Source organism: Moorena sp. SIO1G6 (assembly GCF_010672795.1).
Taxonomy (GTDB): Bacteria; Cyanobacteriota; Cyanobacteriia; order Cyanobacteriales; family Coleofasciculaceae; genus Moorena; species Moorena producens.
The window spans coordinates 367337-410334 of sequence record NZ_JAAHFZ010000008.1 but is presented as its reverse complement, the minus strand read 5'-3'; the positions used below and the strand labels follow the sequence as shown (position 1 = coordinate 410334).

Below are 42998 nucleotides of genomic sequence, written 5' to 3'. Positions count from 1 at the left end.
TATCAGCTATCAGCTATCAGCTATCAGCTATCAGCTATCAGCTATCAGCTATCAGCTATCAGCTATCAGCTATCAGCTATCAGCTATCAGCTATCAGCTATCAGCTATCAGCTATCAGCTATCAGCTTTTGAATAAAAGAGGTAAGCAAAAGTTTAATCTCAGTTCCTTGGCCTTTCGGCCAAGGAATTCATTGTATTTGGCTTTGAGTCCGTTGAACTCCTAAGCCGGATAGCTTGTTTTAAGCTGACCGCACCTCAAGTAGCGTGAGCTTTTAGCTCACGGCTGACCGCTGACGGCTGAATGCTTACATCTGATTAGCCTTTCAGTCCCTCTAACCAACTGGATAAATCCGACCCATCGGAAAAATCGAACAATGCCTCACTCAGTTGATCTAAATCAGCAGCAGATAAGTTGTTGATGACTGATTCTAGAGTAGGCTCGATTGTTCCAACCTGGCGTTTCAACTGACGCATAATTAGCTCCAGTTTTCCTTGCTGTAAGCCTTGCTGTAAGCCTTGCTGTAAGCCTTGCTGTAGACTTTGTTGGACTTTCTCTTCTCCCCAAGGTAATAAATGTCCAGAGCTATCCCACCACCGTAACCAATAGTTGGTGATTTCTGATTTTTTACCGTACCATACTCCCAGAAACAAACCCATAGATTCAATCCAGTAGCGTCCATTAGCATCGGGTTGTTGAAGGGTATAGCTTCCTGAATTAAGCGATCGCATTTCCAAACTTCCGGACCCTGGGTCAAAAATCACATAAATTGGTACTTGTAGGATTTGCTCGTAAAAGTACCATTTGCCATAGGGGTAACGGGGGTTCATGGAATATTCTCCTTGTTCCTTTTCGGATAAGAATTCCATAACCACTGCTGGTACCTCTCCTTCGGTGTGAGGGGTATAGCTACGGCGAATCACCCCTGGTAACACAGGAAACACAGAAGGTACATAAAACCAGTCCGGTGCTTTGACTACTGTTTTACCGTCCACATTGGCACAGAGTCCAAAGTTGGACGCAATCAGCATTGAGTTAGTGATAAATCCGGCTAATTCCAGAATCTCTCGCAGGATAGCCGCTAATAAGGGATGATAGAGATTTTCCACTGGGTCATCGGGTAATTGAAATTCGTCGGGGAGTTTTTCCCATCGGATAATGGGTTCGGCTTTCGTTTGAGTCATAGCCATATCGGGTGTCTTTATATCTTTAAGGTAACGAAAAACTTAACTTTGTTTGTTTGAATAGAGTTTTGAAGAGACTGCCGAGTTTTGAGGGTTTAGTTTTGAGTAATAACGACAGATTTTAAAATTTTATTATATTTATAGATTACAATTAATGTTAACTACTAAATTATTAAACACTAACTACTAATGACAAAGAAAACACTTGAAACCGCTACCTATGTCGAAGCAATGGCGCAACTCCTTGATTTAGACCTTAAGCCCCAACACCGTCCTGGTGTTATCAAAAACTTCGCTAAAATTTATGCGATCGCATCTTTAGTGACAGAATTTACCTTACCTGATGATATCGAAGCTGCTCCGGTATTTGAACCTTAGGATGCTGATTTTTTTTCTAGTAAATTAGAAAGCTTATTGGTTTATAACCGTTACTAAATCATCATAATAATAGTTTAAATTGGGATGCTAACCGTGAAACAAATTGATGATGCTATTGGAATTGCCACTGGGATTCGAGAAGGTCAAGTCACCGCAAAAACAGTTATTACTAACTGTCTCGAAAAAATCACTGTCCGTAACCAATCCCTTAACTGTTTCACAACGGTTACCACTGACCAAGCCTTATCCGATGCTGAAGAGATTGATCATGCTATTGCTAAAGGGAACAATCCCGGTCCATTGGCAGGAGTTCCTTTTGCAGTTAAAAACTTATATGATATTGCTGGCTTAATAACATTAGCTGGGTCAAAAATTAATGCTGAAAATCCTCCTGTTTCCCGTGATGCTACTGCTGTAACTAAACTAAAACAAGCGGGTGCTATCCTAGTCGGAGCATTAAATATGGATGAGTATGCCTATGGCTTTGTAACGGAAAATAGCCATTACGGTGCAACTCATAACCCCCATGATCTCACTCGCATTGCTGGTGGTTCCTCTGGCGGCTCGGCAGCAGCAGTGGCAGCGGGATTAGTACCAATTACTCTTGGTTCTGATACCAATGGTTCAATCCGGGTACCAGCTGCGTTGTGTGGTACTTTTGGCTTAAAACCTACCTACGGACGATTGTCTCGCGCAGGGGTTTTCTTGTTTTCTGCTAGTTTGGATCATATCGGTCCGTTTGCTCGTTCTGTACGGGATATTGCTACTACTTTTGATATCCTTCAGGGAGCAGATCCCGCTGATCCAGTTTGTAGCAATCGTCTCCCAGAACTCTGTGTCCCCCACCTTAACGAAGGGATTGAAGGGTTACGGATTGGGGTTGCTGATGGGTATTTTGCTCAAGGGGCAGAACCAGAAGTCTTGGATGCTGTGGCTAAAGTGGCTAGTAGCTTGGATGTAACTGCCTCGGTTACTATCCCAGAAGCCAAGCGAGCCAGAGCAGCAGCTTATATTATTACAGCTAATGAAGGGTCAAACCTCCATTTGGACAATTTGCGTAAACGTCCCGATGATTTTGATCCAGCTACACGCGTACGCTTTTTAGCAGGTGCCCTAATTCCAGGCACTTGGTATATTCAAGCGCAACGGTTTCGACAATGGTTTCGCGATCGCATTCGGGAAGTCTTCCAAAATGTCGATATTATCCTCGCTCCCACTACCCCTTGTGTTGCTCCCCTACTGGGTCAAGAAAAAATGGTCATTGCTGGGGAAGAAGTGTTGGTTCGTCCAAACTTAGGATTATTTACTCAACCCTTATCCTTCATTGGCTTACCGGTCTTATCGGTACCAATTCACCGTCCTGGTCAAATGCCCTTAGGGGTACAAATTATTGCTGCACCCTACCATGAAGCCATGATTCTTAGAGTTGCTGCAGTGCTTGAGGAGCAAGGCATCGTTTCAGCAGCGGTTGTGTCTTAACAAATCGATGATTGAGACAATATTCTTTTACCGCAAATAGTTGTATAATAAAATATTAATTATTGCCACAATTCAAAAAGAAGTATAAAGAGTTAAGTATGAAACAATTTTATCTAGCATTTATCTAGCAGCATGCTCTCCCAGATTAAAGAGTTAGCCCAAGAACTTGCCCCGCGTCTGATCGAAATCCGCCGTCATCTCCACTCTCACCCAGAATTGAGTGGTCAAGAACACCAAACAGCCGCTTACGTAGCTGGGGTCCTATCCTCCTGTGGTCTTCATGTACAAGAAAGGATTGGCAAAACTGGTCTTATCGGTGAACTGATTGGTGGTACCGATGACCGATTAGTCGCACTGCGCACTGATATGGATGCTCTACCCATCACCGAACAAACTTGCCTCGATTTTGCCTCACATCAACCGGGAGTCATGCATGCCTGTGGTCATGATGTCCACACCACCGTAGGCTTAGGCACAGCTATGATTCTATCCCAACTCGGAGAAACTTTTCCTGGTAATACTCGCTTTCTGTTCCAACCAGCTGAGGAAATTGCTCAAGGTGCAAACTGGATTGTTAAAGATGGGGGCATGAAGGATGTCAGTGCTATCTTTGGTCTTCACGTTTTCCCATCAATTCCAGCAGGGTCTATTGGTATCCGCTATGGGGCATTAACAGCAGCAGCGGATGATTTAGAAATCGTAATTATGGGAGAATCCGGTCATGGAGCTCGCCCTCACCAAGCTATTGACGCGATTTGGATTGCTGCCCAGGTGATTACCACCCTCCAACAAGCTATTAGTCGCACCCAGAACCCATTACACCCGATGGTCTTGACAATTGGACAAATTAGTGGTGGGCGAGCTCCGAATATTATTGCTGACCAAGTCCGCCTAGTAGGAACAGTGCGATCGCTTCATCCCCAAACCTATGCTGGCCTACCCGATTGGATTGAAAAGATTGTGGCCAATGTCTGTAATGCTTATGGCGCTCGCTATCACATCAACTATCAGCGGGGAGTACCATCAGTACAAAATGACCTAGCCTTAACTCAGTTGTTGGAAGCAGCAGCTAAGGAAGCTTGGGGAAGCGATCGCGTTTCAATCATACCGGAAGCCTCTATGGGTGCAGAAGATTTTTCGGTTTATCTACAACACGCTCCTGGCAGCATGTTCCGCCTCGGGGTTGGATTCCAAAATACACTAAACTACCCACTACACCATCCTCTATTTGCCGTGGATGAATCCGCCATTGTTACCGGTGTAGTTACTCTCGCTTATGCCATTTATAAGTACTGGCACCAGGACTGTTAATTTAATTAGGGATTGGTGAAAAAGTTTTGGTCAGGAGAGGCAAGAGGCAAGAGGCAAGAGGCAAGAGGCAAGAGGCAAGAGGTTTAACCGGGTGGAACTTTCACAAACATCAGTTCAATAAATGCATTAGTTTTGATAGAGATTCGGCTTATTTCTGCCACTTTATGAATCTTGAATAGTCCTCAAAACCTTAATAAATCAAGAGTTACGACTTATTCAGTTCGCCCTAATTATAATTTTAATTATACAGTTAATTTGAGCTGTTTGCCACAATTTTAAGTACATATTATATTTTTTTGTTGCCTGTTGCCTGTTGCCTGTTGCCTGTTGCCTGTTGCCTGTTGCCTGTTGCCTGTTGCCTGTTGCCTGTTGCCTTTTGCCTGTTGCCTTTTCCCTGTTCCCTGTTCCCTTTTGCCTTTGATGCTAAAGCCCTAAGACTGATTTAGCAATATTGAAATAAATCAGCACACCCAAGACATCAACAACTGTTGTAATAAATGGTGCGGACATCAGAGCTGGGTCTAAGCCTAGGTGACGGAACAGAAACGGTAGGGCTGAACCGGCAATTGATGCTAAAAGTGCGATCGCAATCAGACTCACTCCCACCGAGAGGGCTACTGAGAAATCTCCTTGTAACCAGTAAGCCCATCCCGTAGCCATCGTACCCAGAATTACTCCTAGTAATAACCCCGCCAGTGCCTCTCGCCAAATCACTTGACCGGGGCCTAAGTCACGAATTTCATCAGTATTCAAGCCGCGAATCACCACCGTAGAAGACTGAGCTCCCACATTCCCACCAGTGCCAGTAAGTAAAGGGATAAAAGCTGCTAGGGCAACAACCTGCTGCAAAATAGACTCTTGAGACTTTATGATCGTACCCGTAACCGTATTAGTGAGTAACAAGACAAATAACCAAACTACCCGTCGGCGGGCAACTGTGAATAAATTGGTTTGAAAATAATTATCCCCCTCCGATTGGACACCACCACCGACCGCGTACATATCTTCTGTTGCTTCCTGCTCCAAGATATCAATCACATCATCCACAGTGACAATACCCACTAGACGCTGCTCCCGGTCAACCACTGGTACAGCCAGGAAATCATAGCGTTGGATCATCCGTGCTACCTCTTCCTGGTCTGCATAGGTATAGACATATACCACATCACGAGTCATAATTTCACCCATGGTGGTCTCAGTGGCAGAAATCACCAAATCCCGCAGGGAAACAATCCCAGTCAAATGTCGAGAGTTATCAGTTATATAGAGGTAATATACGACTTCCGAGGCTTTGGCTAAGCTACGAATCTGCTCTAAGGTCTCGGTAACTGTCAAGTTTTCCTTAAGGGAAATATATTCAGGGGTCATGATTCGCCCTGCTGTTCCCTCCTCATACCCCAAGAGCAGGGCTGTGGCTCGGCGTTCTTTGGGACTTAACTGTGACTGCAAGCGTCGGACGACCTTAGCTGGTAACTCATCAAACAACCTGGCTCGATCATCTGGCGACATCTTGTCTACGATATCCAGTACTTCCTGATGTTTAAACTTCTCAATTAGAGACTGTTGGACACTGGAGTCAAGATTTTCATACACCTCAATGGCCTCAGATTTAGACAATAAGCGGAAGGCAATCACTTGCATTGCTTCCGGTAATCCTTCAATCGCTTCCGCAATGTCTACTGGTTGTACTGGTACCAGCAGTTGCTTAGCACCCGGAAGTAGACCTTGCTCCAGCAGTATCTGCAGCTGAGAACGCACCAGCTGTCGCAGTTCACTACGCGAGATTGTCTGGAGGGAAATTTGGTTTTCAGTCAATGTAAACCCTCCTCTTGAGTAGGTTTTACTTGTTTGTCAGTGCTGACTCAAGTCTAGATGCTTTTGGACTTGTTCCAAGACTCATTGGTAATTGGTAATTGGTAATTGGTAATTGGTACTTTGTAATTGGTAATTGGTAATTGGTACTTTGTAATTGGTACTTTGTAATTGGTACTTTGTAATTAGTACTTTGTAATTAGTACTTGGTAATTAGTCGGAGATCAATAAATATTTATTAAGAAATGTAAAATAATCAACATCCTTACTGCTGATTAGGTTTGAGTTAACTTAACCAAAGTTAACACAGTTATCAAAACGTTTGTCCCACTACTTAATTGGTAACTGACGCAACTATCCTTTGGATTCCGATATTCACCAATGCCACTACTTGAGCGATCTTCGTTGAAGAGTATTTTCAGCGCAATAGTTATTGGATAGTGATCCCATCAAGCTAGATTTCCCTGTACGTGATCCAGCCCGAGGGCAATTAATTTGTTAACAAAAATCGTGAAATTCTTTCCCTTCTTCTCCCTATCTCCCTCTTCTGGTGTTTCACCACTCAAATCGGATTGCTATCGATCAGCAGCTTAGTAGTATAATTGTACTATTGAATTAGTTTAGGTTATCAGGAATCAACGATGCTGAAAACCCCGCGTCTTTAGACCGGGGATGAAAGCGAGATAGCTCGCTTTTAGCCGTGAAAAAAATATTTGGAAAGTTCCTAAATTTTATGCTATGTATTGTATACTAAATTAGTAGCAATAGGTCGATACTAATGATAGTTTTAGAGTTCAAAGCATACGGCAAACAGAGACAATATTCAGCCATAGATGAGGCGATTAGAACGGCTAAGTTTGTTCGCAATAGCTGCATTCGCTATTGGATGGACAATAAAGGGGTCAATAAATACGATCTCAACAAATATTGCACTGTCCTAGCAAAACAGTTGACCTTTGCCAATGAGCTGAACTCTATGGCTCGTCAGGCAAGTGCTGAACGAGCCTGGTCATCAATCGTCCGCTTCTACGATAACTGTAAGAAAAAAGTACCCGGCAAGAAAGGGTTTCCACGATTCAAGAAACATTGTCGCTCAGTAGAGTATAAGACTTCAGGATGGAAGCTATGTCCTGATAAAAAGTCAATCATCTTTAGTGACTTGAAGGGAATCGGGAAACTCAAACTCAAGGGTACATGGGACTTGTGGCGCTTCGACAAGAAGCAGATCAAGAGAGTCAGGATAGTCCGTCGAGCTGATGGATACTATGTCCAATTCTGCGTTCAGGTTGACATTAATGAACCTGTTCCAGCTACAGGTAACACCATTGGCTTAGACGTTGGACTAAAGGATTTCTACACAGATTCTAACGGAGATGCTGAACCTAATCCCAGGTTCTACAGAAAAGGTGAAAAGCGCCTAAAATTCTATCAACGTCAAGTTTCCCGGAAAAAGAAAGGCTCATCCAATCGCAAGAAAGCGATTAATAGGCTAGGTAAGACACACCTCAAAATAAGTAGGCAACGTCAAGAACATGCCAAGAGACTGGTTAGAAGTTACCGCAAGAAGAGTGCAGCCTTTATAGTTGGTAGGCTATGCATCAAAGGTGGCAGGTTTTGTTGTAAGGCTGCACTCTTCTAAGGTTTCGTCTCCGGCACGTTGCGTAGTCCGGTCAAACGACCTGGTAGCCTATGAAGACTTGAGGGTTAAGAATATGGTAAAAAATCATTGTCTTGCTAAGTCTATTAATGATGCAGGTTGGTATCAATTCAGGAAATGGATAGAACACTTTGGCGCTAAGTTTGGCAAGATAACTGTTGCAGTCAACCCTGCCTACACAAGCCAAAACTGCTCCAATTGTGGTGAAACAGTCAAGAAATCTCTATCAACTAGAACCCACGTCTGTCAGTGTGGTTGCTCCCTAGACAGAGACCATAACGCTGCAATCAACATCCTTGAACAAGCCTTAGGTACGGTGGGGCACACCGGAACCTGGATCATAGATCCGTTCGCGCAGCGGAGGCCGTAGGCCACGCTACGCGAACGGGTCTCCCGAAACGCTTTGGGAGAATCGGCCTCTACTCTTTCTGGTTCCGGCCTGACTGAGCAAGCTGACTCGTTGAGCAAAGAATCCCCGCGTATGCGCGACCGGGGAGTGTCAAAATGATAAGCACAAGCAATTATGATAAATTGCTATTATTAAAGGTTATTTAAATTAGATTTGCGAGTCTAATTATGCTTGATTGTCTCAATGCGGCTCGCTATTTCATCGTAAAAGCTTACGATGATGGCATGGAAGCTGAAATGACCAACATGAAGCTTCAAAAGCTTCTGTACTATGCACAAAGTTTACATCTAGCCCTTTACGATCAGCCATTGTTTGATGAAGAAATTCAAGCATGGCGATACGGTCCTGTGTGTCCTCGTGCTTACTGGTTTTACAGTGAGTTTGAAGCTAAGCAATTACCTATCCCTAAAAAAGACTTCCTCTCAAATATCCCTGATGAGAAGATAGAGCTTCTAGAAGAAACTTGGGAATATTTCGGTGGCTACCATGCTTTTCGACTTAGTAATATGACCCACTGCGAGTTTCCTTGGCAAAAAGCTCGCAAAGGTTTACGATCTGACGCTAGCTCAACTGAGCCCATTATTCTTGAGGATATGAAAGCATTAGGTAAGCAGAAGCTTGATGAAATAGAACGTCAGCACCCTGCATATGAATCGGTGATATCAGCAGTTTTGGAGGACGCTTTTACTTCATCATCTTCAAATCTTATTGCTAAAGGAGAAGTGAGTAACTGGCTTAACTCCCTTCTCGATTGAAGCGTCAGATAAGTTCAAGCGTTCTTTAAAAAAACTTGCAAAAGTTCACGGTAATGGCTTTGTTGAGCTTGTCACGCAAGTCCTAGAAGATTTAAGAAAAGACCCATATCCCAGAAATTCCCACCAAGAACCTTTACCAAAAAAGAGTAAGTTACCTCAAGGATGGACATTTCATAAGCTGGAGTTTAGGTTTGCCAAAGGGGCTTCTGGACAAATCAGACTGATGTATTTAGTTAATACAACTACATCAGTTATTAAACTTGTTTGGATTTACACTCATCAGAAGTTTGACAAACGTCCTGATGAAAAAGCTCTTAAGAGTGTGATCCAAGTAATCCTAGAAGATTAGCTTTTGCGTTCGCGCAGCGGCTCCAACGTCCCATCGCATTTCCCTAGTTGCTGCTCCTGGGACAGATAATGCTCTGTGCCTCTAAATTGACTCTAACTCCAGCAGCTAACAACCAACTGCTAATCAAGTCTAAACTAGAGTAGAGAGAAAGTAGGCGCAGGTGGTTGCGGATTCGCATTTTTCTGCGAGTCTGAGGAAAGTCCGGGCTCCCGAAAGACCAAACTTGCTGGGTAACGCCCAGTGCGGGTGACCGTGAGGATAGTGCCACAGAAACATACCGCCGATGGGAAGGATAAAGGTATAAGGCTCCAGGAAGAATGTATTCTTCCGGCCTTTTTCCAGATTCTTTCACAGGTAAGGGTGCAAAGGTGTGGTAAGAGCGCACCAGCAGCATCGAGAGGTGCTGGCTCGGTAAACCCCGGTTGGGAGCAAGGTCGAGAGGAACTACGGTTGGTCTTTTACCAGTTCCGGATATGGAGAACCGCATGAGGCGTCTGGTAACAGCCGTCCTAGATAGATAACCACCCTCTTTAGTAGCTTTTTCATTGTTGCTAGGGAGAACAGAACCCGGCTTATGTCCGACTTTCTCTCAATTTAGCTATTAGTCATTAGGTAAGCATTTAGCCGTCAGCTATCAGCTATCAGCTATCAGCTACTTGAGGTGCTAGCAGGCGCTTTAACTGCACGGGTTCGGGTGAGTAAAACGAGCAGGGATTTTCAACCAGCCGTACCAGCACCCCCCAGCTTTTTGACTACCGACCGTTGATTAGCATGATAGCTGACAGCTGATAGCTGAATGCTTACGTCATTAGTCATTAGTCATTAGTACTCCCAGCAGACTCTGGTTAGTTACCAATGACTCTCTGACTCACGACACAAGACACCCATGACCATCAAAGATCCCCGTCGTCAGAAACAATTAGAGAAGTTAGTTCAAAAGTTAGGACTATCTAAAACTACAGCTGTGAATTGGTCCTTGCTAGATTTAGCACTGACTCACTGTAGTATCTCAGCAGAACACAACTATGAGCAGTTGGAGTTTGTTGGTGATGCTGTTATACGTTTAGCTAGCTCAGAATGGCTATGGGAAAATTATCCCAACTCTTCCGTTGGTGAGTTTGCTGCCATTCGTTCCGTACTGGTAAGCGATCGCATTCTGTCTCAACTTGCTCGCAGCTATGGGCTAGAGCGTTATTTACTCGTTTCCAATAGTGCCGCTGGGGACAAAGCTGGGGAAACATCCCGGTTAGCTGATGCTTTTGAAGCAGTATTGGGAGCATTATATTTAAGTACCCATACCCTAGAATTAGTCCGTCCTTGGCTAGACCCTCACTTACAAAAACTTACCACTGAAATTCGTCAAGACCCAGCCCGCCAAAACTACAAAGATGCTCTTCAGGAATGGACTCAAGCTCACTACAAACTGCTCCCAAAGTATCATCTGACCGAAAACCTACAAGTGCATGGGGCAAACAACCGCTTCACTGCCCAAGTTTGGCTACAAAATCGACAATTAGGTGAAGGTACAGGAAGATCGAAAAAAGCTGCGGAACAAGCAGCAGCCAAACAGGCATTTCTGGAATTGAGAGGCGAAAAATGAAACAAACCGGAGTAGCGATATTGGGAGCAGGTCGCTGGGGGAAACACTTGGTCAGGAATTTCTTGACACACCCTGATGCTTGCTTAGTGGCAGTAGTTGATCCATACCCAGAAACCTTGGCAGCAATTAAAGAGAAATATAACCTAGCTCCTGAGGTACGTTTGGCAACAGATTGGGAATCGATACGGGATCTTCCAACAATTGAGGCAGTAGTAATTGCTACTCCAGCAGTTACCCATTACACCCTAATTAAGGATGCTCTAAACCAGGGGAAACACGTCCTAGCAGAAAAACCCTTAACCCTTGATGTGGCTGAGTGTCTAGAATTGTGCCACCTGGCTCAAGAAAACCAGCGACAGCTCATGGTTGACCATACTTATCTATTTCACCCAGCGGTCAAGCGGGCTCAAGAGGTTGTTAACTCGGGATGCTTAGGAGACTTACGCTATGGATACGCCGCCCGTACTAACTTAGGACCAGTACGTCAAGATGTAGATTCTCTGTGGGATTTAGCTATTCACGATATTGCTATTTTCAACCATTGCTTAGGACAGCTACCTGTTCAAGTCCAAGCTACTGGTAGGGTGTGGCTACAGTTTCAAAAAGAGTTTCAAGTTAGCCAGTTGCCGGTTACAACAGAGTTTCAAGTTACCAAGTTACCGGTTGAAAGTTCTGAAGATAACCAAGGCTGTAGTCAATCACTTACCCCTCAACAACCTGCTAACCTTGGCCAAAAGGCCACGCTACGCGAACAACCTGCCAACCTTGGCCAAAAGGCCACGCTACGCGAACAACCTGCTAACCTTGGCCAAAAGGCCACGCTACGCGAACAACCTCCTAACCTTGGCCAAAAGGCCACGCTACGCGAACAACCCCCTAACCTTGGCCAAAAGGCCACGCTACGCGAACAACCTCCTAACCTTGGCCAAAAGGCCACGCTACGCGAACAACCTCCTAACCTTGGCCAAAAGGCCACGCTACGCGAACAACCTCCTAACTTTCAACCTGCTAACTTTCAACCTTCAACTCCTCAAGGATTAGCTGACTTAGTTCAGGTCACACTTACCTATCCCACTGGCTTCCAAGCATTTATTCATCTGTGCTGGCTCAATCCAGATAAACAGCGGCGGCTTGGGATTGTAGGAACACAGGGAACCTTGATTTTTGATGAAATGGTTGCCCAAGCACCCCTAACTATCCAACATGGTCATTTTGAACAGAACGGGGAGTACTTTATCCCTGCTGGTCAACATCGTGAAGTTCTTGATATCGAATCATTTGAACCACTTTATTCAGTATGCGATCGCTTTCTTAACAGTGTCCGCTTGTCCCAACCTTCATCAATATCATCTGGCTGGGTTGGTACTCAATTGGTACAGATTCTTAGCTGTTTAAGCCAATCCCTTCACCAAGGAGGAGTGCCAGTTACTGTTCCCCAGTTGCTAGAATAATTAGCTATTCATTTCCCCTCTAGATGATCACGATAGGTTAATTCCCAGCTTCAATGCTGGATTATTTTCCCAGCGATCCGCTACATGGGCGTAAATACAAGTTGTTCTGGGATCAGCATGTCCCAACAAATCTTGCACTTGCCTTAACTCAGCACCAGAACGGAGAGCTAAGGTACCTGCCGTATGTCTCAAGCTATGGGCTGATATAGTTCTTCCTGGTGTTTGCTTAAGGTTAGTTTGCTCAAGATAGCTATCCACAACTAGCCGAATCCCCCGCCGGGAAATCCGCTTGCCACCCGCCCTGTTTCCAACAGCTATAAATAGAGGACTAGATGGTTTGACCACTTCCCCATTTTCTGCCCTTGCTTCGAGATAAGCCATTAGCAAGTCAGCAAGATCTGGTGTTAATGGCACTATTCTAATATTACGCTTCCCTTCGACCCGAATTCCCAGATTACCCCCCTGTTTAACTACATCAGAGACATTTGCCCGATGTAACTCAATGCTACGGGGACCTTCCAATATCATGATTGCCAGCAGAAGTTTATCCCGCTTTGCCTTAAGGCTACCATCATTCGCTATAGCTCCTAACAACTTCTCAACTTCAGGCTTTTCCAAATAGGTAATCCTTGCCGCCGGGTCCAGCTTTTCCCGTGGCGGTTTCACCCCAAGAGCTGGATTGATAGTTATCAGTCCTTTTTCTACAGCAGCTTGATAAAAACGCTTGACAACTGACAACTTTAGTGATACTGTTGCTGGCTTAAATTTTTTAGTGTCTACCATCCAGCGGCGGTAACGCTTAATGTCGTCTTTAGTAACTGCGGCTGGATGAAGATTTATGCGATCGCACCAGTTCACAAACTGCTGAACCTGGCGGCGGTAGGTATTAACAGTATCAGCCGCAGCATCTCCTGCTGCCACATCGATATCCAGGAAATCAGCAAAAGCCTCCAGTAGGTTTGCTGTAGTAATGGTCAGGTGGTCAGATTGAGGGGTGATTTGGTTTGGGGTATGAGTATCCACGGTGCCATCAACGTGAAGTTGCTCGCGCATCTACTACTATTATAGCCTATTTAATACTGATAAGCACTGTTACCGGAATTATTTAACCAACTAAACGGGCAAGGGGTTTAACCAGGGCAAACGCATCTAAATTAGATTGACAAATAAGCAAAAATGTGCTAACCTAACCCCAAGTTAAGTTGAGCACCAAATATGAGATAATGAATTCATGACTATTTTTTAGGAAATCCTTAGCGTGTCTGACAAATGAAAAATGGTTTTATGCCCCCTTTAAAACCACCCAAAAAAGCGGATTATACCCGAAATAAAAGTAGGTTTTTAAAACCCCTTTTTTCTACCCATTTTGGAACATTGAATGACCCAAGATTAGACAGAAATAAACAGCATTTATTAATAGATATTATAGCGATCGCTATTTTAGCTGTCATCAGTGGAGCGGACGGATGGGTAGGAATTGAAACTTATGGGCAAGCTAAATTTGAATGGTTATCCGAATTTCTAGACTTACCAAATGGCATCCCGTCTCATGATACATTTAGTCGAGTTTTTGCAAGATTAAATCCCGAATAATTTCAACAATGTTTTTTAAATTGGGTTAATTCAATCACTGAAAAACTAGGAGTAGAAGTCATAGCAATAGATGGCAAAACTCTGAAGCAATCTTATGACAGGAATCAAAAACAAAAAGCTTTACATATAGCGATGCAGCGCGGTCTTGGGGAGGCAGTGCGGTCTTGGGGGTCTCCCCCATGAGCAACTGCCGTGGTTTCCCCCATGAGCGACTGCATCAAGACAGTGAGTGCATGGTCTGACTCTCACAAATTAGTCTTAGGACAACATAAAGTTAAGGATAAATCCAATGAAATTACTGCTATACCTGCATTGATAGAAATGTTGTCCATTGAAGGAAGCATAATTACAATTGATGCTATGGAGTGTCAAAAAGAGATTACCTCGCTGATTTATCAGAAAAAAGCTGATTATATTTTGGGTTTAAAAGCTAATCAAAAACTTCTTTATGAAGAAGTCAAAACTTGGTTTAATTTAGCCATAGAATCTGGCTTTGTCGGAAAAGACTATAGTTATTATCAAGAAACAGAAAGTGGGCATAATCGGATTGAGAAAAGAGAAGTATGGGCAGTTCCTGTGTCTAGCTTACCCCATGTTCCCAACCAGTCCCTCTGGACAGGATTAACCACAATTGTGATGGTAAAGAGTGAGCGACGTTTATGGAATAAAACCACCAAGTTCGTTTTTATGTAAGTAGTTTGGAAAATAATGCTGATAAAATTGGTAAAGCTATTCGCAGTCATTGGGGGATTGAAAACAGCTTACATTGGACATTAGATGTCACATTTTCTGAAGATAGTAGTCGTATTCGTAAAGATAATTATCCTGAAAACTTTGCTTTATTGCGTCGTTTAGCTTTAAATATAATGAAACAAGAAACGACTTTTAAAGGAAGTTTAAGAATGAAACGCGCTTCGTGCTGCTATGGACAATAACTATTTAGTAAAGATTTTAGCATCTGCTAGTAAATAATTCTCGACTTTTCGGTAAACTGTAAAAATCAGCTGAACCATCGCCTAAATTTACGAGTTAAAATGTCGGAAAATAACTGATGAGGCGCTAGAAAATGTTTAGTGAGGTTAAATCTATTGATTGTTACTAGTTAAAAATCACAAATATAGATTTTTTAAAACTTAGTTAAGTTAGATGCGTTTACCCTGGGGGTTTAACGGTTCTCAACAGTACGCGAGTAGTACAATAACATGATGCTGTTAACTTACTGCTATCGAATCAAGCCTAGTGACGAACAGATAGCCATCATGGAGAGATGGCTGGAATTGTTGCGTCGTCACTGGAACTATGCTCTCGGTCAAAGACTTGATTGGCTCAACAGGACTCGTTGTTCTATTGATAGATGCAGTATTGTGAGGGAAGCGATTGGCGAAGTCCCAGAACCCGTTAACTATTACACCCAGCAATCAGCACTAAAGGTTCTAAAAACTGGCAGAAAGCTAAACAGAAAGTAGCTCTATTGCACCTTCATTTAACCCGCTGCCGAAAGGAATTTCACTATCAAGTTGCCCATTGGTTGTGCAGCAAGTATGACTTGATTGCACATGAAGACCTCAACATCAAAGGCTTGGCCCGGACAAAACTGGCAAAATCAATATTAGGTGCGCTTTCCGCGTTAAGAATTAAATTCGCCACGGGTCGCACCTCATGATGCGGCGTGGGGGTCGTTTCTGGAAATCTTGCAAGCAGTAGCGGTCAAACGCGGCTTGTTAGTCCAGCCAGTCAACCCGAACCGAACCAGTATTGAGTGTTTCAATTGTGGAGCCAGAGTTGAGAAAGATCTCAGTGATAGAGTCCATAACTGTCCCAGTTGCCGTGTATCGATTGACCGCGATTGGAACAGTGGAATCAATATTCTCAATCGAGGATTAATGGCGGTAGGACTGCCGCTCGATGGCTGTGGTAAATCGATACAGGATATCGAACGCGCCCCGCGTCGGCTTCCGCCGAGGAGCAGCAAGTCTCATTCGTGAGTAAGAGCGCGCCCACATCATAATCTTTGATTTGATGTGGGAGTAGTCACGATAACAAAAAGGACAACAAGCATGCTTGATAATGCTGTGCTGTCCGTGAAGGGTTGAAGGTTTAAGGTTATCCAGTTGTTCGCCTTTGGCCTTCGGTGAAGGGTAGGTTATCTGGTTGTTCTTGCCCAGGTTTCCGGTTAAAAGGGCGCTTATACCAAGCTGGATCGCTTCTCCAGAAAATCCAGTAGAATACGCTGATGAGCAGGACCAAGGGGTCGCACCTGACCAGCCTTGGCAGAATAAGACTCCCCCTGGCGAATCTGGTCAGGCGTCAATAAGCCCATATCCCAGCCTTCCCCTAAGACCAATTGTGAGAGTTCCACGGTCAGGGGTACTGCAAAAACATGACGTAACACATGGGGTTCAGAATAATGGCCAAACAAAGATGCTGAGGGTAGTGCATAGCTAATTTCTTCCAGCAATTCCCGCCTGAGAGCTTCGATAGGGGTTTCTCCGGGTTCTATGTGCCCCCCAAATAAACCCCACAAACCGGGGTAAAGAATACCAGGAATATTGTCCCGTAGCTGCATCAGAAACTGACCTTGCCGATAGAGAATAGCGATCGCTACTTGAACTTGCTTACTGCTCATCTGTGGGTCTTGGAAGTAAGGGGGACTTGGGTTGATAGACTTGCCGTTGTAGCTGCTCAAGCTCTTGAATAAAGAATTCACCCAAATCTTGTCCAGCAATGGGAATGCTTTGAAATTGAGCCTTACCGTGGATCAAGACTTGATCACCGATATTGGGCAAAGTTCCCTGAGAGACTACCCAAATGGTACTAGTTGCATCTTTGAGTTCATAAGCATTCGCATCTAAAAGTGGTGCTTGATTAGTAACTTTACCCCGAAGGTAGACTGTATCGATAGTATTCTGATTTTGTGGTATTTCACCGATTTTTGTGACCTTTACACCAGGGTAGCTAATATTAAGCTGATGAATGCCATTATGGGCTAAGGGACTACAGCCAACAGTCCCGGCTCCTACAAGTAAAACCCAAAACGGTAAAAGAGTTGACCAATACTTAGTTGGCATATTGAAATCCTATGATGTTTTCAGTTGTCAGTTGCCAATGAACTCTGTTTGGAGGAGTGAAAAAGGAAGTAGGTTGAAACTTGAATGTTCGTTCCCCAGCCTAAGGTAAGTCGCTCCATGCATCTACAATGTTCTAACCCAAGTAGGCAGCATCTGTACACCCGTCTACACTGTTTAACCCAATTGACCAATGACCAACATACTCGATGGTAAGACCATAGCTAAAAAAATTCAGACCCAGCTGCAAGAACAGACACAGAAGCTGATGTTGAAACATGGACGACCTCCTGGATTAGCAGTGTTGATGGTAGGTGACAACCCTGCTAGCGCTGCCTATGTTCGTAATAAGGAACGTGCCTGTGGTAAGGTAGGGATTGCTTCTTTTGGTCGTCATTTTCCCAATAACACATCCGGTGCAGAACTCGAGCAAACCATTAACTCCCTCAATCAAGATCAGTGTGTAGATGGAATTCTGCTCCAGCTGCCCTTACCCGACCACCTAGATGCTGTTTCATTACTGCACCAAATCCATCCGGATAAAGATGTTGATGGATTACACCCTGTTAATCTAGGTCGTCTGCTCAGGGGAGAGGCTGGTTTACGCAGCTGTACACCAGCAGGGATAATGCGCCTGTTGCAAGAGTACCAGATTAATTTGTCTGGTCAAAAGACAGTAGTGGTAGGACGTAGTATTTTAGTAGGTAAACCTCTGGCACTAATGCTACTAGAAGCTAACGCTACAGTAACAATTGCTCATTCGCGCACCCAAGATCTGGGGGAGCTGACACGTCGAGCTGATATTTTGGTAGCAGCTGTGGGACGACCTCAACTGATTACCAGTGACATGGTAAAACCAGGTGCTGTTGTAATTGATGTTGGTATCAATCGAGTTAGTGATCAACAAGAAAAATCTCGTCTTGTAGGAGATGTCCACTTTGACTCTGTTCAAGAAATTGCCCGATATATTACCCCTGTCCCTGGTGGCGTCGGACCGATGACAGTGGCTATGCTACTAAATAATACAATCCTTAGTTATACAAAGAGGTATTCTTGAACAGTTTTGCTCTCCTGAAGATTGACAACAATCAATTAAACCGTTGTTTATGACTAAACTAATTTCAGTACACAGCAGGCTAGGTCAACAAAAGAACTAATTAAAAAGACTGAAAGCTATAAAATATAAAAATATTAAAAATCTGTGTTGTAAGTTTTACGAACATATTAAATGTTGGGCTTGAGAGGGTTAGACTTTAGTTTAGCGCTACTGATAAATTTCAAAACTCGACAATCCTAAATACCATCAGTAAAGAGTTTTGTCCATCAAACGAGAAGCACGAGAATTAGACAAGGTAGTTTCAAGAAGACCCCCAGCCCCGTAAAATTGTTAGAGGAATCAGATAATCAAGGAATCAAGGCATGGTAGTGACGGAGGGGCGACCTACCCCCAACAGGGAATCCCCAAGTTTAGATTTACTAACTTACTTAAAAGAGCGAAAGGCTCTAATTGAGTCAGCTTTAGACCAGGCTCTGCCCCGAATGGAGCCCGACAAAATTTACGAGGCAATGCGCTATTCTCTTTTGGCTGGAGGTAAACGCTTGCGCCCGATTCTCTGCCTAGCTACCTGTGAGCTGATGGGTGGCACGGTGGAGATGGCAATGCCAACCTCGTGTGCTCTGGAAATGATCCATACCATGTCATTGATTCATGATGACCTACCAGCAATGGACAATGACAATTACCGTCGGGGTAAACTAACGAACCACAAAGTTTTTGGTGAGGACATTGCCATCCTCGCAGGTGATGGTTTATTAGCTTATGCATTTGAATATGCGGCAGCTCAAACTAAAAATGTACCAGCTCCCCAAGTTTTACAGGTAGTTGCTTGGTTGGCTAAAGCAGTCGGGGCATCGGGATTGGTTGGGGGTCAAGTGCTTGATCTCGAATCAGAAGGTAAGTCGGATATTAAAGAAGAAACCCTCACCTTTATCCATACTCATAAAACAGGTGCTTTGCTAGAAGCCTGTGTAGTTTGTGGTGGAATATTGGCAGGGGCAACGACAGCTAACTTACAAAGGCTATCCAAATATGCCCAAAATATTGGTTTAGCATTTCAAATTGTCGATGACATCCTAGATATCACTGCTACCCAGGAGGAACTAGGTAAAACAGCAGGTAAGGATATTAAAGCACAAAAGGCAACTTATCCTAGCCTCTGGGGGCTAGAGGCATCAAAAGTCAAAGCCCAGGAGCTGGTGAATGAGGCAAAAGCTCAAATGGAATCCTTTGGGGAAAAGGCTCAACCCCTGATTGCGATCGCTGACTTTATTGTGAATCGCACTCATTAAGGTACTTGGTATTGGGGTAAGGCCAAGGAAAGTTAAAGGATGAAGTTTTTAATCCTAGCCTACAGGAACACCAAAAACAAACATAGTTCATCCTTAATTATACCCTAGAAGGGACGCTATCGGGGGAAAATACTTCATAATTCATACTTGATCCTTCATACTTGATCGTTTCCCCAATGCTGAGTTATCGATGACCAATGACCAATTTAAAGTAAATAATTATGCAGGACTTTAGCGACATCCTAAACAACCAGGTGTTGCTGGTTGCGCTCATTGCTTGTCTGGTGGCTCAACTATTTAAATTTTTGGTTGATCTAACCAAAAATCGCAAACTTAATCTTCGGATACTGGTGACGGCTGGTGGAATGCCTAGTTCTCACTCAGCATTCGTCACTGCCTTGGCATTTGGTGTAGGACAAACGGTGGGATGGGCTTCTCCAGAATTTGCGATCGCTTTAGTGTTTGCCATCATAGTCATGTATGATGCTGCTGGAGTCCGGCAAGCTGCCGGTAAACAAGCTCGAATTCTCAACCAAATTATCGATCAGTTTTTTAGCGAAGACAAAGAGTTGAAAGAAGACCGCCTTAAGGAATTATTAGGTCATACACCCTTTCAGGTGCTTGTTGGTTTGGTGTTAGGTATCGCTATTTCTTGTATAGCAGCAACGGCTTATTGATCGTGTTAATTAGTAATTTTAATTAGTAATTTGCCATTACCTAGTTCAAAGGGAACTACTTAAAGTTAAAAGCGAACCACCTTACGTTTTAGTAGGGTAACTCGACGACTATCAACAACCATTGCCCAAAACCCCGCTGCGCTCAGTCGCCTTAAGATTGAGTTAGCTTGGGTTTCACTAGTTGTGTGTACTGTCAGTAAGTAAGGTCGCTGAGCATAAGAAACCAAGCCAACATTGACACCCAGTAGTTGCTCTAGTCGGGATGCCACTTCTGGTTGATTGAAGTAGTCCACCAGAACTGCATAACCATCACCCAATCCCTGAGGAGTATAACCTGGTATTGTAGTAGGCTGTCTAGTATTAGGCTGTCTAGTAGTAGGCTGGCTTGACGGTGGAGATTGAACTACAAAAGCTGAGTATCCCACTACCTGATCCAGATAGCGTGCCCAATCTTTGGCATCGTTAATCCCTCTGAAACCCCCAACGCGAGTTACTATGTCTTCCAAATATTGACAAAAATTAGTTTTTGCAGTCTTTGGTAAAATTCGTTGAATTTGTTCGTGATTTTTCCTAGTTCGGCTAAGCACTAACAAAATGTACTCACCGTTGTGTGGTGGTTGGCATTGAGGAGTTATTGGTTGAGCATAAACCGAATCAAAGAAACTAGCTAAAGCAGCCAGTGCTATCGATAAAATTTGTAAAATAAACTGTATTGTTTCCCTGGTCATAGATGATTAGATAGTAGACCCATAGCCACTGTCTTGGAAGCAAAAAACTAACCATCAAACTGATGCCAGAGACGCTAGAGGGTCAGGTATACTATCTGATGGTGCCTGAAATTCACCAGTTTTGACAAATTCTAGGCGCAGCTTTAACCAGGTGATGAACTTAGGATTAGTAGAAATTATCGCCGTTGCTGGTTGCGGACATTCCTGCTTGACCTGGGACATTTGGGAACTTTCCAAGAATGCTGGCTGGTTGACTAACCAAAAGTCTATTTCTTTTTCCTGTTCATGGTAGTGCCTGGTACGTTCCCGAAGTACTTCCTCCAATGGTTCTTCTTCAAGGAATTGTTGACTGGCTAAAACGTAGTAGTAAGTTTGCATAGTTTCAGTTACTGAGGAAAGCTCAAAATTTACCTTGCATCGCTTGTTTCATTTCTCTGACCGCCCGTTCTATACCCACCAGAGATGCCCGAGCAATGATGCTATGACCAATATTGAGTTCTTCCATACCTTCGATACAAGCAACCGGGTAAACATTCCAGTAGGTAAGACCATGACCAGCATTGACTCGTAAGCCAGCAGCAATCGCTTGTTGGCATCCGGAGGCCAAAACTTTTAATTCTTTAGCCTGACTGACTTCATCAGTAGCTTCTGCATAACTCCCCGTGTGGAGCTCAATAAATTTAGCTTTTGTTTTAGCAGAAGCATCGATTTGGGCGGGATCAGCGTCTATAAATAAGCTAACGGGAATGCCAGTGTTCTGTAACTGGGCTACAACCTCAGTAAGGCGAGGCATTTGCCCTGCTACATCTAGGCCTCCCTCGGTAGTCACTTCTTCTCGTTTTTCTGGTACGAGGGTAACGTAATCGGGTTTGACATCTAGAGCGATCGCTACCATTTCATCGGTAGGTGCCATTTCCAAATTCAGATGAGTTCGCACCGTTTGTCTTAACAGACCAATGTCCCTCTGTTGAATGTGACGTCGATCCTCTCTTAGATGTGCGGTGATGCCATCCGCACCAGCAAGCTCTGCCAACACCGCTGCTGCCACTGGGTCAGGTTCTACAGTGCGCCGTGCCTGACGAATTGTGGCAATATGGTCGATATTTACGCCCAGTGTTAGCACGAATGTTTTTCTCCTGGATTTGACATCCTAGCCACGACCATAGCGCAGCTTGGTCTTGAATTCCAAGGCTTTAAAACCTTAGCTTTGAGCAACATAGCCTTTTCTAGTTTAACAGGGGGAGGGAACATCTAGAGAGATTATCTATCAAGTGTCTACAAGACAGTACCCCGTGAATTAGAAAGCCCCTCGCGAGGGGCGTGCGCAGCGAAAGGTAGTTCACCTGAAATTCTTAATCCTGGGATTAGATGTTTCTAGGTTGCAGTTGGTCTGAGGATGGTAATTTGACATTCCAGGCCAGTCCTAAGCGCTGAAGCAGCAGGATGAAGAACCAACCCAGGTCAAGTTGCCACCAATAATGTCCAAATCTTGCTGAGTTGGGAAAAGCATGGTGATTATTGTGCCACCCTTCACCAAGGGTCAAGATGGCGACGATAGGATTGTTCTTGCTCATATCAGAGGTAGTAAACAGCTCGTTTCCCCACAGGTGGCAAACTGAGTTGACACAAAAGGTGATTTGACGAACCAGAAAAATCCGAAATGCTCCGCCCCAGATTAAACCACCTAAGACTCCTGAGACAGAACCAGTCAAGACTCCACCCAGGAAACCAGGAATTAACAGGGACAGCAATACCCAAAAGACGTAGAGGTTGTCTATTCTTCGGATCAGCTTGTCCTTGATTAGGTCAGGAGCATACTTATAGGGAGGCTGCCAATCCACATTCACAATCCAAGCAATATGGGAATGCCAAAACCCTTGGATAAATCCCCAAAATCCTCCCTGGTGAAGATGGGGTGAGTGAGTGTCTCCGTCTTGGTCAGAGTAAATATGATGGCAGCGATGATGGTGAACCCAGCTAGTGACTGGTCCTTGAGCTGCCATACATCCAGCAATGGCTAAGAATGCCCTTATAAAGGGTCCAGTATGAAAGGCACGATGGCTAAAAAGCCTGTGATACCCGACGGTAATCCCGATGAAATTCAGGATGTACATCCCGAGAAAAAGACCAATATCGAGAGGCTGGACGTTCAGTTTCTCAAGGAACATAACTACTATCGCAGCGATTACTCCCACAGGGGACATGGCGATAACGATAGTAACTACAGTTTTCTGAAGTGTGCTGACTTGTGGGGCAGTAGATGAAGAGATTGACACTTGTGTTGTTTCGATAAGATACTAATACACCAAAACTAAGCATATCCGATTGCTTGTCAGTCTGGCTCTGTTTGGACTCTAGCTCCGTGCTTAGCACGAAGGCTATCAACTGGGATTTTTGGATTTTGGATGGTTGTATTTTCGGCTAAATCCTCCAATTCCAGGGATTTAAGTTACATTTGGGCTAATCCTGACGGTATTGGTCATGGGTGACCTATTGCAGCTAGCTAGGCATTGGTGTTGATTTCAATCAATTTATTCCTTGAGGATAAACCTGACTTAATTTGGATACGAGACTTTGGTACTTTAAACCTTTGAGCCAGCAACTCAATTAACTCCTGATTGGCCTTGCCATCTACAGGTGGTGACTTCAAATGCACCTTGAGTGTCCCATCGTCTGAGTCTTCTATCTTTTGATGTTTAGAATTGGGTTTAACTTGAACTCGCCTCTTCATCAATGAAAGTTTCGTCAAAATCTTCTGGCTTCTGGGTATCGGAAGTTTTAATGTAGTCACCGTTTACCAGAGTAGCATACTGATCCGGATCGGCTCTGGTAAGTGTAAAGACTTCTGTTGCGATCGCAACCTAACCCTAATTCGAGCCAAACCATTGGAGCAAAACGACTGCGCCAATGGCGGTAAATTTCTTGAGTGATCTTGCCCCTAAAAACTTGACGCTTCATTTTTATCGTGTTACATTCGTATTACAAAAGAAATTCAAGCAACTCATTTAGCAATCTTTGTTTTGAGGCAAAGCGCGAGTGGGGGAAACCCCCGCAGGTCGGCGCTGCATCGCTTTTGGGTTTAGCTTGTCCTGTGGCGGGTAGCTCAATGGGAGAGCGCCAATTTTGCCCGAAAGGGCCGAAGAATTTAGGGTTATCGTCTTCTAAACGAATCCTTCCCTTGATTCACCGGAGGTTGCGGGTTCAAATCCCGCTCCGCTACACCAAAAACTCATCATGGGGCAGGTAGCTCAATGGTAGAGCAGATGGCAATATCCTTACATCTTTGATTCACTCCTTGCCTGAAAAGGCTGAAGAATTGAGGGTTATCGACTTTTAAACCATAGTGATGCAGGTTCGAGTCCTGCCCTGCCCCCTTCCTATTTGCCCCGATCGGGCCGGAGGGTGAAGCCATGAATTACCAATTTTTTACCAAAAAACAGACTAGCACACCCCAAAGCCAACCGATTCCTGGACGGGAAAAGGAGATGATTCAGGGACGTTCTGGCGGCTTCATGTTCAATGCTGGAACTTGGAAACTGCTGCGGCGTTGCTTGCTAGTTGGTACAGCTCAAAGCACTTACTATGCAGGTAAGAAAGAACTGACTGATGAGTTTGTCGAAGTGGTTTTCAGAGCAACTGCTGAAGACCCGAATCGGGTGTCGGAAGAAATCTTGTACGAAGCGCGATGGTCGTTCCATCAACAATAGTGCGCCAATTTTTGCCCTGGTACTACTGTCAATGGCAGAGGAATCAGTGGCTAAAAAAGCGTTTCAAGAAATATTTCCCCAAGTGGTGCGCACGGGAAGCCACTTCTATGAATGGCTGAGCTACACCAAATCTTTACGAGGATTTGGTAAGGTGGTGCGGGAAGTGGGGAAGAATTGGCTATCACATCCTGATGCTAAGAAATTAGCTTACCAACTGCTGAAATACCAACAGCGTCATGGATTCTCTAGTAGAGATGCCCTGCGACTGTTCCATGTCAAGCCACCCACAGAAGACCACCGACAGCTGTTTGAATGGGTAGTCAAAGGTTGGGAAGAACTGCCTAAGGACATTCCTTCCCCAGTATTAGCTCAGATTTGGTGGTATGAGTGGCTAAAGCGAAATCCAACACATACCTATGAAGCGATTGCCAAGGGTCGTTTGACTCATGAAATGGCTGCACCTGTGGGGAAAATGGACAAGCAGGCGTGGCAGTTGCTGTTCAATGAAATGCCAATTGGCGCGATGCTGCGTAACTTGGGTTCTCTGACTGAGCTGGGTGTGCTGCAAGCCCATGCACGGAAGAATCTTGACCGCATTGAACAGATTATCAATAATCAGGAGCATCTGCGCAAAGGACGGATTCACCCCATCGATGTCCTGAAAGCTCTCAAAACTTACCAATCTGGTGGACGTTTGGGGCGAAGCAAGAAAACTTGGACACCTGTTCCGCGCATCGTGGATATTTTGGAAAAGGCAGTAGAGCTGTCGTTTGAGGTAGTCGAACCCACTGGCCAGGTGTTTATGCATGCTGTGGACATTTCTGCCTCCATGTCTTACGGAGTTGTCGATTCGGTAGGACTCAGTTGTTGCGAGATTGCTACAACTATGGCACTGGTAACCGCAAAAGCTGAGAAAAATTACATGATTCGGGGTTTTTCTACTAAGTTCCGGGATTTGGGAATTACTAAGAAAGACAGCTTTAGTTCTGCGATCGCAAAAGCTAGCAATCAAAACTTCGGTGGCACCGATGCCTCAGTTGCCTATGATTGGATGATTAAGAATAGGTTCAAAGCCGACGTAGTTTGTTTTTGGACAGACAGTGAAAGTTGGGCAGGACGGCGTCATCCTACCCAGGCACTAGCGGAGTACCGCCAGAGGGTTAACCCTAATCTGAAAGCCGTGTATGTCACCCTTACTCCTTATGGGATTACCCTGGTTGACCCCAAAGATCCTCTGTCTTGGGATTTTGCTGGGTTTGATCCAGGGGTACCTCGGTTGATTCAAATGTTGGCTACCGGGGAAATTTAAATTAAAGGGCAGGTATAAAACCTGCCAATACCCAAGAATTCCATGGCGGGAATTACCTTATTCGCTTCTTGTCCTAGTGGAGCCGACTGCATCGCTTTATTAAATCAAAAAAAAACCTGAAACTCTTGTCCGTCTGTTGATGCAAAGGGCGAGTGGGACAAATCCTCCCATGAAGGCGCAGCCGTCGCTTCAGCATAGCTGCCAAATGCCTAACAGCTTACTACATCAAAGTAGATTCAAACTCCTACTAGAAAACTGATAGGAGTAGAATAGAGGACAGCAGTAAAAACGGGGTTGTGGAGGGAAGAACGTTGGATGAGCTGAGAACTGCGTTAGAGTTAGCAACCGTTGAAGAGTTACAACAAATGACAGACATTCTATTCTGTCGTAGGTTTAATCCCTTAGATTACCTTCAGCTCCCTGAGCCAATCGATATCCAAAGCCAAAACCGTGAAGCTTGGTTGGATTCCCTGGAAGAGCGATTTCGCTTCTTGGCAGCAGATGGAGTAACAGTACTCAAGGGACGCACGAGTGAAGTAACCTACCGACAAGCCCTGATTCAAGTTTGTCGTTACCTCAAAATTCCTTACTCTCAACGTCTGACTACAACTGACTTGGAAGCAGAAATATTTCTTCACCTAATGGAGAAAACCTGGAAACGCTTACCAACTCAAGAGCAGCAATCTTTGACAGTACAGGTACAGAAATGCTTAGCTAAGTCAAAACTCCCTGAACCCTTACCTGTACAAATCCAGCACAATCCTATCGACTTTTTACTCAAAGGTGGTAGCGCCCTAGCATTGACCTCGATTCTAAAGCCAATAATACTGCAACAGGTTGCACGCCAGTTCGCCCTGCATTTCGCTCGCTATCAGGTGGCTAAACAAGCCCTAGTGAAGGGGGGTTTGGCAGCAGCAGCTCAGTTTCAGAACTACTTGACACTACAAACAGCACGACAGGGAATGGCACTGAGTGCTGCTCGTTATGGGGTTACTCGGAGTGTTTTTGCCTGCCTCGGTCCGATCATGTGGAGCTATTTCTTCGTTGACTTAGGCTGGAGAGCGATCGCAACCAACTACGGTCGGATTATTCCGACAATCTTAACCCTAGCACAAATTCGCCTGACTCGTGCTGAGTGCTGGGAACCAGTTTAGATTGATAGTAGTGGTTAGTGGTTAATTGGTTCTTGGGAAAGTATAGACATTCAGACAATCACCTACAAATAGGTTGGAACTGCGCTAAGCTGGGAACTCTTATATTTCCCCTATTTCCCGCTTTAGGCGCAGTGGGGTTAGTTCTAGCTGTGGGAGATACTTGGCGGCAAAATTACACCAGTATGATCTCAAAACCCCTAAACTGGGGCTTGGCTATTTTGAGTATCTGGTTGCTCATTACTAGTAGTTTAGCCTATAACCCCACAGAAGCGTTCCTAGGTTTAGGGAATTTTCTACCCTTCTTAGCGGTTTTCGCTGCTTTCTCTACCCTCATCCAAACCCCAGCACAGCTGAGGCAATTAGCCTGGATTATAGTTATTCCTTCCCTAGCAGTAACTATAATGGGTTTTGCTCAGATGGTTTTGGGTTGGACTAGCCCAAAACTCTTATCACTAGTCTTTGGTTCAACCTTGGTAGCTAACGGTAATCCTCCAGGTCGGATGGATTCAGTGTTTTTGTATGCCAATATCCTAGCCGCTTATCTACAAATACCATTAATTTTAGGAATAGGGCTGTGGATTGAGAGGTTTCAAGGGAGGCGTTGGAGCTGGCATCGATTCGATTATCCGCTGTTTTTCTTGAGTGTGGTGGTGATCGCTAATGCGATCGCACTAGTTTTGACCAACTCCCGCAATGCTTGGATAATCGCTGTTTTGGCTTGCCTTGCCTTTGCCCTTTACTTAGGTTGGTACTGGGTGGTGACAGCAGTTACTGCTGCTGTTGGTAGTGTTCTGTGGGCATCATTTGGTCCAATGCTAGGGCGTCAATGGCTGCGTCATATTGTCCCAGCATACTTTTGGATGCGATTGTCTGACCAGTTGTATCCCGACCGTCCCATCGCTACCTTGAGGACAACCCAGTGGCAATTTACTTGGTCAATGATTCAGGAACGTCCCTGGTTGGGTTGGGGGTTACGCAATTTCACTCCTCTTTACCAGTCACAAATGGAAGTCTGGCTTGGTCATCCCCATAATCTACCTCTAATGTTGACTGCTGAAACTGGCATCCCAGGCACACTGATGTTGAGTGGATTAGTTGGCTGGATCATGGTTCAAGGTATCCAACTATTAAGGGTTTGGTCAACCGTTGCCACCCCTACCACTAGACAAGATTGGCATCAAGACAAGTTAATTCTGTTCAGTTATCTGGTGGCTTTTGGCAGCTGTACTGTATTCAATCTCCTGGATGTAACTCTGTTTGACTTTCGGGTTAATACCTTGGGGTGGCTGTTGTTGTCAGCAATTCGTGGCGTGGCGTGTCACATTTAACCTACTTGAGTTCCACATAACGGAATTAGCTAAACCTGATTTGAAAACGAGTGATCTAAGCATGGGTCAAGATAACCACTTCCATGCTCCCTAGAATACGCGCTAGTTTTGCTTAGTTAACCGGAATTGTCCAGTTTTGTAGGATCCTTAAAGGATAAGGATCCTTCCAGATGTCACAATAATCGAAAGCGTTGTCTCACCAGTTAGGATAAAACTGCGGTGGCAAAAGATCGGGTCAGACAAAACATTAGGAATCCCCAAAGCTCAAACCCTACGAGTTATTACGAAATACTGGGATTGCACCCTAGTGCATCACCCATAGCCATCCGGCGTGCTTATCGGCAACTCAGTAAGCGCTATCATCCTGATACAACCGACTTACCCACTGAAACTGCCACGATTAAATTCCAAAAGCTGAACGAAGCCTATGCTACCCTGAGTAATCCAGAGCGACGAGCAATGTATGACCAAAAAATTGGTTATTCCCGCCTCAATGTTATTCAGGCACCGGCTAGTTTAAACAATCCAGTTAATCAAAAGCCACCAAGCTCCTCGTCCTCAGCTTACCTTGATCCCACTGACCGCCCTCTTTCAGCTGGGGAGATTTTTGTCCTATTCATTTTAGGACTAACCTTTCTAGCCTGCTTACTACTAGCCATAGCGATTGGATTAACCCAAGGTGAAGCTGCTGTGCTAATTTCTAAACCCAATGCTAAAGATTTGCTTACCTTACCCGAGATTAATTCTATTCAACAAGCGAAACCTGATAATTTGGATAGTAAAATACCGGTTAATAACCAATCAGTCCAAAATCTCCAGATAAACCATCCCTAAGAATAACTGATCAAGAACAAATTATACCAATTCTCATAGGTATGAGGTACACATTTTCTGGATTTTAGGGAACAGGGAACAGGGAACAGGGAACAGGGAACAGGGAACAGGGAAAATTTAATAGGGATGCGGTGCATCAATAAACGGAATCAAAGTGAAAGAATACTGTACCTCATAACGGCGATAAAAGCTATATAATATTAATTATGGTTAATCCCTTATAATTATAGTTAATCCCTTATAATTTAATTGTGTTAATTTTTAATTGAAAATTGTCAGGTGACCATTGACAATTTTCAATTTTATACTGATGTACCACCAATAATTATAAATAGTTAATCGGACTCGATATGACACTTCCGCCAGGTGATACCCCCTTGTATAACCACCCTCTACCTGAAATAGAGAGGTGGCTGAAAAGACTAGGATGTGAACAAGACAGTAAGGATCTACATTGCTGGCGTGTTGATCGACCTACCTGGAAAGCAGAACTTTGCCTTGAGGTAGAGGAGTTAATCGTGCGCTACCTCAAGTCTGGGGAAGATGGACAAGATATTCAAAGATCGTTCAAGTATTCCCTCAGCCGCAAAGATATAGAAGACGCAGTTTTCTGTGGTCCTTAGTGGGTGAAGGGTCTGCAGTCGTTGAAAGTCAGAAGGTTGAACGCGAACGCGTGGCCTTTTGGCTAAGGTTTAATTTTCCAACTATAGCAGTTCTCAATGGGGTGAGGTACTTTCATCCTGGGTTTGAAGGAGTGGCCTCGATGAAAATTAAATGTACCTCATAACTATGAGAAATTATATAGCTTCTCTAAGCTGTAACCTTTAATCGGCAACCTTTCAATAAAAAACCTTAAGCTAAAAAAACTACCCTACAAGGAACGCCAAAGGCGAACAACTAAAAAACCTTTAACCATTCTTAGACTTTTCCAAACCGACGTTCACGCTGCTGATAAGTAGACAAAGCACGGTGAAACTCTCCACGGTCAAAATCTGGCCATAGGGTATCTGTGATGTAAAGTTCCCCATAAGCCATTTGCCAAAGCAGGAAATTGCTCAAGCGCATTTCCCCACTAGTGCGAATTAGCAAGTCTGGGTCACAGACATTGGCAGTGTAGAGATGGCGTGAAAATAGGGCTTCGTCAATGTCATCTGGTTGGATGTGACCAAGCTGTACCTGAGTAGCAATGGCTCGACAGGCTTGTATAATTTCCTGGCGTGCTCCGTAGTTAGTAGCCACAGTAAACTGAATGCCAGTATTATTGAGAGTTTCATTCATAGAATGCTCAATTTCTGCTTGCAAGGATGGGGGTAAGGCAGTCAAATTTCCGACAAACTGAATCCGAACATTCTCCTCCATCATTTCTTGAAGTTCTCTAGCCAAAACTCGCTCGAACAAGGTCATCAGAAACTCCACCTCTTCTAAGGGACGTCCCCAGTTTTCTGTAGAAAATGCATAGGCGGTAAGGGCTTTGATTCCCCAATCATCACAACAACGCAGTAGTTTTTTGAGAGCCTCCACCCCTTGCCGATGTCCTATAACCCGAGGTAGTCCCCGGCGTTTTGCCCAACGACCATTACCATCCATAATCACTGCCACATGTTTAGGCAAACGGTCTGGTGAAAGGTCGCTTGGTAATTTGTTTAGGATAGTTTGCATAGCAGTTATTTTTTCTCTTGAGACGTTGATGATGGAAGACGGAGGAAACGTGAAACTAGCACCCGTCCCTGGGACTTGAATTGGCGACCTAGGTTGCGTAGACCTGGAGCAACTACCTCACGATCCACGACTGGGGAAAATCGTTCCTCTAGCAATTGTTTGAGTTTTGTGCTAGTTAGTGGTCGGTACAATCCTCCTTTTTCCGCCAAAGAAATTGAACCCGTCTCTTCAGATACAACAATACAAAGGCAATTTTCGACACGTTCTGTAATTCCCATCGCAGCCCGATGGCGGGTCCCCAGCTTCCGAGAGGCTGTGCGCTCAGAAAGAGGCAAAATTACCCCCGCAGCTACAACCCGAGAGCCACGAATTAATACCGCTCCATCGTGTAACAACGTAGTTGTTTGGAAAATGGTTTGCAGTAGTTCTTTAGAAATTTCAGCATTTAGCTGAACACCCGGTACAGAAACATCCCGCTCATCAATTGGACCATTAGTTTCTAAAGTTATCAAAGCGCCAACTCGATTTTGAGACAACTCTTTGACCGCGTCTACGATTTCATTGATTACACTGTCAGGCTTAGGAGTGGGACGTCGTTGTCCTTGAAACAACTGCACAATCTCTCCTCTACCTAACTGTTCAAGAAATCGACGAAACTCTGATTGGAAGATGACAGCCATTGCCACAGCTGAGCCAACCACCAACTTTTCTAGCACAAAACTCAATAGCGTCAACCCTAACCTATTACTTACTGCTGCGGCTAACATCAGGACAATTAGCCCTCGAACCATCCATAATGTGCGGCGCTCCCCAATGATGAGGAGCACAAGATAAGTAAGGGCTAGAACCAACCCAACATCGATGCTGTGAAGCAACAATGACTGAGCCCAGCTATGGTCAGTAACAGGACCCGGCAACGGAGGCATTGAACGTTCAGGAAAGAATTAAGGATGGAGATGGAGTCGAACTGGCTTGATTTTAGCGTCAGCCAAGTGATTAGCTCTTAAAAAGTTAATGGTTAATGGTTAATGGTTAATGATTGGCGGTTACCCAAAAGTCAACCACCAACAACCAACAACCAATAGCTTTTAGCTTTTAGCTTTTAGCTTTTAGCTAATTTCTGCTCTGGGTCTGAGTCGTTCGGGCAAACGATCTAGGCGAATTAAATCTTGGTAAGTTTCCCGCTGCACAATCACTTGGGCTTCTCCGTCCTTGACTAAAACTGCTGCTGGTCTGGGTAACCGATTGTAATTAGATGCCATGCTGTAATTGTAGGCACCAGTAGCCATTACCACCAAAATATCTCCTGGCTGAGTTTGAGGTAGGGTGGCATCTTTAATCAGAATGTCCCCTGATTCACAATGTTTACCAGCAATTGTGATTTTTTCGGTCAGGGGAGCTGACATCCGGTTGGCAACGACAGAGCGATAAACGGATTGGTAGGTAATGGGACGCGGATTATCTGACATACCTCCATCAACTGTCAAGTAAGTCCGGATTTCGGGGATGACTTTAGAACTACCCAAAGTGTAGGCGGTGACACAGGCTGGACCAACAATGGAACGCCCGGGTTCCGATAGCAGTTTCGGTAGGACGAGTTGCCGAGAAGTGCAAGCAGCAACAACGGAGTCACAGACTCCCTTGACCCAATCATCAATACTAGGGGGGTCATCGGATTCTAGATAACAAATCCCTAAGCCTCCTCCTACATTTATCTCTTGTACTGGCAAATCGTAGTCAGCCGCTTTAACAATACACTCCACTAGCACTTTCGCCAGATCTTGATGGGGTTGCCTCTCAAAAATCTGAGAGCCAATGTGGGCGTGTAAACCAACAAAGTTGAGGGTTGGGTGTTGGCTGATAAAGGTAAAAACTTGATCCCAGGTATCGGGATCAAAGCCAAACTTACTGTCTAGGTGACCAGTGCGGATGTAATCGTGGGTGTGACACTCGATCCCTGGGGTCAAGCGAATCATGATCCGGATATTCTCTTGTGGTAAAGAAGCCAGGGATTTTAACTCCAGCCAGTTATCCACTACGATGGTGCAGCCACTCTCGGTAGCTAGTTCCAGTTCACTGGTAGATTTATTATTGCCATGGAAATAGAGTTTGTCAGCACTAACACCAGCTTGTAGAGCAGTGTAGAGTTCACCACCAGAAACCACATCGATTCCGAGGCTTTCAGAGTTTGCGATCGCACAAATTGCTAAACAATTCCAGGCTTTAGAAGCGTAGAGAACCAGGGATTCTCCGGGGTAGTAGTTAGCAAAGGCTTCCCGATACTGATGGCAAGCAGTTCTAAAGGTTACTTCGTCCACAATGTAAAGGGGGGAGCCAAATTGCTCGACTAGAGTCGTCACATCGCAACCACCAATTTCCAAGCAGTCACGGCTGTTGACTTTGGCGGTTAGAGGTAGCAGTTGCTGATTCGGTGAGGGGTTTGATCCACCATTGTTTGAGTCTGGAGTGATAGATGAATCGAGATACTGAAGCCCTGAATTGTGAACCTCAATGGGTTGAGTCGATAGCATTATGTAATTATTTTCCTGATTTTGCTTTACAGTTGGAACTTGCGTCTCGTTAATCAGTGTACAATTGAAGGCTGTGACTGTCTTAAAACTTAAACCCCTCAAAGCAGAGCACCTAAGTGCCGCAGTGGCACTAGATCAGCTGTGTTTTGGTGGACTTTGGACTCGGTCGGGTTACGAGCGAGAGTTGGATAGCCCCAACAGTCAGTTGTTGGCTTTGGAAGCTCCTCCAAAAGGGGGCAAAAAACCAACTTTGCTTGAAGGCACAGGTGTTCCCATCACCTCATTACCCAATTGCCTGGTAGGCTTAGGTTGTTTTTGGTCAATTTTGGAGGAAGCCCATATTATTATTCTGGCAGTGCATCCTGACTACCAACGTCAAGGTTTGGGTCAATTACTGCTTTATTCATTGCTACAAGATGCTAAACAGCGTAATTTAGAGTGGGCAACCTTAGAGGTGAAACCATCTAATCAAGCAGCACTGGCTCTTTACCAAAAGTTCGGCTTTACTGAAGCTGGACGACGTAGAAATTATTACAAAGATACTGGGGAGGATGCTCTGATTTTATGGCGAGGGGGTCTGAAAACCCCTGAATTTGAAAAAACAATGGCCGATTGTTACGAGGAAATTAAACAGCGCTTGGCAGAGATTGACCTGGAAATTGGTTAATGGCTAATCGCCAGAAATGGCTGGGAAGTAAGTAAATAACTGTTTCAATTGCTGCGAGTTGTGTAAAAATCAACAGTGGGCTGATTTACCTGTGCTAGAATCAGCTTACACGGGCATGCAACAGGTGATGGGAATACGCCATGTTTGAACGCTTTACAGAAAAAGCCATTAAGGTGATCATGCTGGCTCAGGAAGAAGCACGTCGCCTAGGTCATAATTTCGTAGGCACAGAGCAAATCCTCCTGGGTTTGATTGGAGAAGGAACTGGCGTAGCTGCCAAGGTCCTCAAATCTATGGGCGTAAATCTCAAAGACGCTCGGATTGAAGTTGAGAAAATTATTGGCAGGGGTTCCGGCTTCGTTGCTGTCGAAATCCCGTTTACCCCTAGAGCAAAGCGGGTTCTGGAGCTATCCCTAGAAGAAGCTCGCCAGCTAGGCCATAACTACATTGGTACAGAACATCTGCTACTTGGGCTAATACGGGAGGGAGAAGGCGTAGCGGCTAGGGTTTTGGAAAACCTAGGAGTAGACCTGTCTAAAGTCAGAACCCAAGTTATCAGAATGTTGGGTGAAACGGCGGAAGTCACAGCAGGAGCCTCTCAAGGTCGTACAAAGACTCCTACTCTCGATGAGTTTGGCTCGAACCTAACCCAGATGGCTAGTGAAGGCAAGCTAGATCCAGTAGTAGGACGGGAAAAGGAAATAGAACGGGTAATCCAGATATTGGGACGCCGTACCAAGAATAACCCAGTATTGATCGGAGAACCAGGGGTAGGAAAAACTGCGATCGCAGAAGGCTTAGCCCAACGAATCGCTAACAATGATGTTCCAGACATTTTGGAAGAAAAGCGAGTCGTTACCCTCGATATTGGCTTACTGGTTGCTGGAACCAAATACCGGGGTGAGTTTGAAGAACGCCTGAAAAAAATTATGGATGAAATTCGTCAGGCATCTAACGTAATCCTGGTGATTGACGAGGTTCATACCCTGATTGGTGCAGGTGCAGCTGAAGGGGCAATTGATGCGGCAAATATCCTCAAACCAGCCTTAGCAAGGGGAGAATTGCAGTGCATTGGAGCGACAACTTTGGATGAGTACCGCAAACACATTGAGCGGGATGCAGCCCTAGAACGTCGTTTCCAACCAGTAATGGTCGGTGAACCGTCAGTAGAAGAAACTATTGAGATTCTATACGGCTTGCGGGAGCGCTACGAGCAACACCACAAATTGAAAATTTCCGATGAGGCTCTCGAAGCAGCAGCAAACCTCTCAGACCGTTATATTTCCGACCGTTACCTGCCAGATAAGGCCATTGACCTGATCGATGAAGCAGGAAGCCGAGTGCGTTTGATTAACTCCCAGTTGCCCCCAGCAGCAAAAGAGCTAGATAAAGAACTGCGTCAGGTCCTCAAAGAAAAAGATGATGCGGTACGCTCCCAGGACTTTGATCGAGCTGGGGAACTGCGCGATCGCGAAATGGAAATAAAGGCGGAAATTCGCTCAATTGCCCAAAGCAAGAAGAGCGAATCTCGGGGTACTGATGAAAGCCCAATTGTAGATGAAGAGGACATTGCTCACATTGTTGCCTCTTGGACTGGTGTGCCGGTACAAAAACTGACTGAATCAGAGTCAGAGAAACTACTTCACATGGAAGATACCCTGCATCAGCGCCTGATTGGTCAGGAAGATGCGGTTAAAGCCGTTTCCCGAGCAATTCGTCGAGCAAGGGTAGGCTTAAAGAATCCCAACCGTCCTATTGCCAGTTTTGTATTCTCTGGACCTACAGGGGTCGGTAAGACAGAATTAGCTAAGTCTTTGGCAGCTTACTTCTTCGGGTCTGAAGAAGCCATGGTGCGCCTAGATATGTCCGAATACATGGAGCGCCATACCGTTAGTAAGTTGGTAGGTTCGCCTCCTGGATATGTGGGCTACAACGAAGGTGGTCAACTAACTGAGGCAGTGCGTCGTCGTCCTTACACAGTAGTGCTGTTCGATGAAATTGAAAAGGCACACCCAGATGTGTTCAATATGCTACTGCAAATCCTAGAGGATGGCAGGTTGACTGACTCCAAGGGTCGGACGGTAGACTTTAAGAACACCCTGCTGATCATGACCTCGAATATCGGTTCCAAGGTTATTGAAAAGGGTGGCGGACAACTGGGCTTCGAGTTCAGCGATAATCAAGCGGAATCCCAATATAATCGAATTCGGAATCTAGTCAACGAAGAACTTAAACAGTACTTCCGCCCAGAGTTTCTGAATCGTTTAGATGAGATTATCGTCTTCCGTCAGTTGACCAAAGAAGAAGTCAAGGACATTGCCAAGATTCTGTTAAAAGAAGTGTTTGGTCGTCTGTACGAACAAGGCATTACTCTAGAAGTCAGCGAGAAGTTCAAAGACCGTTTGATCGAAGAGGGTTACAACCCCAGCTACGGGGCCAGACCATTACGTCGAGCAATCATGCGGTTGTTGGAGGATGTGCTGGCAGAAGAAATTCTCTCCAGTCGCATTAAGGAAGGAGATATTGCCTATGTTGATGTCAATGAAGAGGGTAAGGTACAAGTCAGTCGTAAGGAAAACCGAGAGCTTTTGCCTCAAGGAGTTGAGTAAATGATTGTAGGGTAAAGCCCCTAGTTATCCTGTGCTAACTCCCCTTAATCCCCCCCTTACTAAGAGGGGGGAATTTTTTGGCATTGTTTATTACAAATTACCAGAATAAGTACGGAAGAAGCTAAAAAAGTGCTACCAGTATTAAAGTAAGCTATCAGCCGTCAGCTATCAGCTATCAGCTAGCAAGCGCTTTAACTACACGGGGTCGGATGAGTAAAACGAACAGGGATTTTCAACCAGCGATACCAGCACCCCCCAGCTTGTTTACTACCTCCTGTTGATGAGTCATGATAGCTAAGGGTTGATAGCTGAATGCTTACGTATTAAAAATGGCACGATAATAGTTTATAGGATAATGGAAGACTTTTTTAAAAATGTATCTCGTTACCCACGCTATCTAATCAGTATTACTCTAGGGATATTCTATTCCCTGTTTTTGCTGGTAAAACCACTACTGAACCGCCCCCTAACTGCGATCGCATTAATTGGCATAGCCGTGGGAGTTTCTCTATTCTTGGTTTTCACCCTACGTGGCATGCTCGGCTTCAGTCCGGTTTAGATTAGGTTTAGACTAGGTTTAGACTAGGTTTAGACTAGGTGCGCGCAGCTTTCGATGATGCCCATACTTTAACAAAGGGAACGTCATGACTACAAATCGCCGTGTTTTTCGGGTTTCCTCCCTAATTCAGCAGGAGGTTAGTCAAATGTTGCTTAACGATATCAAAGATGACCGGGTCGGTAGTGGGATGGTTAGCATTACCAACGTTGATGTCTCTGGCGACTTGCAGCACGCTAAGATCTATGTCAGCATCTATGGCACTGATGAGGCAAGATCTAAAACAATGGCTGGATTAAAATCAGCTACAGGTTATGTCCGCCGAGAACTAGGTCGGCGGATTCGCCTGCGCCGCACACCAGAGGTGATGTTTATTGAAGACCGTGGTCTCGAAGGAGGCGATCAGATGCTGAACTTACTGAATCAGCTTTCTCAAGAACGCCAGAGCAAGCAACTCGAAGACGATATTTCTGGAGCACAAGCTTGAATTCTCTCCCAAAGTCACTGCCTGATCTAAATAACCTTTCCCTAGCAGAACAGGTGGCGCAAATGGTAGTGGTTCGAGCATCCGGCTACCTATTTGATCACCAAATTCAGTATCCGATTTGGGAACCCCCAGCCCAGCAATTGCAGCGTTGGTTGCAAGAGTTGGGTATTGGGGGTGTTATTTTACTAGGCGGGAGTGCTGTGGAACTCGCCCTTAGGTCGAAACAACTCCAAGAGTGGGCAAAAATTCCCTTACTGATCGCTGCTGATATTGAAGAAGGTGTGGGTCAAAGGTTTGCCGGTGCCACCTGGTTTCCCCCACCGATGGCACTGGGAGCCATTGCCCAAAACGATCCTGAGCCAGCTTTGCAGTATGTCCGTACTATGGGAGAAATCACCGCTACTGAAGCGTTGGCCATTGGGATTAACTGGATCCTGGCACCAGTTGTTGATGTCAACAACAATTCCCAAAATCCTGTTATCAATGTCCGGTCGTTTGGTGATAACCCTCAAATCGTTAGCCAATTGGCTTCTGCTTTTATCGAAGGAACCCGACCCTATCCAGTCTTAACCACTGCCAAGCATTTTCCCGGTCATGGCGATACCGCGACAGATTCCCATCTGGATTTACCAATCTTGCCCCACTCACCACCGCGACTAGCTACGGTTGAATTGCCTCCCTTTACCAATGCGATCGCTGCTGGGGTAGATGCCATCATGACCGCTCACCTCCTAATTACAGCTTGGGATGACCAACACCCCGCCACCCTCTCTGAGCGAATTTTGACTCAACTGTTGCGCACAGACTTGGGATTTGAAGGACTGATTGTGACTGATGCTCTAGTGATGGGGGCAATTGCTAATCGCTATGGTGCCGATGAAGCCACAGTCATGGCTGTAGAAGCCGGTGCTGATATTCTCTTGATGCCCGTTAATCCCGAAACAGCAATTGAGGCAGTCTGTCAAGCAGTCGAACAAGGACGGATCTCACGGCAGCGGATTCAGGCATCAGTAGAGCGCATAAGTCGTGCAAAACGTAAAGTGGGCTATCACTCTCAAAGAGAGGGTTTAGACGAACACTCCACTGCACAACAAATAGCATCTCTACAAAACCCCCTCTCACAACCTGTCCTGGAGTCGGGCTTAGACGATGATCCAGCTCAACAACCGATAACATTTCAACCCAACCCCAATTGGCTCTCGCAACTAGCTCAACCAACCACAATCACGACTGTAGCCGATATTCTCCAGGCTTCCCAGATAACTAGAGGTTTTCTAGCTTTATCATCAATACCCAGCAGCAGTAATCAACCGTTACGTAATCTAATTTTGGTCGATGATCTCTTAGCTTGTGACTTTTTGGGACAGCATACACCAGCAGTCGCTTTACCAAGAAGGCTGGGTTACAAACTCCAACTGGTTGATAGTCACACGACCCTACCTTCGGAAGTAGTCGATAATCCTGTTGGTGCTAAAACTACTCTGCTACAGCTATTTATCCGAGGTAACCCGTTTCGGGGTAGTGCTGGATTGACAGCAGTAGCTAGGGCATGGCTTAAGATGTTGTTGAAAACTGGGGATTTACAAGCTCTCGTGATTTACGGTAGTCCTTATGTGTTAGAGCAGTTCCTGCCAGAGTTGCCACCGGAAACACCATATGTATTTTCTTACGGGCAGATGCCAGCAGCTCAAGCGATCGCTCTTAAAGCATTGTTACCCGAAAGCTCAACAATAGATACTTTTGTGAGATTTATTTAATTTTTAGGGAGTTTTAAGATAATTTTTGCCAATTTGCCCCTCTACAGCTTGAGCAGAGGACAAGATGAAGATGAACTACTCCAAAACCTATAGTAATTAGACATTTTAAAATAACCACTAGTATAACAGAAGCATATAGCCCTGGTCAAGTAATAGGAGTTGACAAAATCACCAATCCAATATAGAAAACCACCGATAATTCCAGCTGTACTCCTATCCCCCATCCCCGGATTATTAAGAGACTATTTATAAAGTAAATCTTAAGACAGCTAGAGTAATGAATATGGGTGGGTTAAGGCGGACAGCTCTGTTAAAGCGATGCAGCGAGGTAGCGCGGTCAAAGGAGGCCACCCCATGAGCGACTACCGGTGCGCTCATGGGGGTTTCCCCCACTCGCGCTTTGCATAAAGAGAGACTTGATCAGCTTTCACAGTACTCGCCCCCTATCCCACCCTAAGCAAGGATTTAAGCTTTATTTAACAAACAGCCAATAAAATATATCCCATATTCTGATTACTTAACCAATGGTATCTGGGGGTGGTCAGACGGGTTTGGCAGCCAGGTAGTCCTTAGAGAGACAGGGGGTTTGAGAGAAAGGTAGCTCCTACAGCCAATGACCAATGGCTCAGTCATAACCCAGTAGGCATTTTAGCTGTCCATGGGTTAGACTTTGACAACTTGCCCAAAGTATTGGAAGATCCTTATCAACAAATCTTGGTCAATGGTAACTTCTTATACTGAAATAATTTTATTTCACAGTAAGTAAATTTGGATTAATATAATCGTATCCCCGTTTTTTAGATCAAGCTGATAAGATATCCATGAGTGTTAACACAGTGCCATCTACCCCTTCTATCCGTTATTCAATCGATGTGATCCAAGACGAAGCACGTCGCTTAGTGGATAAAGGATTTGTCAGTCGTCAACAGCCCATTTACGTTCTTTGCCAATATATTCCAGCTCGAGAATGGCTGTGTGTGGAGTGTGAGCTAGAGCAGTGCGAATTCCTGCTAAGAGACCGTATTGCTGACCTGATCGGTTCTCAAAAATGGGAAAATGACTAAGCGACCTCAGTCAAACGGCATAGAAGCTGATCCTAAGACAAAAAAGTGCGATCGAGTAGGTAACTAACAAAACCCCATCAATGCCACCGATAAAGGCTATAGTGACTTACTAGATGGGTTGGGCAACCGTCAGCGGTTGAGTATATATCAGCAAACTTCAGGGAATAGTGTTGGGGAGTAACAAAGCTGCCATTTGTAATCAAAAGCCTTGAGTTGATGGTATCTCAGCCCTGAGTGGGTAAATCCATTAGATGGGAACAGAAATGTCAGAGATTGAGCGGAGTTTCTGTTTCCCGTGGTTGATTTCTAGGCTATTAGTCTCCCACTTTAGTCTCCCACTCAGACCTGAGTTTTTTCACGCTCCGTGTCAATCTAACTATTTCAATCTAACTATTACTGTCTGATTTACGCAATTCCTCTAACTCCTTACGAAGATCAGCAAGTTGTGTTGTCAGTTCCTCAATATCATCCTGTGCATTGGACTGAACAGGATTGCTAGATGATGCTGCAGCAGGATCACTGGAGGTACCAGTTGTCGGTGTACCCACGGGATTACCTGGTTGATTCCACATCTGCTCAATAAAACGTCGGGCTTCAAGTTCAGTAGTCTCTCCTTTTTCCGCCCACTCAGTCACCTGTTGATTGAAATCTGACTGAAACTGAGCCAGACTTTCTTCACGCTTTTGAGGGTCTTGCAGGGTTTCAACGAAAGAGGCTGTTGCCCCCAAGGAGGCGCGAAACCCAGTTTGCAGTAATTCCAGGAGATTGTTGGAGTTCATTTATACTAACGATTTACCATAAATTTTTTCTTAAGGACGTCCCACGGACGTGCAGTGCATCTGCTATGGAAGAGCCGAAACGGTTAACAAATTCTTCCCCATCTTCACCATCTCCGTCTGTTGCCCCTATCCCACCTGTTGCCTCTGACCTTAGTTTCTTGAGAGACATTAGGCAGGATGTCACGGGACAACAATTGCTGGAAATGACACCCCAGCCTTCAGCTGACTTGTTCCAAATACAGGTTAACATCTTCTACTACACGAGTCAGTTCAGCTTCCGTACTCAAGCGGATGCGATCATCTCTGAGGGTAATTAAGACTTTAGCAGCAAACGGAGAAGGATAGATATTGGGATTGCAGAAAATCTCAAGAAAGACATCCCCAGTAAATTGGTACTCCATCGGTTGTTGAGGCTTGGGTCTACCACCACTAGATACCTGAGCAGCAGCTTTCAGACTCTGCATCAGTTGGTAAAGCTGACGTTGCAATTTTTTGGCAGCATCGGCGGTGAATGGAAAAGACACCGAACCATCATTAAGATTTAATTTAAGTGGTATAGCGGACATAAGGCAACTTTAAGATGTTATGGATTGTTTGTTAATGGTGGTTGATAAGTTAAGTCGGTAAAAATAAACAAAACATGTGACCCAGCCGATGCAGTTCACGTCAACGGTTAACGGTAAACTTCCAGGGCAAAAACATTAAGCCCTTATTATACTTTCCTGTGGGGACTAACATCGGTCCCCAATGACTATTAATCAAAGCTGATAATCAAAGCTGAGGCTCTGCTTGGGACGTGGTAGCCAAGCTTTTCTCTTTGTCCCGCTTCCGCTTTTTGGCATACAACTGAATTGAGGCAGCCATTGCTATAATCATCGCAAGAATTAACCAAGACGTAATATCTGTAGGCAAACTGTTCTTAAACACTGCCAGTAAAACAATTACCATCAGTAAGACAGTAGGTGCCTCATTGAGAGCACGGAACTGCTGACCAGTCCAACTGCATTGATTGGCAGCCAGCTGTCCCATAATCCTACCGCAATAGAAATGATAGACCAGTAAAAGGGCTACAAAAGCCAGCTTGATATGTAACCAACCTTGCTTGAGCACTTCTGGTTCTGTGACCAGTAAACCAATTGCCATCGCTACCGTTACCACCATACCTGGGGTAGTAATTATGTGATAGAGACGTTTTTCCATAATCTCATACTGATTTTTGAGAATGGTTTGGGCAGGTTCCGGCTCCTGTGAAGCCTCTGCATGATAGACAAACAGACGCACTAGATAAAACAGACCGGCAAACCAAACCACTACACCAATGAAGTGAAACGCCTTGAACCAGAAATAAGCCATAGATTGTGTCCTCCATTATTACAACAGCGTCATGCAGCTCAGCAGTGTCTACCCTCATGACTTCAGCTATAGCGCGTGTCGCGTATCAGCTATCAGCTTCTTGAGGGAAGTCCCAGGAATAATCATGTACTCACTGTCCTCAGCCAAATGCCTAAGTTTTCCTGGCTTCAAAAGCTTAGTAGACCAGAGCTGATCGCTAAATGCTTACGATTATCTCATAAAGATCTAGGTAGCAGGAAACCCCGTGTCTCATGACCGGGGAGGAATGCCACCTAGTGGCTAAAGCCACCAGGGTAAGCGCAAGAAAAAATGGCTCATCATGTGCATTGGTCGGATATCGGTTGCTCGTGGCTCGAAACCCCTATAATCTCGTAGAACTTTACTCGCAATAGAGTTAATTTGTTGAGAA

General features: G+C 44.8%; 42 protein-coding genes, 2 tRNA genes, 1 other RNA gene and 3 pseudogenes. 30 read left to right on the top strand and 18 right to left on the bottom strand.

Annotated elements, in window-relative coordinates; all coding sequences use genetic code 11:
• Positions 1 to 315: 315 nt before the first annotated feature.
• Positions 316 to 1188: a DUF4351 domain-containing protein gene (locus F6K63_RS11105; protein WP_009149431.1), complete on the bottom strand. Its 873-nt coding sequence runs from the start codon at positions 1186 to 1188 to the stop codon at positions 316 to 318.
• A gap of 183 nt (positions 1189 to 1371) precedes the next feature.
• Here F6K63_RS11105 and F6K63_RS11100 point away from each other — a divergent pair, with 183 nt between their 5' ends.
• The 3 genes from F6K63_RS11100 (at position 1372) to F6K63_RS11090 (ending at position 4350) form a co-directional block, all read left to right on the top strand.
• Positions 1372 to 1560: a DUF4089 domain-containing protein gene (locus F6K63_RS11100; protein WP_009149434.1), complete on the top strand. Its 189-nt coding sequence runs from the start codon at positions 1372 to 1374 to the stop codon at positions 1558 to 1560.
• A gap of 84 nt (positions 1561 to 1644) precedes the next feature.
• The gene (locus tag F6K63_RS11095; RefSeq protein WP_009149438.1) at positions 1645 to 3039 is read left to right on the top strand and encodes an AtzE family amidohydrolase; all 1395 of its coding nucleotides are present in this window, start codon (positions 1645 to 1647) and stop codon (positions 3037 to 3039) included.
• Between the two features lie 132 nt (positions 3040 to 3171).
• On the top strand, positions 3172 to 4350 hold the full coding sequence (locus F6K63_RS11090) for a M20 family metallopeptidase (protein WP_287312101.1): 1179 nt from the start codon (positions 3172 to 3174) through the stop codon (positions 4348 to 4350).
• 423 nt (positions 4351 to 4773) lie between these two features.
• Here the strand turns inward: F6K63_RS11090 and mgtE are convergent, their stop codons facing one another.
• Positions 4774 to 6165: a magnesium transporter gene (mgtE, locus tag F6K63_RS11085; protein WP_071106720.1), complete on the bottom strand. Its 1392-nt coding sequence runs from the start codon at positions 6163 to 6165 to the stop codon at positions 4774 to 4776.
• 775 nt (positions 6166 to 6940) lie between these two features.
• Here mgtE and F6K63_RS11080 point away from each other — a divergent pair.
• The 7 genes and pseudogenes from F6K63_RS11080 to F6K63_RS37750 all read left to right on the top strand — a co-directional run.
• Entirely contained in the window at positions 6941 to 7801 is an 861-nt protein-coding gene (locus tag F6K63_RS11080; RefSeq protein ID WP_287312098.1) for an RNA-guided endonuclease InsQ/TnpB family protein, read from the top strand.
• The gene (locus F6K63_RS11075) at positions 7767 to 8189 is read left to right on the top strand and encodes an RNA-guided endonuclease InsQ/TnpB family protein (protein ID WP_353736710.1); all 423 of its coding nucleotides are present in this window, start codon (positions 7767 to 7769) and stop codon (positions 8187 to 8189) included. Before F6K63_RS11080 ends, F6K63_RS11075 begins: the two co-directional genes overlap by 35 nt.
• A 206-nt stretch (positions 8190 to 8395) precedes the next feature.
• A complete protein-coding gene (locus F6K63_RS11070) occupies positions 8396 to 8983 on the top strand; it encodes a Panacea domain-containing protein (protein WP_071106719.1) in 588 nt (195 codons plus the stop codon).
• Positions 8979 to 9332, top strand: coding sequence for a hypothetical protein (locus F6K63_RS37755; RefSeq protein WP_071106718.1), 354 nt, complete (start codon positions 8979 to 8981; stop codon positions 9330 to 9332). Before F6K63_RS11070 ends, F6K63_RS37755 begins: the two co-directional genes overlap by 5 nt.
• A 147-nt stretch (positions 9333 to 9479) precedes the next feature.
• Positions 9480 to 9922: RNase P RNA component class A (rnpB, locus tag F6K63_RS11065), an RNA gene on the top strand.
• 296 nt (positions 9923 to 10218) lie between these two features.
• Positions 10219 to 10932 carry a ribonuclease III gene (rnc, locus tag F6K63_RS11060; RefSeq protein ID WP_071106717.1) on the top strand — a complete coding sequence of 238 codons (714 nt, stop codon included), beginning with the start codon at positions 10219 to 10221 and terminating at the stop codon, positions 10930 to 10932.
• Positions 10929 to 11528 (top strand): annotated as a pseudogene (locus F6K63_RS37750) (Gfo/Idh/MocA family protein); the annotation flags it as partial. The gene rnc and the pseudogene F6K63_RS37750, both read left to right, overlap by 4 nt.
• 882 nt (positions 11529 to 12410) lie before the next feature.
• Here F6K63_RS37750 and F6K63_RS11050 read toward each other — a convergent pair.
• Complete coding sequence (locus tag F6K63_RS11050) at positions 12411 to 13436, bottom strand: tyrosine-type recombinase/integrase (RefSeq protein WP_287312096.1); 1026 nt, start codon at positions 13434 to 13436, stop codon at positions 12411 to 12413.
• Between the two features lie 231 nt (positions 13437 to 13667).
• Between F6K63_RS11050 and F6K63_RS11045 the strand changes: the two are divergent.
• From F6K63_RS11045 to F6K63_RS37175, 4 genes and pseudogenes are all read left to right on the top strand, one after another.
• Positions 13668 to 14948: pseudogene (locus F6K63_RS11045) on the top strand (ISAs1 family transposase).
• A 230-nt stretch (positions 14949 to 15178) separates the two neighbouring features.
• Entirely contained in the window at positions 15179 to 15442 is a 264-nt protein-coding gene (locus F6K63_RS37185) for a helix-turn-helix domain-containing protein (protein WP_353812996.1), read from the top strand.
• Between the two features lie 5 nt (positions 15443 to 15447).
• Positions 15448 to 15639, top strand: coding sequence for a hypothetical protein (locus F6K63_RS37180; RefSeq protein ID WP_353812995.1), 192 nt, complete (start codon positions 15448 to 15450; stop codon positions 15637 to 15639).
• Between the two features lie 28 nt (positions 15640 to 15667).
• A complete protein-coding gene (locus F6K63_RS37175; RefSeq protein WP_502708297.1) occupies positions 15668 to 15961 on the top strand; it encodes a zinc ribbon domain-containing protein in 294 nt (97 codons plus the stop codon).
• Between the two features lie 200 nt (positions 15962 to 16161).
• On the opposite strand, the gene F6K63_RS11035 is transcribed toward F6K63_RS37175, so the two are convergent.
• Both F6K63_RS11035 and F6K63_RS11030 read right to left on the bottom strand, forming a co-directional pair.
• Complete coding sequence (locus F6K63_RS11035; protein ID WP_287312094.1) at positions 16162 to 16602, bottom strand: NUDIX hydrolase; 441 nt, start codon at positions 16600 to 16602, stop codon at positions 16162 to 16164.
• Complete coding sequence (locus F6K63_RS11030; protein ID WP_008179970.1) at positions 16592 to 17044, bottom strand: hypothetical protein; 453 nt, start codon at positions 17042 to 17044, stop codon at positions 16592 to 16594. The genes F6K63_RS11035 and F6K63_RS11030 overlap by 11 nt, the downstream gene beginning before the upstream one ends.
• 190 nt (positions 17045 to 17234) lie before the next feature.
• Between F6K63_RS11030 and folD the strand changes: the two genes are divergently transcribed.
• From folD to F6K63_RS11015, 3 genes are all read left to right on the top strand, one after another.
• Positions 17235 to 18098 carry a bifunctional methylenetetrahydrofolate dehydrogenase/methenyltetrahydrofolate cyclohydrolase FolD gene (gene folD, locus F6K63_RS11025; RefSeq protein ID WP_071106713.1) on the top strand — a complete coding sequence of 288 codons (864 nt, stop codon included), beginning with the start codon at positions 17235 to 17237 and terminating at the stop codon, positions 18096 to 18098.
• A 362-nt stretch (positions 18099 to 18460) separates the two neighbouring features.
• On the top strand, positions 18461 to 19390 hold the full coding sequence (gene crtE, locus F6K63_RS11020) for a geranylgeranyl diphosphate synthase CrtE (RefSeq protein WP_287312092.1): 930 nt from the start codon (positions 18461 to 18463) through the stop codon (positions 19388 to 19390).
• Between the two features lie 221 nt (positions 19391 to 19611).
• A complete protein-coding gene (locus F6K63_RS11015; protein WP_008179962.1) occupies positions 19612 to 20067 on the top strand; it encodes a divergent PAP2 family protein in 456 nt (151 codons plus the stop codon).
• 65 nt (positions 20068 to 20132) lie between these two features.
• On the opposite strand, the gene F6K63_RS11010 is transcribed toward F6K63_RS11015, so the two are convergent.
• The 6 genes from F6K63_RS11010 to F6K63_RS10985 all read right to left on the bottom strand — a co-directional run bounded on the left by F6K63_RS11010 (position 20133) and on the right by F6K63_RS10985 (position 23753).
• The gene (locus F6K63_RS11010) at positions 20133 to 20795 is read right to left on the bottom strand and encodes a hypothetical protein (protein ID WP_071106711.1); all 663 of its coding nucleotides are present in this window, start codon (positions 20793 to 20795) and stop codon (positions 20133 to 20135) included.
• Between the two features lie 54 nt (positions 20796 to 20849).
• Complete coding sequence (locus F6K63_RS11005) at positions 20850 to 21173, bottom strand: MgPME-cyclase complex family protein (protein WP_008179959.1); 324 nt, start codon at positions 21171 to 21173, stop codon at positions 20850 to 20852.
• 22 nt (positions 21174 to 21195) lie between these two features.
• The gene (locus F6K63_RS11000) at positions 21196 to 21918 is read right to left on the bottom strand and encodes a pyridoxine 5'-phosphate synthase (protein ID WP_071106710.1); all 723 of its coding nucleotides are present in this window, start codon (positions 21916 to 21918) and stop codon (positions 21196 to 21198) included.
• A 241-nt stretch (positions 21919 to 22159) separates the two neighbouring features.
• On the bottom strand, positions 22160 to 23071 hold the full coding sequence (locus F6K63_RS10995) for an acyl-CoA desaturase (RefSeq protein ID WP_131827221.1): 912 nt from the start codon (positions 23069 to 23071) through the stop codon (positions 22160 to 22162).
• 227 nt (positions 23072 to 23298) lie between these two features.
• Positions 23299 to 23526, bottom strand: a complete 228-nt coding sequence (locus F6K63_RS10990; protein WP_008179952.1) for a DUF167 domain-containing protein — start codon at positions 23524 to 23526, stop codon at positions 23299 to 23301.
• Between the two features lie 56 nt (positions 23527 to 23582).
• Positions 23583 to 23753 carry a hypothetical protein gene (locus F6K63_RS10985; protein WP_158026757.1) on the bottom strand — a complete coding sequence of 57 codons (171 nt, stop codon included), beginning with the start codon at positions 23751 to 23753 and terminating at the stop codon, positions 23583 to 23585.
• Positions 23754 to 23886: 133 nt separating this feature from the next.
• On the opposite strand from F6K63_RS10985, the gene F6K63_RS10980 reads away from it, so the two are divergent.
• From F6K63_RS10980 to F6K63_RS10945, 7 genes and pseudogenes are all read left to right on the top strand, one after another.
• Positions 23887 to 24019 (top strand) — tRNA-OTHER (locus tag F6K63_RS10980).
• Between the two features lie 13 nt (positions 24020 to 24032).
• Positions 24033 to 24168 (top strand) — tRNA-OTHER (locus tag F6K63_RS10975).
• A gap of 37 nt (positions 24169 to 24205) precedes the next feature.
• Positions 24206 to 25811: pseudogene (locus tag F6K63_RS10965) on the top strand (TROVE domain-containing protein).
• Positions 25812 to 26122: 311 nt separating this feature from the next.
• A complete protein-coding gene (locus F6K63_RS10960) occupies positions 26123 to 26965 on the top strand; it encodes a YaaW family protein (protein WP_071108065.1) in 843 nt (280 codons plus the stop codon).
• 131 nt (positions 26966 to 27096) lie between these two features.
• Positions 27097 to 28293, top strand: coding sequence for an O-antigen ligase family protein (locus tag F6K63_RS10955; RefSeq protein WP_353812994.1), 1197 nt, complete (start codon positions 27097 to 27099; stop codon positions 28291 to 28293).
• A gap of 219 nt (positions 28294 to 28512) precedes the next feature.
• A complete protein-coding gene (locus tag F6K63_RS10950) occupies positions 28513 to 29127 on the top strand; it encodes a J domain-containing protein (protein ID WP_287312085.1) in 615 nt (204 codons plus the stop codon).
• Between the two features lie 350 nt (positions 29128 to 29477).
• Positions 29478 to 29750, top strand: a complete 273-nt coding sequence (locus F6K63_RS10945; RefSeq protein WP_008179948.1) for a DUF3143 domain-containing protein — start codon at positions 29478 to 29480, stop codon at positions 29748 to 29750.
• Between the two features lie 295 nt (positions 29751 to 30045).
• Here F6K63_RS10945 and uppS read toward each other — a convergent pair whose 3' ends face one another.
• From uppS to lysA, 3 genes are all read right to left on the bottom strand, one after another.
• Positions 30046 to 30795: an undecaprenyl pyrophosphate synthase gene (gene uppS / locus F6K63_RS10940; protein WP_502708302.1), complete on the bottom strand. Its 750-nt coding sequence runs from the start codon at positions 30793 to 30795 to the stop codon at positions 30046 to 30048.
• Positions 30792 to 31712 carry a diadenylate cyclase CdaA gene (cdaA, locus tag F6K63_RS10935; RefSeq protein WP_008179944.1) on the bottom strand — a complete coding sequence of 307 codons (921 nt, stop codon included), beginning with the start codon at positions 31710 to 31712 and terminating at the stop codon, positions 30792 to 30794. The genes uppS and cdaA overlap by 4 nt, the downstream gene beginning before the upstream one ends.
• A 183-nt stretch (positions 31713 to 31895) precedes the next feature.
• Entirely contained in the window at positions 31896 to 33317 is a 1422-nt protein-coding gene (lysA, locus tag F6K63_RS10930) for a diaminopimelate decarboxylase (protein ID WP_287296166.1), read from the bottom strand.
• 73 nt (positions 33318 to 33390) lie between these two features.
• Here lysA and rimI point away from each other — a divergent pair, with 73 nt between their 5' ends.
• The 6 genes from rimI (at position 33391) to F6K63_RS10900 (ending at position 40457) form a co-directional block, all read left to right on the top strand.
• On the top strand, positions 33391 to 33984 hold the full coding sequence (gene rimI / locus F6K63_RS10925; RefSeq protein ID WP_287312081.1) for a ribosomal protein S18-alanine N-acetyltransferase: 594 nt from the start codon (positions 33391 to 33393) through the stop codon (positions 33982 to 33984).
• Between the two features lie 140 nt (positions 33985 to 34124).
• Entirely contained in the window at positions 34125 to 36593 is a 2469-nt protein-coding gene (locus F6K63_RS10920; RefSeq protein WP_008179937.1) for an ATP-dependent Clp protease ATP-binding subunit, read from the top strand.
• 355 nt (positions 36594 to 36948) lie between these two features.
• Entirely contained in the window at positions 36949 to 37152 is a 204-nt protein-coding gene (locus F6K63_RS10915; RefSeq protein WP_008179935.1) for a DUF751 family protein, read from the top strand.
• Between the two features lie 85 nt (positions 37153 to 37237).
• Positions 37238 to 37636, top strand: coding sequence for a 30S ribosome-binding factor RbfA (gene rbfA, locus F6K63_RS10910; RefSeq protein ID WP_008179934.1), 399 nt, complete (start codon positions 37238 to 37240; stop codon positions 37634 to 37636).
• Positions 37633 to 39393, top strand: a complete 1761-nt coding sequence (locus tag F6K63_RS10905; RefSeq protein WP_008179932.1) for a glycoside hydrolase family 3 N-terminal domain-containing protein — start codon at positions 37633 to 37635, stop codon at positions 39391 to 39393. The genes rbfA and F6K63_RS10905 overlap by 4 nt, the downstream gene beginning before the upstream one ends.
• Before the next feature lie 821 nt (positions 39394 to 40214).
• Positions 40215 to 40457, top strand: coding sequence for a DUF4327 family protein (locus F6K63_RS10900; protein ID WP_008179930.1), 243 nt, complete (start codon positions 40215 to 40217; stop codon positions 40455 to 40457).
• Between the two features lie 386 nt (positions 40458 to 40843).
• Here the strand turns inward: F6K63_RS10900 and F6K63_RS10895 are convergent, their stop codons facing one another.
• From F6K63_RS10895 to hemJ, 4 genes are all read right to left on the bottom strand, one after another.
• Positions 40844 to 41236 (bottom strand): hypothetical protein, encoded by a 393-nt coding sequence (locus tag F6K63_RS10895; RefSeq protein WP_008179929.1) that lies wholly within the window; start codon positions 41234 to 41236, stop codon positions 40844 to 40846.
• Positions 41237 to 41249: 13 nt separating this feature from the next.
• Positions 41250 to 41420 carry a hypothetical protein gene (locus tag F6K63_RS10890; RefSeq protein WP_154659683.1) on the bottom strand — a complete coding sequence of 57 codons (171 nt, stop codon included), beginning with the start codon at positions 41418 to 41420 and terminating at the stop codon, positions 41250 to 41252.
• A gap of 34 nt (positions 41421 to 41454) precedes the next feature.
• Positions 41455 to 41802 (bottom strand): hypothetical protein, encoded by a 348-nt coding sequence (locus F6K63_RS10885; protein WP_008179925.1) that lies wholly within the window; start codon positions 41800 to 41802, stop codon positions 41455 to 41457.
• A gap of 205 nt (positions 41803 to 42007) precedes the next feature.
• Positions 42008 to 42589: a protoporphyrinogen oxidase HemJ gene (hemJ, locus tag F6K63_RS10880; protein ID WP_008179923.1), complete on the bottom strand. Its 582-nt coding sequence runs from the start codon at positions 42587 to 42589 to the stop codon at positions 42008 to 42010.
• Between the last annotated feature and the right edge of the window lie 409 nt (positions 42590 to 42998).

Bases quoted from the DNA above. Each gene is read 5' to 3' on its own strand.
- F6K63_RS11105 (WP_009149431.1), bottom strand. From the start codon at position 1,188: ATGGCTATGACTCAAACGAAAGCCGAACCCATTATCCGATGGGAAAAA.
- F6K63_RS11100 (WP_009149434.1), top strand. From the start codon at position 1,372: ATGACAAAGAAAACACTTGAAACCGCTACCTATGTCGAAGCAATGGCG.
- F6K63_RS11095 (WP_009149438.1), top strand. From the start codon at position 1,645: ATGCTAACCGTGAAACAAATTGATGATGCTATTGGAATTGCCACTGGG.
- F6K63_RS11090 (WP_287312101.1), top strand. From the start codon at position 3,172: ATGCTCTCCCAGATTAAAGAGTTAGCCCAAGAACTTGCCCCGCGTCTG.
- F6K63_RS11080 (WP_287312098.1), top strand. From the start codon at position 6,941: ATGATAGTTTTAGAGTTCAAAGCATACGGCAAACAGAGACAATATTCA.
- F6K63_RS11070 (WP_071106719.1), top strand. From the start codon at position 8,396: ATGCTTGATTGTCTCAATGCGGCTCGCTATTTCATCGTAAAAGCTTAC.
- rnc (WP_071106717.1), top strand. From the start codon at position 10,219: ATGACCATCAAAGATCCCCGTCGTCAGAAACAATTAGAGAAGTTAGTT.
- F6K63_RS11050 (WP_287312096.1), bottom strand. From the start codon at position 13,436: ATGCGCGAGCAACTTCACGTTGATGGCACCGTGGATACTCATACCCCA.
- F6K63_RS37185 (WP_353812996.1), top strand. From the start codon at position 15,179: ATGATGCTGTTAACTTACTGCTATCGAATCAAGCCTAGTGACGAACAG.
- F6K63_RS11035 (WP_287312094.1), bottom strand. From the start codon at position 16,602: ATGAGCAGTAAGCAAGTTCAAGTAGCGATCGCTATTCTCTATCGGCAA.
- F6K63_RS11030 (WP_008179970.1), bottom strand. From the start codon at position 17,044: ATGCCAACTAAGTATTGGTCAACTCTTTTACCGTTTTGGGTTTTACTT.
- folD (WP_071106713.1), top strand. From the start codon at position 17,235: ATGACCAACATACTCGATGGTAAGACCATAGCTAAAAAAATTCAGACC.
- crtE (WP_287312092.1), top strand. From the start codon at position 18,461: ATGGTAGTGACGGAGGGGCGACCTACCCCCAACAGGGAATCCCCAAGT.
- F6K63_RS11015 (WP_008179962.1), top strand. From the start codon at position 19,612: ATGCAGGACTTTAGCGACATCCTAAACAACCAGGTGTTGCTGGTTGCG.
- F6K63_RS11010 (WP_071106711.1), bottom strand. From the start codon at position 20,795: ATGACCAGGGAAACAATACAGTTTATTTTACAAATTTTATCGATAGCA.
- F6K63_RS11005 (WP_008179959.1), bottom strand. From the start codon at position 21,173: ATGCAAACTTACTACTACGTTTTAGCCAGTCAACAATTCCTTGAAGAA.
- F6K63_RS10990 (WP_008179952.1), bottom strand. From the start codon at position 23,526: ATGAAGAGGCGAGTTCAAGTTAAACCCAATTCTAAACATCAAAAGATA.
- F6K63_RS10985 (WP_158026757.1), bottom strand. From the start codon at position 23,753: ATGAAGCGTCAAGTTTTTAGGGGCAAGATCACTCAAGAAATTTACCGC.
- F6K63_RS10945 (WP_008179948.1), top strand. From the start codon at position 29,478: ATGACACTTCCGCCAGGTGATACCCCCTTGTATAACCACCCTCTACCT.
- cdaA (WP_008179944.1), bottom strand. From the start codon at position 31,712: ATGCCTCCGTTGCCGGGTCCTGTTACTGACCATAGCTGGGCTCAGTCA.
- lysA (WP_287296166.1), bottom strand. From the start codon at position 33,317: ATGCTATCGACTCAACCCATTGAGGTTCACAATTCAGGGCTTCAGTAT.
- F6K63_RS10920 (WP_008179937.1), top strand. From the start codon at position 34,125: ATGTTTGAACGCTTTACAGAAAAAGCCATTAAGGTGATCATGCTGGCT.
- F6K63_RS10915 (WP_008179935.1), top strand. From the start codon at position 36,949: ATGGAAGACTTTTTTAAAAATGTATCTCGTTACCCACGCTATCTAATC.
- rbfA (WP_008179934.1), top strand. From the start codon at position 37,238: ATGACTACAAATCGCCGTGTTTTTCGGGTTTCCTCCCTAATTCAGCAG.
- F6K63_RS10900 (WP_008179930.1), top strand. From the start codon at position 40,215: ATGAGTGTTAACACAGTGCCATCTACCCCTTCTATCCGTTATTCAATC.
- F6K63_RS10895 (WP_008179929.1), bottom strand. From the start codon at position 41,236: ATGAACTCCAACAATCTCCTGGAATTACTGCAAACTGGGTTTCGCGCC.
- F6K63_RS10885 (WP_008179925.1), bottom strand. From the start codon at position 41,802: ATGTCCGCTATACCACTTAAATTAAATCTTAATGATGGTTCGGTGTCT.
- hemJ (WP_008179923.1), bottom strand. From the start codon at position 42,589: ATGGCTTATTTCTGGTTCAAGGCGTTTCACTTCATTGGTGTAGTGGTT.